Source organism: Legionella pelazae (assembly GCF_052527395.1).
Genome location: NZ_JBNVZS010000003.1, coordinates 1 through 57671, shown reverse-complemented (window position 1 = coordinate 57671; position 57671 = coordinate 1). Strand labels below are relative to the sequence as shown.

The following is a 57671-nucleotide window of genomic DNA, read 5'->3' as shown; positions in this document are numbered from 1 at the left end:
GCTTTCAACATCAAGGTCTCGCTATAGGGTGGGCGAATACTTTTGCAAAAATAGGCAATTTAATTGGTATTGGCTTAGGCGGATTTCTAGGTAGCTATATTGCTATAACCTACTTATTTATTTTATTGGCTAGCGTTTATGCGTTAATAGCTTTCATTAGTCTATGTTTTAATACCTCGTCTATAGCTGCTGGTTATACGAATCAGCAAACCTTATCAGCGACTTAACTGAGTCACTAAAATTTATCCAGCGAATTAAGGAATACATGAATAGAAGATCTTACATCATTATTTTATTAGCCTGGACTTTAGGTAATTTTAGTGTCCAATTAATCATACCCGCTCTACCTAAACTAGCAACAGATTTTCATATCAGCGCTCGGCTTGCTCAACTTACCATTAGTATCTTTTTGCTAGGCAAAGCAATAAGTATTATTCCCTGGGGTAGTATTTCAGAAAGTATAGGAAGAAAGCCTGTCTTTATCTTAGGACTGTTAATATTCTCCCTGGCAAATCTATTTACAGTCTTAAGCAATAATATTTATCTACTGTTAATTGGCCGCTTTCTGCAAGGTGTAGGTGTTGGTGCTACAGTCCTTATGGGGCGAGCCATGATAAATGACACTCAAAATGAACAACAAGCAATCAAAAAATTTTCTTTTTTCTTCTCTTTAAGTGGCATACTTATTTGTTTTATACCTCTGATAGGTGGTTTTATTAATACTTATTATGATTGGCCAATTGCATTTGCCGTTATGGCAATTTACAGTGCTGTATTATTTATTTACTGTCGTGGAATCAGTGAAACTAAGCCGCAAAATTTAGATAGAATTACTTTACTAAACAGTATGTTGCTAATTTTTAAAAATAGGCTTTTTGTAAGTTATCTTTTAATTTCTGCATTAATGATGGCTGGAGAATCTGCTTTTAATACGAGTGCACCTTTCATTTTAATTAAAAATGCACATTACAGTATTACCACCTTTAGTAATATAAAAACAATTATGTCTATCTTGTATGTCATAGGGACTTTAATGTGTGGCTTTCTAATAAAATATTGGCGTAGTGACTTTCTTGTCAGCATAGGTATTCGTCTCTTTATAGCTACCGCTTGCCTAATGTGGTTTCTTTATTCCTACAATTATAAAGTTGAAATAACCTTTGTTTTTCCAATGATGATTTATTATTTTGGCACAGGATTTATTGTGGCTTCAGCAACGGCAGCTTCCGTTCGGCCTTTTCCTAAGCGTATGGCTATCGCTTTGGCTTTCTCCTTATTCTGTCAATTTAATATTTCTGCCTTATTTAGTCTATTAAGCAGCTTGATAGCTATTGAAAGCGTTAAACCCTTTATGATTTTAATTTCATGTATTAGTATTCTGGCCTTACTTATTTGGTATTATCGGCCTGCTCAATTAAAAGCAGTATTAATTACTTGAAGGAAAGATCGCTTACTCTAAGCTAACCTATATCAATGCAATCAGGTGACAGCCTCGACAGTATTGTATACACTTAAATAATTTCTAGCGAATATTGTTAAATACAGACGTTAGATAAAGCATTTTAGCTTACTTTCTATGGTTTACAAAAATGTAAATTATAGAAAGTGAAATTTTAAATAAATGTATTCAGACACATGATGCTAAAATATATACCAAATGCGCTTACTATTTTTCGCTTAATACTAATAGCACCTTTTCTACTTCTTTTATATTCTCGTTATTATGCGGCTGCATTTTATGTATATGTAATAGCTGGTCTTACTGATAACTTAGATGGTTGGTTAGCCAGGCATTATAATTGGCAAAGCCTTTGGGGCTCTTTTTTAGATCCTCTAGCAGATAAGTTATTAATTGCTAGTAGTTTTATGTCTCTTGCCTTAATTGGCTCTTTACCTTGGTGGTTAGTTATTTTAGTTTTTCTTCGCGATTTAACAATTTCATTAGGCGTTATAGCTTGGCATTTATTTGTACCTACAAAAATACATTTTCAACCTACACTTCTAAGTAAATTTAATACAATGCTACAGCTTATCTTAGTAACCTTATGTTTATTTGAGTTGGCTTTTGTTAAATTTATACCTACACAAGTTTTTAATAGTTTAATTATATTAACTGCAGTAACAACTGCCATAACTTATTTTGATTACGTTTGGACATGGGGCAGAAAAGCATACTTAATATGCAAATAAACTCTCAACTGGCATTAACTATTCAGTTAAGTTATCAAGCAACTCTTAATAACTTTTGCTGGGGTAATAATTTATTTTTACAACAGCAAATTGCTGATCTCGTAGCCGGCCGAGGTGAACGCTTCCTTTATCTTTGGGGAGATAATGGTTGTGGAAAATCTCATCTCTTACAAGCATGCTGCCATGCTATAGCACAAGAATCTGCCTACTTACCTTTAAACTTACTCAAGGAGTGGGGACCAGTTAGTATTGAAGGAATGGATGAGCAAAGGCTTATTGCTATTGATGATATAGATGCTATTGTAGCAAATAAGCTTTGGGAAGAGGCTCTTTTTCATTTATATAACCGGATACGAGAAAATGAGCAAACAATTCTGTTGATAGCTGGCAAAAAATCACCCGTCCACTTAGGATTACAATTGCCTGACTTACGTTCCCGTTTAGGTTGGGGGCTCGTCATTCAGGTACAAGAGTTATCTGACGAGTTAAAAATCAATACTTTACAACAGCATGCGCAACAACGCGGCATCTATTTATCTAATAGCGTCGCTCTATTTTTAATAAACCGCTGTACTCGTAATATGCATTCTCTTTATAAAATACTTGACCAACTTGATGAAGCGTCCCTTGCTGCACAAAGAAAGATTACCGTGCCTTTTATTAAATCCGTTTTAAATCTTTAATTACTAAGCCCTGCATCAAAAACTCTAGTTTCATTATGTCTAGCAAATTTTACTTGAGATAAAAGATTTGTTTGGTCTTTAGGTAATGAATTGGATGTATCAAATAACGTGTACCGTGGCGCACCGTCAGAATAAAGCGCTGGTTGCTCTAATTTAGACTCTAAATCGGAGTCTCCTTGAGTTAATGGTTCTGGCAAAATTAAGTGGTCAGCCGGAACTAAATCTAAATTTTCTGGATAGAGAGAGCTTAACTCAAGACTATCAGTTAAATCATAATCGCCCTTTTCTTCTTTAAACTCAATAGGCTTTTTCTGGTTCTGAATATCGACGAAATTTCTTTCTAATTCAATGTACTGAGTTTCTAAAACCTTAAGTGCCTGTTGTGTCTTTTGAAATTTCTCTAACTCTTCTCTTCTTTCTAGAAGCATTGCTTCGACCTGGTTTAGTTTTGTTTTATCTTTTTCAACCAGTTTAGGATTACATAATTCATCTATTTTTTCTTTATCCAAACCAAACCATTTACTAATTAAATTTTCAACACCTGGACGTTCTACAAACCAATAAACAGCAAAAGCCATTAAACCTACAAATACACTTGCAACAAGAATAGGCCAGAAAGTTGCAGCGACACCGGCTGTAAATAATCCAGCTATAGCCAAAGCCACTGTTTGTCCAGCAAAAAAACCACCGCTAAAAAAGATAATTCCTGTAATAATAGCAGCAGCTACTTTGGTTGCTTTAAGCGCAGGCCTCTCTAGTGCTTGTGTAAGAGCTTTTCGCTCGTTATCTAACTCATTGTACAATTGAATTAATAGTTGAATAAGTTGCAGATCGGCATCAATCTCATCACAAGTTTTTTTATACTGGATGTTATTTCGTAAGTTAGCGCGAATAGATTTAATGTATTGTACTTTTTTAAGATAATTGTCGATTAGTTTAGGTGCGCTTTTAAAATCAACACCAAGGTTTTTTGAAACTTCTAATAAGTCAAAAGCGTAAAAGACTGCAATGGAAAGTAAAGAAAAAACAATGCCAATTGCAAAGCTTGCCATTGCTGGTAAAGATGTTGCCCCTAATATGGCATTAACGCCGTCAAAACCTTCACAGCCAAAGAAAATCGTACCAGCAATAGCTAATAAAATAAATTTTGCTTTTGCTGTCCAAGACGTATTTTTATTGGACTTACTCTTTTTTGTATTGCTCAACCCTTTATTCAAATCTTTAAGAATTGCTACATAAAAGGATTCTAATAAAAGTTTCTGTCTTGCGTCTACTTCCTGTTTCCGACTAAGCCATTGAAGTAATTCATAAGTTGCTACAGAATTATCTTTAAGTGTGGGAAAATTGATATTTAAATTTAATTGATCTAAATAACTTAGAGCATGATCGCTTAACGCAACTAGACTTCTCATCACCTTTTCCTAACTAAGAAGAGCTCTTAGCAAAATGTTCCGACTAGGCGTATTTTAGTGATGATTCCTTAACTAAATATTAAGAACACAAGTCGATGTGCTTCATTTAATATCAAATTGATCAAAATTATAACTAAAATTAATTATTTTACTTTTATGTAATAAATTTTACAAATTTATTATAAATTAATTTATAGGTAGCATTAAAGCAATTAACAGGACTATTAGATAAGAAAAGTAACCACGCTAAAATAGCAATTCTAGCCTGGTTAGTTCAACAAGTTTTTGCAAAGAGCAATATTTGTTAAATTTTCTAGATAGCCGCAGATAAAGTTAAAGTTGGCGCCTCTTTAATATAATGGGTTAACCGCGACGAAACTAACCACATGACGATACCAATAGCCAAAGTAGCCAAACCAATGTAAGCAAAAACATCAGTATAAACTAACAAAGATTCCACACCAGGTTTAATATGTTCTGGTAGGGCAGTCATTGATGCTACTGTGGCACCAACAAAACCCGCTATAGAGGAGGTTAAAAACCACATACCCATAACAAAGCCAGCAATATGTCTAGGGACTAACTCTGCAACCATAGCTACACCTAAAGCAGAAACTAATAATTCACCCGTACTTTGAAAAAAATAACTACTAATTAGCCACCATGATGAAACCATACCTGAATCATCATGCATAAAGCGAGCGAAATATAATAAGCTAAAACTTAATCCGCAACACATCATCCCTGCTGCAAATTTATAAGGGATAGAAAATGAAATACCATGTTTATTGAGCCTATTATATATAAAAGCTAAAACAGGGCTCATCACTATAATCCAGATTGGATTTAGAGCTTGAAAGCTTTGTGGATCTAAAGAAATACCTAATAAGGTAGGTGTAACATTATTAACAGCGAATAGATTTAATGACGTTGGCATTTGCTGATAGAGAGTAAAGAAAACGACAGCTTCAATCATTAAAACTAAGGCAACAAGCATACGCATAACAGATTGCCGCTCTTCACGATACATGTAGAAGAAATAGACTGCCGTAATAGCAATCGTAACAAGCCAAACTAGTTGCTTAGCAAGCATAATATGTTGTAATAAGTAAGCAGAAAAGAAAGTTGCAGCAATAATGCCAACTACAGTTAAAACTCCATGCCAAAGGCTAATATTTTTTTGATCAGCAGGGGTATTGATATTTCTGACATGCTGGCGCTGGAAAGCATAATTTACTATTCCTAAAATTAGACCAATAAAGCTAAGGAAATAAGCATAGGAGTAGCCAAACTGATCAGCAATAGCAGGCCCCATAAATAATGCAAATGTAGAGCCTAAATTAATCGCCATATAATACAAAGTAAAACCGCTATGTAATCTAGGATCATTTTCTTCATAACATTTAGCAAGAAGGCTAGAGGGATTCGCTTTAAATAAACCATTCCCTACGCAAATAAGACCTAATGCCAGAAACACATGTTTGGTATCGGTAATAGCAAGTAATAAATACCCTAGAGCAAGAACGATTAAACCTAAAACAATAGTACGTTTAGTTCCTAAGACTTTATCACCTAAATAACCACCAAAAGCAATCATCCCATAGACTAAAGCGGAAAAAGCGCCAAAAGTATAATAGGCTTGCACTTCATCAAAACCCAAAGCGCGAATAAAATATAAAGTAAGAATGCCTTGAACAGTATAAAAACCAAAACGTTCCCAAACTTCTAGCATAAAAATCATACTAAAAGCGCGCGGTTGATTATTAAAAAGTCGCATGTCGTCCCTTGCCTTTACTAGCTTTATTAAAGCTAACCTATATTACTTTAAAGGAGATTGCAACAAATTAGCCAGAACCTAAGGGAGGTGGAATTTCTTTATCCCTTTCACTTTCTCCGCCATCTTCGTCTTCTTCTTGCAACTTCAAAGGTATGGGGGTCTCTTGCATACTGTTTTGATTGACTTCCTTAATATCTGCGTGTGGCGTTAAACTAGAATTATCTAATTCATCAGAATCTTGATTAAAATGATTGTGGGCAAGTTGTTCAGGCGTAACGCCAAGCGTTACGTCAATTAGGGTCTCTGAATTTTCGAAGTTATGTTTTGAGAGAGGTGAATGCTCCCTTGCGCTTCCCCCCATTTCTTCTAATTCCACATCAGTATGACTATTCATTGGTATAGAAGCTGGCATTAAATGATCCTTTTTTAGCTTTATTTCTTGGAGCTCAATTGCATTAATATCGTTTAACTCTTCTCCTAATTTATTCTTATCTTTAATATTGTCATTAGAAATATTGACTTGAGCCGTTTTTTTAGCACTTAAACCTAATTTAGGGGCTAAGAAAGGTATTAATACTCGGCTTACTAGATAAATAGCACCTACTGCCGCACAAGCTGCTGCGATTGCAAGGCCTACAGGCGGAAAGAAAAGAGTCACAATAAGGCCACTTAATGCGCCTGCTGCTAAAATGACTGACACAGACTTGTCTAATACAGCTATATTGTTGCGCTTAGCTAACTTATAGGTATAAATTTCTTTTTTATCATACAGAACTTGCAATGACTCATAGCGCTTATCATATTCTTTCTTTAAATCTTTAAAAGAATGTAGTAAGTCATGCCCTTCTTCATCCTTTGCTTGCTTTAACTTTTCTTTAAGTACGCGAGCTTTTAGCCGCAATTTTTCTAACTCACATGTTTCCTGATTAATCTCTTTTATAGTGGATGTTAATTCTTTTTTAATTTGATGGCGTTGATATAAAGTACGGCCCAAAGTAAAAATAGCGCTTCCTAGTACAAAACCCGCAGTAATTAAACCTACGATAGGCCAAGCTGCGGGGAGAGCAATTAATAGAGCAGCTAAAACTAAAATTGCACCAGCATAAGCCCATTGACCTGCTTTCGATAAAGTCAGAGGAATCTTTTGGCCAAGTAGAGCAGCAGTCAGAAAAATAAATGGAATTCTTATAAAGTTGATAATGGCTAATCCTAACTTTAAACCATGAAAAGATGATTGTGCAGCATTAACAGCAGGAGAAAGACTCTCTTTCAATTGAACTAACGTGCTAACATTATCACCTGTTTCACTTATTTGATCTAAGATATCGCCTAAGCCCGGTATTAATTTGAATAAATCTAAAATTTTAGATTTTCTAGGAATAGGGTGAGGTTTAAAATTAACAGGCTCACTCATAGTCTCTAATTCAGTAAGTGTCTTATCGTATTCAAATTTTGAATCGGCTTTATAAAATCTTTCAGTAGACATAATAATTCACGTTTCTCTTAATTAACGGCTTAAAGCCCATCTTTAAGTAGCTTAAATAAGCTGTTTTATATATTAAAATTTTAACCTTATTGTTTATTATACAACCAAATAATAGAGTGCGGAAATTTAATTTTTCTGTTTTATTCTTTTAACCTCCAATAAAAATTGGTATCTAAAATTAAACTCACTCACACTTGCTACTTAGGGGAGAAGAGAGCTATATTGTCATTTTTAAATAAAAAAAATAATTAATGACGAAAAAGGCACTTTACTTAGCAGGTGGCGGCGCTCGAGGTGCTTATCAAGCTGGCGTTCTTAGAGCTATTAGTACTATCCTTAACGTGAAGAAAATTCCTTTTGATATGGTTAGTGGCGTCAGTGTAGGTTGTTTAAACGCAGCCATCTTAGCTGAAAACGCACTTGATTTTCCGGCAGCCACTGAAAAACTTGAAACGCTCTGGTGTAATATTTATTGCCAGCAGATTTTTAATGCAAGTAATTATGAAGTGAGTAAATCAGTTCTACGAAATTTAATCCCTATGCTTATAAGACGTAGCCAATCCGGTTACTTACTAGATACTTCGCCACTACGTGAATTTATTAATAAAACCATTAACTTCCAGCAATTAAATGAAAATATTAAAAATAATTACTTAACGACCATGGAAGTACTTAGCCACTGTTATGAAACGCAACAAACTATTTCTTTTTATCAACACGCCTCTTCTCAATTTGAAGATTGGAATTATCCAAGACATGTAAGCCTTCGCGCCGATCTGCAAATGGAGCATATTTTAGCTTCAAGTGCCTTGCCTTTGTTTTTTCCTGCAGCAAAAATTGATAGTTCTCACTATGGAGATGGTAGCATGGGACTAGTAGCGCCTTTACGTGGTGCTATACGCTTTAAAGTTGATAAAATTTTAATTTTAGGCACCCGGCAACTACCCACTTCTTTTTTCTATGAAGGTGCGCAGAATGGAAACATTGGCTTTGCCCGCATTTTAGGTGGCATGTTAAATAGTTTATTCATGGATAATTTAGACCGCGATATTGAAATGGTAAATCGAATGAATGAAATCGCCCGCTTATTGTCATTATGGAAAAAACGTCGCTCTCCTTGGCGTCCTATTCAAACAATCCATTTAAGACCTAGTGCGGCAATAGCACCAATTGCACAAGCCCACTATAAGAATATGCCAGGATTACTCCGATTTCTGCTCAACCTATTAGGCGCTAAAAGTCACTCAGGTGACTTGCTGAGTTTTTTATTATTCGAGAAAGAATTTACTCGCGAATTATTTCAATTAGGTTTTGACGATACTATGTTAGCCCGCGATGTTGTCTTAGAATTTTTCGAATAAATAATATTCTCAATTCTTAATCTCAGCTAATTTTTTTAAACTACTTAACACGTCTGCTGTATTAGGTTTAAATTTATGCCAAATTAAAAACGCTTCTGCTGCTTGTTCAACTAACATGCCTAAACCATCATACGCTTTACACCCACATTCTTTGGTAAAAGTAATAAACGGTGTGTTTTTTTCCCGATTATAAGCTAAATCATAGCAAAAAGGTTTGTTAGCTAGGATATTTGCAGGTAAGAAGTTAAATTTATTCTCACTTAAGCTTGCCGAGGTTGCATTAATAATCACATCAAATGCTCCCGACAGTTCACCAGGCTTGGCTAATTTTATAGAAGGAAAATCATTAGCAACAGCTAGAAGTTTCTCTTCTGTCCGATTTATAACAGTTAAACTCTTAACTGAAGCTTCTAATAAAGGCCCAATAACACCTCGCGCAGCACCTCCAGCGCCTAAAAGAAGAATATCCTTATCAGCTATATCAATATAATGCTCTAAATCTTTTGTAAGACCTATACCATCTGTATTATCTGCCCATAGCTGATTTGCATGCATCCATAATGTGTTAGCTGCTTTTGCCTTTAAACAACGAGAAGTCACCTGATTGGCCATTTTAAAGGCACGCTCCTTGAAAGGCAGTGTAATATTTAACCCCGTACCACCAGATTGAAAAAAGTCTATAACTTGCTCTTCAAAATTCGTATCATTGCCTAGGATTTTTTCATAAATTAATTTTTTTCCCGCTTGTTTAGCGAAATTTTGATGAATAATAGGAGATAAGCTATGCGCAATGGGATTGCCTACAACAGCACAACGACTAATCATATTTTATGCCTTTATTTAACCTTACTCATTTTAATACTGAATGTAACTTCTATTTGGGCGAGCGCTACTGCATCACCTTTAATTAATATTTACTTAAAACTATCACCTAAAAATAACGTTCAAGATTATGGCAATCATTTTAAGCAAATGCTCAATCATGATAAATATTTAGCAGATTATAATTTAAAACCTATTTTTGACAATCATCCTTTACATATTACGCTTTATTTAACTCAGTATCCTGCTAAAAATGTAAAACCACTTACCCAATATATTAAAAAATTAACCCAACAATTTCATGCTTTCACTATTACAGCTCAACAATTAATAGTGACGCCTAGTGGCTATGTCATGCTGCAAATTAAGCCGCAGCCATACTTACAACACTTAAGTGATACCGTTGTCCGTTCCGTCAATCACTTACGGGATCATCTAGCGAGTGTGCCAAGTTGGGCAGCCCATAATCCACAAAAATTAAGTAGTTTTAAGCAATATGGGAGTCCTAATGTTTTTACCAATTATGCACCTCATTTTACTTTTTTAACACCTAATAAAACTTATTCAGGAAAAAAAGAGCGCAAACTAAATCAACGTTTAGAACACGCCATAGCTCAATTTAATCAATGTTATCCTGCTTCTATAAAAGCTTCGATTAGTGCTATTGCTATTGGCCTTGCCGATGAACAGGGTCAGATCATACAAGAATTGGCCTCTTTTGAACTATAGCTTCATAAATCTTTAGACCTCTAGGCTTTTTGAAACAATTTCACTTAAATCTCGCGATAAAGGATGTGTTTCTAAGCGTTTTAACTGTTCATACATAAGTAATTGCCTTTTTTCATCATAGCGGCGCCAGCGAGTAAAAGGCGTTGCTAGGCGAGCTGTAACTTGGGGATTAATAGCATCAAGTTTAATTAACATATCGGCTAGGAATTCATAACCACTACCGTCTAGCGCATGAAAATGCCTTGGATTAACCTGTATAAATGCCCCTATTACCGCTCTTACCTTATTTGGATTTGTAAAGGAAAAAGCACGATGACCTAATAATTCTTTTACTTTAGTTAAAGTATTGGGTAATTCGCTTGTTGCTTGTACTGCAAACCACTTATCTAATACTAATTCATCATGGGCCCACTGCGCATAGAATTCCGCTACTGCCTTCTCTTGTACCTTATCAATTGAACAATTATTTAATAGAGCAAAACTTGCCACTTGATCAGACATAGTACGGGACTCGGCAAATTGCTTTTGACATGTATTTAACGTAGCTTGTTCATTAGCTTTCATCATGAGCCATAGGCAAGCATTACGAAGTTTTCTTTGCCCATAAGCTTTAGCATTCATAGCATGCTCTTCGCGTGACCATAATAAGCCATACACATCCTGTGCATGCTTATAAAGTGACATTCCTAATGCAGCGCGATAAAAATCACGCGCTGCTTCAATTACGCCGACATCGGCAATTTCGACAAACGTAGCAACTTCTTCAAAATCAGGTGGCATTATTAATTCAGCACGTAATGAAAGATCTAATGATTCATCTTGTAAAACGTGTGCAAAAGCAGCAGTTAACTGAGTTGGAATTTGCCACTGATCGTTTGACGTTTTGCAAAAATTTGCAAGACAAGAGAGTGCTAAACATTGAGCGGCATCCCATTTAGCAAATCCATCCGTTTCAAAACGCAATAAAGCTAATAACTCATCCTGACTAAGCTCTCTTTGTATCTTAATTGGTGCTGAAAATTCCCGTAATAGAGAAATCACAGGCTTGGTTGTAATATTTTTAAATGTAAAAGTTTGTTGTCGCTCACGTAATTCTAATAAATCTCGCTCTAACGAAAATGATTTACCATTTTGATCGAATAAAGCAATTCGGATTGGAATATGAAAAGGTTGTTTTTCAAGGCATTCTGCGGTTGGAGGACAACTTTGAGTTAAGGTAAGAGTTAATGTATTATCCGCATGGGCGCTTGTTACTTCAACAGTAGGCGTACCCGCTTGGCTATACCAACGTTTAAATTGCGTAAAATCGACATTATTAGCATCTTCCATGGCTGCTACAAAATCATCGATAGTTACCGCTTGCCCATCATGGCGATTAAAATACAAGTCCATACCACGGCGAAATCCCTCTTTACCTAGCAAAGTATGCTGCATCCGAATAACTTCGGCACCCTTGTTATAAACAGTCGATGTATAGAAGTTATTAATTTCTTGATAAGATTGGGGTCTAACAGGATGCGCCATTGCGCCTGCGTCTTCAGGGAATTGAGTTGTTCTTAGTACTTTTACATCTAAAATACGATTGACATCACGGGAGTTCATGTCACGTGAAAATTCCTGATCACGAAATACAGTCAAACCTTCTTTTAAGCTTAATTGGAACCAATCTCGACAAGTTACTCGATTTCCGGTCCAATTATGGAAGTATTCATGAGCGACCACCCCTTCGACGTCAGCAAAATCTTGATCTGTTGCGGTATCTGGTCTGGCTAAAATATATTTAGAATTAAAGATATTGAGCCCTTTATTCTCCATAGCACCCATATTAAAATCGCTAACCGCCACAATCATAAAGATTGATAAGTCATATTCGCGACCATAGACTTCCTCATCCCAGCGCATACACTTATGTAAAGAAGCCATAGCATGAGCGCATTTATCTTCATTTCCAGGTTCAACATAAATTCTTAAATCAACTTTTTTACCTGAACAAGTTGTAAATTCGTCAGATATACAAGCCAAATTACCCGCAACCAAAGCAAATAAATAAGAAGGTTTTTTAAAAGGATCCTGCCAAACAACCCAGTGTCGGCCATTTTCTGCTTCACTTGCTTCTATTAAATTGCCATTGGAAAGCAAAATTGGATACTTTTCTTTATCAGCCGTAATACGGGTGGTAAAAGTTGAAAGAACATCAGGTCGGTCAGGATAAAATGTTATGCGGCGAAATCCTTCTGCTTCACATTGAGTACAAAATAATTGATTTGATCGATAAAGGCCTGAAAGTTTAGAATTTTTTTGTGGATAAATACGGGTTACAATCGTTAGTGTAAACTCGCGAGGACAATCATTAAGCAGCAAATCATCATTTTTATAGCTATAATCCTTCTCAGTGAGCGGCTCATTATTTAAAGCGATACTGACTAATTCTAATTCATCACCATATAGATGTAGTAATCCTGGATGCACTCGCTTAAGCGACATTTTATTTTCGACTAATACATAATCATCATGGAGATCAAAATTTAAGTAGATATTTTCTACTGTAAAATTTGGTGGTGTATAGTCCTTCAAAAAAACAGTGGTGTCTGGCATGATGAATACTCCGGTTACAGAAAATAAAATTGGATGCTAATAAATAATGATTTGATTCTGTGTAATTTTTTAAACTTTTTGGTTAATTAGTTCTATACTAAATTATAACTAGTTTAACAAATTTACCACTGAATTAATAAAAGAAGAATTAGCGTTTTCCTCCAAGGAAACGTCATAGAGGATAGCAAAATGAATACGCATGATTTTCTAACCAGCTACACTAAACGCTTTGTTGATAACAAGGAAGAAGAGCTGAGCTTAAGCGAATACTTAGAGCTATGCCGTCAAGATCCTTCTGCCTATGCTAATCCTGCAGAGCGATTATTAATGGCTATAGGTGAGCCCGACGTGATTGATACTCGCCATGATCCTGTTTTATCTCGACTTTTTTCTAATAAAGTGATTCATCGATACCCGGTTTTCAGAGAATTTTTTGGCATGGAAGAGCCTATTGAACAGATTGTAGGCTTTTTAAAGCATGCTGCTCAAGGATTAGAAGAAACCAAACAAGTGCTTTATCTACTTGGCCCTGTTGGAGGGGGGAAATCTTCCTTAGCAGAAAAATTAAAAGACTTAATGCAGAAAGTACCTTTTTATGCCATTAAAGGCTCACCTGTGTTTGATACTCCCTTATCCTTATTTAATCCAGAAGAAGATGCTGAGCTTTTAGAGGAGCGCTTTGGCATCCCAAGGCGTTATTTACGTTATGTCATGTCTCCTTGGGCGGTAAAACGATTACATGAATACAATGGTGATATTAATCAATTTAAAGTTGTAAAACTTAAACCTTCCCGATTAAAGCAAATTGCTATTGCAAAAACTGAGCCAGGCGATGATAACAACCAAGATATTTCATCTTTAGTAGGTAAAGTGGATATCCGCAAATTAGAAGAATTTTCGCAAGACGATCCAGACGCTTATAGCTATTCTGGTGGATTATGTCGCGCAAACCGTGGTTTACTTGAATTTGTGGAAATGTTTAAAGCGCCTATTAAAGTATTACATCCTCTGCTTACAGCAACTCAAGAAGGCAATTACAATGCCACTGAAGGCTTATCTGCTATTCCTTTTGAAGGCATTATTCTTGCGCACTCTAATGAGTCTGAATGGCAGGCATTTCGTAATAATAAAAACAATGAGGCTTTTATAGACCGAATCAATATCGTCAAAGTCCCTTATTGCTTACGCATTTCAGAAGAAATAAAAATTTATGAAAAACTTATTGATAACAGCTCCTTAGTAAATGCTCATTGTGCGCCAGGAACTTTGGATATGTTGGCACAATTTTCTGTTTTAACTCGTCTAAAAGAGCCTCAAAATTCAAGTATTTATTCAAAAATGCGTGTTTATAATGGCGAAAGCTTAAAAGATACCGACCCTAAAGCAAAATCTTATCAAGAATACCGTGATTTTGCCGGAGTAGATGAAGGCATGAGTGGTATTTCTACCCGATTTGCTTTCAAAATTTTATCAAAAGTCTTTAACTTTGATCATAGTGAGGTCGCAGCTAACCCAGTACATTTACTCTATGTACTTGAGAGACAAATTGAACAAGAGCAATTTCCACAAGAATTACATGAGAAGTATTTAACCTTCATTAAAGAGTATTTATCGCCAAAATACGTTGAATTCATTGGTAAAGAGATTCAAACTGCTTATTTAGAATCTTACTCTGAATATGGCCAAAATATTTTTGACAGATATATCACGTATGCTGATTTTTGGATTCAAGATCAAGATTATCGCGATCCCGATACAGGCGAAATTTTTGATCGCAGCGCATTAAATGCTGAATTAGAAAAAATTGAAAAACCGGCTGGAATCTCCAATCCAAAAGACTTTCGTAATGAAGTTGTAAATTTTGTGCTTCGCGCCCGTGCTAATTATCATGGTAAAAATCCAATGTGGAACAGTTATGAGAAACTTAGAACTGTCATTGAGAAAAAAATGTTTACCAATACAGAAGATTTGTTACCAGTTATCTCTTTTAATGCGAAAGCATCTGAAGATGATAAGAAGAAACATGAAGAATTTATAGCACGTATGATAGAGAAAGGTTACACCCGCAAGCAAGTACGACTACTTTGTGAATGGTATTTGCGTGTAAGAAAATCGCAATAACAGATAAGTAATCATAAGATTACTTGCCTTAAACGAGAGAATCGGGTGAGGAGAAATACTAAGTCATGTCACAATTTATTGACCGCCGAGAAAATGCCGGCAAAAAAAGCACTGTCAATAGGCAGCGCTTTTTAAGGCGTTATAAAAATCAAATTAAACGTGCCGTGTCAGACGCTGTAGGCCGACGTAGTATTACTGAGATTGATCAAGGTGAGCAAATTAGTATTCCTGCAAGAGATATTTCAGAACCAACCTTTAGGAATGGTCATGGTGGCCAGGTTGAACGAGTTTTACCAGGCAATGATCAATTTATTGCAGGTGATCGAATAAAGCGCCCGAATCAAGGTGGGCATGGGTCAGGAGGAAGCCAGGCAAGTAAAGATGGTGAAGGCGAAGATGAATTTGTGTTTCAGCTATCTAGAGAAGAATTTTTAGAACTATATTTTGAAGATTTAGAATTACCTGATTTAATCAAGAAAGATTTAGCCAAAATTAGGAATTTTAAAGTTGTCCGAGCAGGCGTAACGACCAGTGGGGTACCCACTAATATTAATATTGTGCGTTCTATGCGCCAAGCCACCAGTCGGCGTATGGCGCTTGCGGCACCTTATAAAAGAAAGTTGCGTCAAGCCCAAGAGGAATTAAAACGCTTAGAAGCTCAGTCAAAACCGGATCGTTTAGAACTTTTACGTTTACAACGAGATATTGAATTTTACAAAAAGAAAATAAAAGCTGTTCCTTTTATAGATACTATTGATTTGCGTTACAATAATCGAATTCGCATCCCTACTCCAACAACACAAGCTGTAATGTTTTGTATTATGGATGTTTCTGGTTCAATGGATGAGGCTAAAAAAGACATTGCTAAACGTTTTTTTATTCTCTTATATCTTTTTTTAACGAAAAATTATGAAAAAATTGACTTGGTTTTTATTCGCCATCATACGTCAGCCAAAGAAGTGAGTGAAGATGAATTTTTTTACTCACGGGAAACAGGTGGTACTGTCGTTTCTAGTGCATTGGAGCTTTTAAGTACCATTATTGAAGCCCGATATCCAGCTGCTTCATGGAATATTTATGTAGCTCAAGCATCGGATGGCGATAACTGGAATGCAGATTCACCTTACTGCCAAGAATTATTACAAGAAAAAATAATGCCACTTTTACAATATTTTGCTTATATAGAAATTATGCCTAGGCACCATCAAAGCCTCTGGGAAGTTTATCAGCAGATCCGAGAAAAATATGCTAATTTTGCTATGGAGAATATTGATAATGTTGCTGATATTTATCCTGTGTTTCGCGAGCTGTTTAAGAGGAAGACAGTATGAGAAAGAAGAAAAAGCCTTTATCAACTGGTGCTGATTGGACTTTTGAGCTAATTCAAGCTTACGATCGAGAAATGAGCCGGCTTGCTCGTGATTTTAAACTAGATACCTATCCAAACCAAATTGAGATCATTACAGCTGAGCAAATGATGGACGCTTACGCCTCTGTCGGCATGCCTATTGGTTATCATCATTGGTCATTTGGGAAACATTTTGTTGGTGTAGAAAAGAGTTATCAGCGTGGCGAGATGGGTTTGGCCTATGAATTAGTGATTAATTCTAATCCTTGTATTGCTTATTTAATGGAAGAAAATACCATGGCAATGCAGGCTTTAGTTATTGCACACGCTTGCTATGGCCATAATTCTTTTTTTAAAAACAATTACTTATTTAAAATGTGGACATCAGCAGATGCCATCATAGATTATTTAGTTTTTGCCAGAAATTATATCAGTGAATGTGAAGAGCGCTATGGTATCGATGAAGTCGAAAGCGTACTTGATGCTTGCCATGCTTTAATGAACTATGGCGTAGATCGCTATAAGCATCCGCCAGCATTGTCGATTCAAGAAGAGAAGATTCGTCAACAAAATAGAGAAATTTACCTTCAATCACAAGTTAATGAGTTATGGCGGACAATTCCTCAAGGCAAACAAGCGAAGTCTTCTAAAGAAGAGAAGCGATTCCCGCTCGAGCCACAAGAAAACATACTTTATTTTTTAGAAAAAAATGCACCCTTATTACAGTCTTGGCAGCGTGAAATTATTAGAATTGTACGTAAGATTGCCCAATACTTTTATCCACAAGGGCAAACTAAAGTAATGAATGAGGGGTGGGCTTGCTTTTGGCATTATACTTTAATTAATGCGCTCTACGATGAGGGCCTGCTTGCTGATGAGTTTATGCTAGAGATTTTACAAAACCATACAAATGTCATCAGACAACCCCCTTTCAGCAGTCCTTATTATAGTGGTATTAACCCTTACACATTAGGCTATCATATGATGCAGGATATTAGGCGTATCTGTGAAAATCCTACTGCAGAAGATAAGCACTGGTTTCCTTATTTAGCCAATACTGATTGGCTAACAGGTTTAGATACCGCTATGCGTAATTTCAAAGATGAAAGTTTTATTGCTCAATATTTATCTCCCCATCTAATTCGGGAATTAAAGCTTTTCCATATCATTGATGATGATGAAAATACGGATATTGTTGTTAATGCCATTCATGATGAGTTGGGTTATCAATCTGTTCGAGAAGCCCTATCTAGGCAATATAATTTAGGCTATTTAGAACCCGATATTCAAATTTATTCAGTCGATACTGAAGGTGATCGCTCTTTAACCTTACATCATGTTCAACGTAATAATGTTCCCCTTGCTGCAACCACCCAGGAAGTATTAAAGCATCTCTATACTTTATGGAAATTTCCAATTAAGCTACAGTCCATTGATATGGATGGTAAACTTACTGCTGAATATCATTGTCCACCAGTGTCACTCTCGAAAGTAGACAAGCCTATTAAATAAGCTTAACAGGTAGAGAATAATTCTTACATCCTATTTAAATACTAATTGGCTATATTTTAGCAAGTTATAAATTAAGGTATCAGTATTAATTAATTAGCTCGCTCTAAATATATTTATTCTTCAGAAGAAATTAAAAAACGTTGAGCCTTAAATACTATTTAGTATAAGATACGCGACCATTAGATGACGTTAAAGGATAATTTTTGATGTTTTTCAGTAAAGCTTTATTACATGCAACATACAAAGATGGAAAGCCAGGAAAACTAACTGAGGAACATCAGAAAGCTGAACATCATCGATTTAAAACGCAGTACCTTTTTAAAGATAAAAAAATCCCGAAAGGCCCATATGTAGCTCGGCTAATCCAGCATTTTTTTATCATAAAAACTATAGAAACCCAATTGCAAAACTTATCAACTGAAGGTAAGTCCGAAATTAGCCCTTTTTTTGCCTTATCTTATATTAATCAACTATGGCGTACTACAGCAATACAAAAGGATTTAGAGCAGTTAGGTGTAAACATTGATACTATTGAGGAAAGCAACATAGTTTTAGCCACTAAAAATTATCTTAAAGATATAGAAAAATTAACGCCTAAAAATTTATTAGCACATTTTTTATTTCACGTTGCTGGTTTTATGCATGGCGGAAATATTATTAAAACTAAATATATTGAGCCAAGTAATAGGATACCAGGTTATTATCAAATCTCAGTTAATCAATATGATTTCTCCAAAGCAGCAGCAAAGTTGCCTAATGGAAAGAGCTCGCTAGATGTTTATAACAATATGATGAGCCAAGTTGATAAAATTTCTCTAACCGAGGAAGAAGGTGAAGAGATCATTGAGCAAGGTAAAAATGTCTATAAAACAATGGCAAATATCTACGATGATTTATGTAACATATATTTTAAACAACCAACAATAACGTCTTTAATTACATGTATAGGAATGTATATGGTTGTGATTGCTATGATTTTAAAAGTGATGACAACTTATTTTAATTCTCCTATAAATACATCACCTAGCCCTAAATAAATTATTTACCAATTAACTAGGTCCATTGCTTATTTATAAATAAATACAGCTCTTCTGTTAATCCACGTATCATTTCTATTTTTAATTAAACTTATAAACTTCTTAGTAAAGAAGGCCCATCATAAATATGATTATTTTGCCTTAACTTAGTTATTTCTATTCTGAAATAACGCCAATAACTTTATTGCCGCTGATTATGGCACGATTAATGAATATATTATTAATAACGTTTGTCTAATTTTTAGGCTAAAATTGATTAATAAGGGGGGATTATAGAATATGAAAATTCGTAATTCCAATATAACTATTCATGAACTCTTTGAAGCGCAAGTTAATCTAAATCCAGATAACTTGGCTGTTAGTTATAATGAACAGTCATTAACTTATGAACAATTTAATAAGAAATGCAATCAGCTGGCTCATTATTTACAGAAATTGGGTGTAAGAGCGGAAATACCTATCGGCTTATGCATGGAGCGTTCAATAGAGCTTTTAATTGGAATGTTTGCCATTTTGAAAGCAGGTGGCGCCTACATTCCTCTTGATCCCTCTCATCCAGAAGAACGTATAATCAGTACGTTAAATGATAATGAAATCCCCTTTTTGCTGCTTACTAAAGATTTAAAAGAAAGGTTTCGCCACTATCAAGGTCAAATTGTTACCCTTGATTTTGCAGTATTGCATACCTATCCATTAGAAAATTTAAGTATTACGAGTCAAATCGAAAACTTAGCTTATATTATTTATACTTCAGGCTCTACAGGTAAACCTAAAGGCGTTTTAATTGAGCATAAAAGTGTGGTTAATTTTGGCCTTTGGTTCGGTGATTTTTGTCATTGCCAACCCAGTCAGCGCATTGATTTTTCATCCAGTCATGCATTTGACATGGCAATAGCTAATACCCTTGTACCTCTTATGCTAGGCATGACAATTATTATCTGTGATGATGAAGTTAAAAAAAGTCCCTCCTGCTATTTAGAATTCATTAAAGCCCAGCGTATAAATGTAGTTAAGTTAACACCAAGCTTTTTTCGTGTGTTGTTATATGAGGTGCAGAGCAATTTCATTGACTTACCTGATCTTAAACTTATTGTTTTAGGAGGCGAAATTTTACATACCCTTGAATGTTCCTCTTGGCTTGCACGTTACCCACACCATAAACTAATTAATGAATATGGGCCTACTGAAGCAACCGTAGGCGTTTCTTTATTTAGAGTAAGTAACGCAGGCCTTCATTCATTGCGCCCAGATGTTCCTATTGGCAAGCCTGGAAACAATATCGATTTTTATCTTCTAGATAAAGATTTAAATCCAGTCCCAACTGGCGAAGTTGGAGAACTTTATATCGGTGGTATTTGTCTGGCACGAGGTTATTTTAATCAACCACAAATTACGAATGAAAAATTTATTAACCATCCTTTTAAACAAGCCTCTAATAATCGCTTATATAAAACAGGTGATCTATGTCGTCGCCTAAAAGATGGAAATTATGAGCTTTTAGGCCGTATTGATCATCAAATTAAAATCCGCGGTTTTAGAGTTGAACTTGGAGAAATAGAACGGTGTCTAACAAATCATCCTGCTATTTGTGAGGCTGTTGTTATTGCGCAGCCGGATCACCTAAATGAGAAACAGTTAATTGCCTATTATATTTTAAAAGACAAGCAAATAAATCCTGGAACTCACCAAATCAAGCAATATCTTAAAAGACATTTAAATGATTATATGATTCCAGCGGCTTTTATAGTAGTCGATGCGTTTCCACTCAATGCAAATGGTAAATTGGATAGAGAAGCATTACCTATACCCAAACTTCATCCTAATCGGCGCTATTTAGCACCAACGAATGAGTTAGAAGAGGCATTAACTGAAATCTGGGCTGAAGAATTTAATCTAAATCCGATTGGCATTCATGATAATTTTTTTGAACTAGGTGGACATTCTCTCATTGCCGCACGTATTCTGACCAAGATTAATCAAATGTTGGATAAAAATTTAACAATCAAAGAATTATATCAAGCACCGACCATTGCTGAATTAGCAGCATTAGTTAGTAAGCTAAAATCTACTCGTCATAAAAGACATATAAAGAATTCTCTTATAACTACCAATATTATACCTCTAAGTCATTTTCAATTATTACTTTGGCTTTCTAATACGTTTGAACCAAAAGCAAAAAAATTAAATATTATTTCGCGCAAACGTCTGCAAGGCCCTTTTAATAAAGATGCATTCCATTATGCAGCGACTATTCTATTAAAAAGACATGAGGTACTTTCTTATCACATCTGTAAATTTAAACCTGGTCAATATTTACAACAGAAATTAGTTATTACGCCAGAAGAAATTGATCTTAGAGAATACGATGAAAAGCAATGCCGTACAGCTTTAACTAATTCCATTCTTGAACTGCTGAATTATCATTTATGGCCAGAAGGAAAACCTCTGCTTAGGGTAAAGGTATTTTATTTAAAAAATAATATAACTGAGCTTCAAGTTTGTTTGCCTCATATGATTTCAGATGGCGCCTCAATAAATATACTTTGGTCTGAGTTATCTAAATATTACCTCGCCTATAATAAATTAGAGCTTATTAACAATATAGGTAATGATAAATCTTATCGGCAATATGTAGAAAATGAACTTATATTAGATGGCTATTCAGCTAAGGATCAGCAGTTTTGGCTAAATTATTTAAAAAATGCTGGATTTGTCAACTTTCCTTCGCAATATATAATAAAAAATATGGCTAAGGTTCAAATGCCTTATTCCACTTATTTAGAGTTACCAAAAAAAGCTATTAATAGTTTAATTCATTTTTGCACTCATTATCATTTTGGATTAAATGAAGCACTCAGCGCTATCCTAGGAAGAGCCCTAGCGAAAGTCTGCCAAACTAGAAAAGAAACAATTTTTATTAATATCGTTAAATCAGCGCGTGATAATCCTTTATATGATAAAACGATTGGCTGCTTTTTAAAACTTGAACCTATTAAACTAACTTTAAATGGAAGTACCTCACTATTTAATCTAGCCCAGCAAGTACAAAAAACAATTATTAATACAGCGCCTTATCAACAATGCCCAGCTTTACTTAAGCTTGCCTGTGTGAATTTTAAAACTATTCCACATAACCGCTTAATCTATTTTTTTACTAAAATAGCCATGTCTTTGTATGCGAGGTTATTCCCCTCCCTTAAACTAAATCCTCAATTATTAAGCCAGGTGGCTAATCTTGCTGCAATGAAAAAACGCAGTAACTTTATAATTAACTTAAATGTATTAGATAATTTTTTTCATTGGCATAAAAACAAAAAAAAGCTGCCTCTCTTCAACTTAAAAAATAAAAACATTGAGCCTGTACAACATGATTTATTAAATATTGATTATTTCTTAGATATTTGCTTTCTAAGTGATTATAACCATACGCCTTACTTAGTAGTCTCAGCAAATTTATTACCAGAATTTCGCGAATTACTAGGTAAAGAAATAATTAATATTATGCAGAATGAAACACTAGAAAAACCTAAAGCATTAAAAAATAAAATTTCTTAACGTCTTTTGTATTTAGACGGTTAAGCAGTAAAGGGGTCTTTTATACGCTTATTTCTTATACTTAGAAGTAAAATAACTAAAAAAATAAGGATGATTATTTCATCACCTAGCAAGGTCCAAGGCGTGGTACCTTTAGTCGGAATGACTTTCACAGTTAACACGCCTTGATAATTATTAGGAAGTAAATTTATAACTCGTCCTTGCTCATCTAGAATAGCAGAATAACCATTATTATTAGCAACAATCTGATATTTTCCAGCTTGCAATGATAGCATTCTTGCTATCTCTATATGTTGCTGAATAGCAAAAGAGCGTCCAAGCCAGCTATAATTACTGATACCTAAAATTAAATCTGCGCCATTTAACTGATTACGAATTAAGTTAAAAAAAGCCACTTCATAGCAATTATAGGAAGCTATTTTAATTCCATTAAATTCAATGAAACTTTGATAAGCAGGACCAGGAATCATATTATATTCCAGCGAGGAAAACTTAAAAAACAGCTTATTAAGCCATTCCCAGGGAATGTATTCTCCAAAAGGGACAAGATGTCTTTTTAAATATCTACCTTGAGCAAGACCTAAACTTAAAATGACATTATATTTCTTATTCTCCGGCGCTTTTATCGTTGTACCTAAAATCAATCCCTGCTTTTTTGATTTTAGTTTATCAATCATTTTAAGAAAAAATTTCTCACCTTCTTGTAACTGAGGTATAGAAGATTCAGGCCAAATGATTAGTGAGCTATTAGACTGATAAGTATTATAAATATAAAAATTTAAAATCTTATTAAAATATAAAATATTGGTTCTCTGCTTAACATCTGCATTTGCCTGCAAAATACTTACTTGTACTTCTCGCATTTTATCTTTTTTAGTCCAATGCACATAAGACAAAAGATAAGGACTAAAATAGAGAGTTAAAGCAAGAATTAAATTTAATAGCGGCACTTGTCTATTCAGGCTATATTGAACAACGCCATCTGCTAACAGGCAGCCTACAAAAATAGTTACAAACCCGACCCCATAAACGCCTACAAGAGAAGCAAGATAAGCAATTGGCATATCAATTTGACTATAACCAATTAATGCCCAAGGAAATCCGGTTAGAAGATTGGATTTTAACCATTCAAATATCACCCAATAAAGCGAAAACATTAAAGGATTAATAATAGTTAATTTCTCTTTTTTTGTTTTGACAAAAAAGCAAGAACATAAAGCAAAATACAAAGCACAATAGGTATTAAATAAAATAATAATTAAAAAAGTGGTTAAAAATCCAAAATCATGGATAGTATAAAAGGAAATAAATAGCCAAGAATTAGCACTGCCGGCAATAATTGTACCTAGAATAAATCCTAAGAAAAATGCTTTCTTAAAACTGCTCTTAAGCAAAATTGCATAAAAGCCCCCCAAAGCCAGAGGAATCAAAAATCCTATACGATAGGGAGTAAATGCCATGAAAATTATGATCCCGTAAACTACTGTCAATAGCAGATGGATACAATTTTTATTCATTTATTGCCTTAGTAGAGGAAAAATGCACAGCCTACGAAATTACTTTCATAAATATTTTCTTAATTGATTATAACTTCTTTTGAAACTTGCTGCCGGGCAGTTAGATATTAAAAGAGCGTTAACGAGAGACTGGTATCTTATCTATACAATAATAAATTCACAGTCTTTTGGTTATTTTAATGATTTTCTTGTAAGCGCTTGTGCAATAAACAAGATATTTTCTAGATTCAATTCTATATTTTTATCATGAAGTTGCTTTTTTATTTCTACCCAGCGAGGCTCTAAACGGATAGATTCTAGTAAATCATGGCCACGCCAGGTAAGCCGAATTAAATGAAAACCATGTGGAGAGCCACCAGGCGTTTTATGAATCTTTCCTATTAATACACCTGCTTCCTCGAGGATCTCTAAATGGTAAGAAATTTCATGATGTTTATCTACTGGAAAGACATCTAAATTTAAAAGTGCATTAGGCTCAAGCTCTTCTACTTTTAGTAGGATCGATCTAATCATATCCCAATTACGTTTCATAATTCACTTTAATAAATAGGCAATAGTAATAGTATAAAACATTGGCAGAGGAAGTAGCCTTAAAATTTTCTTAAGCTTTAAACAAATGTTGCTTAGGTTTCCGTAGACTAATACTATTGTTACATTATTGATTTATCACACTTACCTTGGGTTTAATATCAATTGAGCTTTCATCAGCTTCTGAACTCTGATGTTTATCAAAAAAACCGAGTTTGCGATGTGACTTGACTGTAGAATTATCATCTTCTTCCTGCTTAACAAGCACATCAGGCTCGACAGAACCATCAGCTACAGTTGTATCTAAATTTGCTCTATCGACCGCGCCACCAAGTTCATCAGATATACCAGGCGAATTATCATCTTGAGCGGAAATAGCAGCATCTTTAATACTTAAATTTCCAAACTCAGTCGTTCCAGAATCATCAGACGCTACAGGCGCATTCTGTGAAGGAGATACAGGAACATTCTGTGAAGGATGTAATAGTGCTGTTAATTCTTTTTTAAACTCTAATATTGCTTCATACACTTCATTCGGATTCCTAGTGGTCGATTTTACGCAAGCAATATTTTGACCTCTTATTTCTTGAGCTGCTCTATCTACTATACTTTGGGTTGATGAAAAAAGAACTCTTTTAATAGGATAAGAAAAGTGATGCTCAATAAAATCTTTACATACACAATGAGGAAACTTTTCTTGTCCTGAGAAGCCTAAATTAACATCAGAGGCGAAAATCACAGCCCTTACTGACTGATAATTATCTTGCACCTTTATTTTATTAAAAGCATTCTCTAGAATAACTGCTACTGAAGACTCATCAGTTGAATTTGGTAGTTCCTTACGATCCCAGACACGATTCCAAGCTTTTGCTCCTACTTGGGGACTTACTACCTGAGCGCCCATAGATCCATGTGCGCAAAGGATTACTAGTACATTATCTTCAATTGCATAAACTATATCTATTTTCATTTTATTAGCTCACTTATTAGGTGATTTTTACTTAAAAAATTAAAATTTACTTAAATGAATTTATTCAAAAATAATCAATAAATTACAGAATTTAATAACATTTAAATTACAATTTTACTAAGTAACTCTTAATACATCTTTTAATTATTATAAATTAATTTAATTAAGGAAGTGTTAACTAAAAAGAAAATAGTTATTTAACGTAAATTACAATAAATATTTTTCATTTGATTTAACAGTTTTAGATAATAAGTTATTACTAAGATTTGAAAATATATTTAAATACCCTTGTAATGTTTTTTTGCTATATGAATTGAGCTAGATTCTTGCTCTGAAGTCGTATCCTCTTGGTCTTTTGCTTTATCTGCAAATAATCCAGGCTTTGAACTAGGAAGACTTGATTTAGGTGCTTCTTTTAGTTGAACACTAAATTCTTCCGAAGGCTCGCGGGATCTTTTATCTACCCTAGGCTCTACATTAGAAAGAGTTAATTTATTTTTAGGAGGCTCTTCGTTTTGAATAGAAGTATTTTGACCATTTAAATAGGCAACTATCTTAGGCTTTACTTCTTTTAATAAAAAAGAGGGGTCGATTATCTTTATATTCTTCTCTATTTGTTTTTCATTAGCATCGTCTACTACTTCTAAGCTAGAAGAAAAGAGTATTTTTTCAACTTGGCTAGGAGTAAATTGCTGTTGAATAAAATCATCTAATAAAAATTCTGGGTATATAGTAAGGCCCGGTTGACCTAAATTTACATCAGCCATAAAGATTACACACGTTATTTTCTGGTAATTTTCCCGTTCTTGTTTAATCGCCTCAAAGCGTGTAACTAACAAATCTTTTATTTTTTCATGAAGTACGTCGATTTGGTTTGAATTTATATAGGTGGAATAATTCTTAATTTCCTTGTTTTCAAATTCATTTAAAGGTAATTTATTACGTTTAAAAAAGAGCTTAACATGTGCTAAATTAGAATCACCATGACTACAAAAAACAAATAAATTTTGCGCTAAATAACTATAACTTAATTTAATAAAAAACATGGTAATCCCTGATAAATATTTATATTTATATTTATATTTATAAAATTTTAAAATTAGACGTGCTATAACTTAACTATTTACAACTGTCATGGAATTTAATTTTGCTTAAGTTAAATAAATATGTTAATTAGCCCTATTCTATCAAATATTATACTAAATGGATCATGATTAATCAATATCTTACTAATACTTGTACATTTAACGAAATCAATTAGCTAACTTAAAAGTTCCTCTTTCTCTACTGGCATCTATATTGCATTAGGTTAACTCTCTATGGATAGAATTAGTTGAAAAATGGATTAAATAAGGAGAAGCTATGTTGAAGCAACGGTTTTGTAGCCGTATTCAGCTGGTTTTACTGTTTCAAATTCTTTTTTCTTTACCATTGTTTGCCGCTGAGAATGATTCTTCACAAATTGCTGACGAAGAAGTTCAGCGTTTCTCACAAGCACTTTATCAGATAAAACAAAATTATGTAAAGTCAGTTAATGATGAAGCTTTATTTAATAATGCTATTCGTGGCATGTTAAATGGGCTTGATCCACACTCAGCTTTTCTAGATGAAAATGACTTTAAAGAATTAGAGCTAAATACTCGCGGAAACTTTGCGGGGATTGGTATAGAAATCACCCAGGAAGATGGTTTACTTAAAGTTGTAACGCCGCTAATTGATACGCCTGCTTATAAAGCTGGTATTAAAGCAGGCGATTATATTGTTAAATTAGGCGCAAAAACTGCACAAGGCTTAAGTTTAACTGAGGCGGTAAGTATAATGCGGGGGGAGGAAGGGACAGCTATTGATCTTGTTATCCTTCGTAAAGGGGTTAATAAGCCGTTAACTTTTTCTATGACACGTCAAAAAATCCAAATCCAAAGTGTACAAAGTAAATTAATTGATAACCAGTTTGGCTATATCCGCTTATCACAATTCCAAGAGTTAACAGGAAAAGATATGCGTAATGCAATTATCCAATTACAAGAACAAACGAAAAATAAGCTAAAAGGCCTAGTGCTTGATTTACGCAATAATCCTGGCGGATTGTTAGATAGCGCCGTAGAGGTCGCTGATGCATTTATTGATAATCAGCATGGGGATAGAGGAATTATTGTTTATACTAAAGGCAGGTTACCTGAAAGTAAATTTACAGCCATTGCTACACCGGGTGATATCCTGGAAAAGGCACCTCTAATTGTACTTATAAACAATGGCTCAGCTTCTGCTTCGGAAATTGTGGCGGGTGCATTAAAAGATCATAAGAGAGCCGTTATCGTTGGAACAAAAAGCTTCGGAAAAGGCTCTGTACAAACAGTATTACCGTTAGATGATAAGCATGCTATTAAATTAACAACCGCCCTTTATTATACGCCATCTGGCACTTCAATTCAGGCAAAGGGCATTATACCGGATATTCAAATTGATGAAATTGCTATTCCTAAAACAGCAACGCAGAAAAAATTGCTACACTTTTCTGAACTCAGCTTAAGTAAGCATTTAAAAAATGAAAAAAATAATTTAGCAGATAACGAACAATCTTCAGCCGATTTAGCAAATTTACTCTTCGAAGATTTTCAGCTTTACTCAGCACTCACAATTTTAAGGAGTATGAGCCTAACAAGTTAATTAAAATAATAAATATACTATTACCATTAACTTAATATGACTCTCAATTAGACTATTGCAGTGTCTTTTTTAAAGATATTAGAAGCTGGATGGGCCTGGCCGTTCTTTTCAAATAATACGCAATAGTTTTGCCTTTTTATTGGGTCGTGTTCTTTAGCGCATAATTCTTGATAAGTTGCTATTACTGTATTTCCTGTTGCCGGATTAGCAAATGAGGCTAAAGGAGATAAACACATTAAAATAATAAATTTTTTCATATTAACCTTTAAAGTATCTTTAATAATTAAATTAGTTTAAAGAGAAGAGGAAACTTATAAAGAGCTCTGTATAACTAACTAATGTTAACCGTTAGCACTATGTTAAGGCCTTAAACAAATAATAAAGCCTTAAACATCAATAAAATCTTACTAAAAAGTAATTATCGCTCACTGTTTTCAGCTTTTTTTGCTTGTTTTTGGTATGCTTTCCACTCTTTATCTTTTGCAAAAACATAACAAGCTGCTTCTTCAATAAAAAAGCTAATATCATCAATTTGTGACCATTGGCAGTAAGCTTCTATTTTCCTTAAAACCTCACTACTTAATTCTACTTTAACTTTTTCTTTCTGATTAAAGCGTGCTTTCGATATGAGAGCCATTACATTCCTCTTCAATAAATAGTTATTAAAATGATTTAAAATATATTCATATTTGTAAATTTTGAACAGCGCCCCTAGAGGGCATCTATTTTTTACTATAAATTAGTCTGAAAGTCATTAATTTTTTAATCGGATTCTACAAGGTAAACAATAAATTAGGAATTATCTTATTTTTAAAATCATTTATGTTTTTTAATTCACCATATAGAGAAAAAAGCCAACTTCCTTTATACTGTTAAACGATGTCTTTTATTTATATATCATAATTTTGTTAAAGAGAAAATAACATGCCAAATTCAGCTAAATTTGCCTATTTAGCACTTAGTGGAGGAATGGATTCAAGTACGTTGTTATTGCATTTATTGGCAAGAGACTATCAAGTTAATGCAATTTCATTTTTGTATGGCCAAAAACATAAAGTTGAAATTGATTATGCAATAAATTTAGTCCAATATTTACATGAAAAAGGATTTAAGATTAATCATCATTTAATTCATTTAAATGGCTTAAGTGAGCTTTTGTTTTCAGCACTTGTTGATGGCGGGGAAGTTGTTCCTGAAGGCTTGTATGATAGCGAAAATATGGCTGCTACTGTAGTGCCAAATCGCAACAAGATTTTTATTTCCATTTTGCAAGCAGCAGCGCTCTCACGAGCCGTCAAAGAAAACACTACCGTTTGTGTAGCGTTAGGCATTCACTCAGAAGACCATGCCGTATATCCTGATTGTCGTCCTGAATTTGTTAATGCTGATTATACAGCTTTTCAATTAGGTAATTGGGACGCTCATAAAGTTATCAATTATATGCCTTACTTAAATAGTGATAAATATGGGATATTAAAAGATGGGGCTGATGCTTGTAAGCAATTAAATTTAGACTTTAATGAAATTTATAAGAGGACCATCACCTCTTACAAGCCAAATACGGATGGTGTTTCCGACTATAAATCTGCCTCATCCGTACAACGAATTGCAGCTTTCATTCAACTAAACCGCGTTGATCCGGTATTGTATGCTGATGAAAATGGCATTGCTGATTGGAATACTGTAAAAGCACATGTTTTATCAGTTTTACAAGAAAATAAAATTAAAATGAGTTAGTAAATTTTAAAGTGGTCATTCTCAATAGAATGACCAACAAATTTATAGGATTATCAAAAAGTATCGACTAATTATATAGGTATTACTCACTTGCTAATTCAATCGCAAACGCTAATCCTAGTTTACTAAAATTAGCCATATGCTCTGGCGTTAATCGATCAATTGTATCCCGGGATGTATGAATATAGGGATTATGATCTTCAAAATTAGTTTCACAAGGAAAAACTGCAGGAATACCTTCGTCATCCCAGGAAGCATGGTCACTACAGCCATAACCGCAGTATGATTCTGCAACTGGCACACCAAGATAGGTTTGAATTAAATCTCTAGTGAAATTAGTTAAGGCACGATCAGTATAATCTTTAAAAACCCACATAGTAGGATCATTACGATCATTGCGGAAACCAGTCATATCAAGCTGCATCACTGCCTTAACTGGAATAGATTCATCTAGAAAATGCTCTACAACATATTGAGAGCCAACGAGCCCGCGCTCTTCTGCAGCATACCAAATAAAATAAATAGGCCTTTTGAATTCATAGGAAGATTCTAGTAAAACACGAGCAACTTCCATTAGACTAGATGAACCACTACCATCATCACCAGCACCTGGCATTCTACCGTCTAGCGTATCCATATGGGCACCGATTACAATAGCTGGTGCTTTAATATCTTTGCCAAGCACCGTTACCAACGATGGCTGCTTATAATAGCTACCTGTTTTTACAAAATAAGTTTTGGTATCGCTTCGTTTAGCACTTTTTGCTAATTCTTCAAATTTAGCCTGTAACCATTTAGCCGTTTCAACACCTGTATTTTTGGTTGCTGAGCGATTCTCGTAGGAAGTTAGATGAGTTAAAGTTGCCATAATATTTTCAACTTTAACTTTCTCAATTGCTGCAGAAACTTCAGCTTGATGTTGAATAGGATAAGCATTTGGGCGAACTAATAACGTTTTTTTAGGAGATTTAACTAATAAATGTTGCGCTTGATTTTGGCGGGCATGCATATTAGTACGTTGGATAAGATGAGTAATATTAGTAAAACGCCCACACTTTACTTTATCAGCAATACGAACAATTTTTTCTAAGTCATTGGCAGGTACATCTATAATTCTAAAGGAATTATTCTCAGCTATGACTGTATAGTCTGATGGTAAATGTGTTGCTAAACACTGCGGAACCTTTAATTGCTCTGTTTTAGCGTCAGTTTGTGCTATGGCCGAATTAGCTAACATAAGACTCGCTGAAAGCAGAGTCATCCATGAGTAAGAACGCATTATTGCTCCTTTAACTGTTAAGATCATTTTGATGGTACATCATCACTATAAATATGGAAATTGATTTTTAAGTTACTTAGTTTACAGAGTGATTACGAGCTGATTATAAATGGAAAAATTTGCTGCAAAAATAACAAATTTTAAATTGAAAATATGTTTTCTAGTCCTTCTGTTTTCATTTTAATCTAAATAATATTGATAATCATTTTCATTTGTTATAAAGTTACCCCTCCGCAAAATGGCTACTTGGTGAACAATGAAAACAAAAAAGATTCCGTATTATTTATTGCTAACCCTTTTAACCTTAGGTGCAAGTTTAATTATCGGTTTTTTAAGCTTTGGTGGTATGTATGCCATATGGCCACTATTACCCTTGGCATTTGCTTCGTTTGGTCTATCGGTCGCTTACGAAGGTGAAATCTATTTACAAAATATTAAAGGTGCTTTTCAAAAACTTTTTAAAAGCGATTACTTATCAGGCTATTTAGCAGATGAATACTTATTGCATCATTTTCCAGATACTGACGATAAAGATTGTCCACAATTTTTTAAAGACTATGAGATTCAACTAAGACTTTTAAGTAAATTTAATCATAAAAATTTAGATAAAGAGAGCCTAGCGCGTAAAAAGAAAATAGAAAAAACTATGTCGGATATGCGCAAATGGTTTGCTCTCCAATTGTATAAAAAGCCTAATGAGAAAAACCTCGATAATTATAGTAAATATAAGATTGAATTACAGCACTGGCTTGCTGAACATGGGCAAAAAGAAGCAATAGAGAAATTAGCAGCCCGGACAAAAACTTTTAATGGGGTTCGCGTCTTTAGCGGCTTAGCCGGATTATTTATGGGATTAGGTACAACCTACCTTTTAGTAGGTGGATTCGCGACTATTCCGCTGTTAGCAAGCCTCCCTTTTACCTTTCTATCTCTTGCTATTGTCCCGATGGCAATTATTGCTGGCGCGGCTTACGGCTTTCTTACTTATAATGCCGTAACAGATATGATTAATAATGACACTTTACGCAAATGGTTTTTTAAAATTAAAAATAATTTCACGAAAGAAAATGCCTCAGAGCACAAAGTACGTAATATCTTTCTAGCGGTGACTGCAGTTAGCTTATTAACACTTACGGTAGCGCTCACAATTTGTACGGCTGGAACCTGGTGGACAGTTGCTAAAACGGCTCGCCCCCTATTTACTTGGATGGGTAAAATGCCAGCATTTATTATGGGGATCATTAATCCTATTATTACTGGTACTTCAACACTTATTTTCAATTTGCAAAATACAAGTGAATCTTTAGAAATGATTGATGGCTTAACACGTACTAAAGGGAATATTTTTACTAAGACATCTACATCAATCCAAAATGCTTTTCACAAATTAAAAGAGCATGAAAATTGGTTGCAACTCCTTAACCCGGCCCGTATTCTTCTTAAATTAACCCTTACTCCCTTAAGAATCCTTTTCTTTTTAGGTCATTTAGTTAGTATTGGGGTTACCTCAGATAGAGTACCAGGAGTCCCCGAAATTGTTTCTGCCCTTTTAGGCATCATCAGTGAAGGTTTTGAAGATGCGCATTATTTTTTTGAACAAGGACATGAGCATCATCACCATAAACATGATGGTCATTACCATGAAACAAAAGATTTATTAAAAGAACAATTACAGGCAGGTGAAGGGCATAATCATGAGGTTGATTTACCAACCAGGGTTCTAAAAGTTATTTTCTCACCTTTATATTTATTGGCAGCGCTTTGGGATTATACTGTAAGCCAACGCAATAAAGGCAGCTCAAAACACATTTTAAGCTTTCACGAAGCTTGGAATAAGCAGACGGGTCAAAAACCTGTTGAAAATGTTCAATTTGAATCAGAAGAACAACAATTATCTTCAGAGTGGCGTGTTGAACAAGCTGATTACCGAATTGAGCGTTTTAAAAATAAACATTTAAAAAGTGTATTTGTTAATTCTAAGGTAGCTCAAGAAAAAGAAGCTACGCTTACTGAGTTACAAGATGAATTGAGGAAAGATGGACTTAAACACAATCCTGCAGCTCAGGTTGAAGAAGCAGCTCATTATACTACTTTTCAGAAACACCGTTTCTTTAATACCCAGAAGACTAAAACAACTGAATTTTTAGAAGATCTTGCTGAACGCATTAGTCCGCCAGCAGCATAAAATTTATTGAACTAAAATTACAGTGCAGTACATTGCATAAAATTAAAATATAAATGCTCCTCTTCCTGAGCAACTTTCTAGGAGCATTTATGACTTTTAAACAAATTAGATATAGGATTGCAAAATAGGCCAAAGTCAATTAATTTTATAATAGATTTCTTTCAAAACTCGCTGCGCCTCAAGTTGCAGGTTGCGCCAGCGCACAGAACCGGAGTGTACAGAAAGTATATGAGGATTCGAGCACTGCCGCGGCCTGCAAATTGGCCCTTGCAGTAGAGTTTCCAAAGAAGTCTAATCTTACTTTAAGGATATAAACAATATGCGTACAGCATTTCTAGGATTAGATTATATCATTGACATTATGCATCCTAAAGGGAAGATTGCTCGTTGTGCAGCGCAAGCTACAGAGCGAGACATCATTTCTAAAACTAATAAAGTGTTAGAAATAGCAGAAGAAAAACAGTGGTTAAAACTTTTAGTTAAAGTAGCCTTTAGTGCAAATTATACTGAGCAACCTAAATACTCGCCCATGTTTGGTAAAGTTAATGAGTTAGGCGCTTTAAAACTCAATTCAGAAGGAACGAATTTTCATCCTAATTTAAATACCACAGGGTGTTTATCTATTATAAAGCCCAGAGTAAGTGCATTTTATGGAACCAACCTTGATGTCATATTGCGAGTTAATAAAATTGAACGCTTGTTAATCGGGGGAGTAAGCACAGCCTGGGCTGTACAAAGTACCGCGCGCGATGCACATGATCGTGATTATCAGGTTTGCATTATTGAAGATATTTGTGCAGCTGTAACTACTCATGAGCACCAATCTTCGATTGACTTATTGAGTAGAATTGCAACGATTTTGACAGTATCTGATTTAAAACACTCTTAATGAGAATCCTTTTACTAAATATTTTTAAATGGTTAAAAAATGAAATTAGAGGCCATTTATTATTTCGTGGCATCTTAGTCCTTATTCCTTTTGCCTATCTTTTTTCAGTTACTAAAAATTACTCTTGGCTACAAGTCTCTGTTGTAAGTATGTCTAGCTTAATTGTGAAAGAAAAATTACAACTGACTACATTGGGTGTTTTACTTCATGGATTAAGCGTAATCATTCTTTTTAATTTATTGTTTCTAACTCAATTTCAACCTGTGCTTTTTATAGCAATTTGCACACTGTCTGCAGTAACTATCATTTGGATTACTACTTATGGTGATCAATTACGAACATTAGGAAACTGGACATTTATTCCCGCTATTATTCTTTCAATAGAGCTAGCCTCTGAAATAAAATATAGTTTTTGGAATGAAATTCAAAGCATTTTTCCTTTTTTAATTATTTCATTGTTACCTACGCTAGTTATGAGTTTTTATGACCAAATTAGAGCCTTAAAAAAAGGATATCATTGGCAAGCTTTCCAGCTATCTTATCTATCTGATTTTGGAAAAATGGAAAGTAATCTAGAGGCTATGTTAGCCATGGGCTTAGGCATCATTATTGCCTCTAGTATCGTTGAATATTTACCTATGCAAAATGGACATTGGATGATTTGGGGAGTAGCTAGCGTTATTACAGGCAATAGAGAAACGTCACCTAAAAAATTCAAGCAGCGCGTAATGGGAGTTTTACTTGGCGTTCCGTTAAGTATTCTCTTTGCTCAGTATATTATCCCTTCAACTCCTTTTAATTTAACATTAATTACTTTATGTCTTCTTCTAACATTAGTTGCTTTTCGTCGCTATATAATTGCCTATACTCTTCGCTGCTTCTTTGTAGCTATAGCAGCAATACTAATCACCCATTCAAAAACAATTGCATTTGAAAGACTTTCACATGTGATTGAAGGCGGCTTAATTGGTTTAGCTGCTGTATTTTTATTACGATTTTTATTAAAAGTAATGAAGGTTAAAGTCTGATTCTTCAATCAATGCTTTATTTCTTATAACAAGAAATTAAGTAAGTAGACTTTTTAAACTACTTAAATGTGATTTAGCTAATGCCTTAGAACGTTCCTTATTGTGCTCACCTTTCCCAAACCATTCTAGACTATCCTTAGGTAATTCATCTAGAAAGCGACTTGGCTGGCACTCTTGCAGTTCACCAGCCCGACGCCGCTGTTTAGCTAAAGTTAAACAAAGCCCTTTTTGAGCGCGGGTAATACCTACATAAGCTAAACGCCTTTCTTCTTCAATTTGATCTTCATCAATACTCACTCGATGCGGTAACAAATCTTCTTCCATACCTACTAAATAAACGAAAGGAAATTCTAAACCTTTTGCTGCATGTAACGTCATAAGCTGTACACTGTCTTCATTAGCCTCGCCTGATTGCTCCAAAATATCAATTAAAATAAGTTTATTAATCACATCACTTAAAGTTTGATTAGGGTCTTTGTCTAATAAACGCCCTATCCAATCAAGCAATTCCCAGATATTTTCCATACCTCGTTGTGCTCTTGCTGGTGAGTTGCATTGTTCATAAAGGTAAGCTTCATAACCGCTTTCATCGACCATTTCACGTAATATCTCCACAGAAGTAGAATGATTAGCTAAACGCTCTCTCATTCCTAATAGCCATCGCTTAAAGTTTTCTAATGCTAAACGTGGCTTCTCAGCAATCCGATCAGCTAACGCTAGGTGATCAGCACATTGAAACAAACTAAGTTGCCTTAATTGAGCATACTGACCTAAAGCCGTTAAACTAACATCGCCAATACCTCGCTTAGGCGTGTTAACAGCCCTTAAAAATCCAGCATCATCTGCTTCATTGCATATTAGCCTTAAGTAAGCAAAAATATCTTTAACTTCCGCGCGCGCAAACCAGGACTGACCACCACTAATACGATAAGCAATACTATGATGGCGCAATACTTTTTCAAAAATACGAGATTGATGATTACCACGATACAAAATGGCATACTCCCCATATTTTTTCCCTAAGCGCAATTTATGGCTAATCATATCCATAACTACTTGTTCAGCCTCATCTTGCTCATCTTTACAGCATAAAACGCGCAATAATTCACCTTGGCCTAGTTGGCTCCATAATTTTTTTTCAAATAAATGAGTATTATTGGCAATTAAAGTATTCGCTACATGCAGTATACGACTGGTTGAACGATAATTTTGCTCTAACATAATAACTTTTAATTGCGGGTAATCTTTTTTTAACTGTGCTAAATTTTCAGGCCTTGCCCCACGCCAAGCATAGATTGATTGATCATCGTCACCCACAACGGTAAAACGAGCACGCATACCTGTTAATAACTTAATAAATAAATATTGGCTGGTATTTGAATCTTGATATTCATCAACTAATAAGTGACGGACTTTATTTTGCCAGTATTCGCGAATTTTGGCATCCTGGTTAAGAAGATGAACTGGAATTTTAATTAAGTCATCAAAATCAACCGCATTATAAGCCTTAAGTGCTTCTTGATATTGATCATAAACTAATAAGGCATCATCAAAAATAGGACTAATCTTTGGTTGTTTATAACAATCTTTAGGCGTTAATAAATCATTTTTCCATCTAGAGATTTGCTGTTGAACTTGCGCTAAATAGTCTCGATCCTGAGCGCGTCCTATTGGCAAATAATTTTTTAATAATTGTTGACTATCTTCACTATCAAAAATAGAAAAACCGTTGCGTAAATTACAGTGATCTAAATGCTTTTTGATGATTTTTAATCCTAAAGTATGAAAAGTCGCTATATTTAAGCCGCGACGCTTAGGCGCATTAATAGTCGCCGCTATTCGACTGCGCATTTCTTCAGCAGCTTTATTGGTAAATGTAATGGCATAAATAGATGACGCACTATAACCACATTGTTCTATTAAATAAGCAATTTTTTGAGTAATGACTCGCGTTTTACCACTACCTGCACCCGCTATAACGAGTAGTGGCCCATCAATATATTTTACAGCTGCCGTTTGGTGGGGATTAAGCATTAATACATCCTAGATAAACTTAATTTTATTTACTTATACTTTAAGTTAAAAAGTCTAAACACTTTTGCAAGTTATTATAGCGAGCTAAATACTAATAGAAACATAAAAAATTTAACGCCATGAGTAGTAAGAATTTAATGCTGACTTGTAACTTAATGGCAGTTTACAGTCATCGTGTTGCTAAAGAAATTTACTAAATTATACACATTCAGCATTAAATAAGCCTATGTTAGAATAGTCGATTTAATAATTTACTTAAATGGGGAATAACCATGGATAGTCTACAACGCTTTATGTTCGAACACGCTAATATTCGCGGAGAAATTGCCCATTTAGATCATACCTACACGTCTATTATTAACCAGAGAACTTATCCACCTATGGTAAAAAATGTCTTAGGTGAGGCATTAGTATCCTGTTTATTAATGATAGGTAGTATCAAATTTGAAGGTGAACTAAGCTTACAGTTCCAAGGTGACAAACGTCTGCCTCTGCTACTAGTTCAATGCGATCATCAATTACATTTACGAGGGTTTGCTAAATTTCAATCTGATTTAACGACTGAGGAATATGCTGCTGCCTTTTTAGCGGGAAAAATGGTACTTACCATAAATCCCTATAATCATACCCAGTCTTATCAGAGTATTTTACCTATTCAAAGTACCTCAATGGCTGAAAATTTAATGTATTATTATGCGCAGTCAGAACAAATACCAAGTCGAGTATGGCTGGCAAGTAATGATACAAAAGTTGCCGGCCTCTTATTGCAATTAATGCCTGGGCAAAGTTCAGAGCAGCGTGAACACTTTTGGGAATATGCAGTACACATTGGCCAAACAATTAGTGAGTCAGAGCTACTTAATCTAGACAATGAAACGCTCTTATACCGTTTATATCATGAAACAGATATTCGAGTTTTTGACAATAAAGTGGTTACATTTAAGTGCCGCTGTAATCCTGAAAAGATGAGACAAGTATTAACGATACTAGGTGAAAAGGATATTAAAGAACTACTGGCAGAAAAAGGCAAAATTGATGTCACCTGTGATTTTTGTAACCAACTCTATAGCTTTGATGCAATTGATATCACTATGCTATTTCATAAAGGAAACTAATTTTTACCTTAATTAAGAATAAATTATAACCCTTATTGCAACGTAAGTTTAGTTGCTGAAATAATCCCTGGGTCTATTTTACTAAACTTTAAGTATTCTCCACGCATGGCCTGTAATACTTGCTGCAATGTAGCAAATTGAGCGCTTAATTGAAAAAATAACTCCGCTGTTTCAGGTGAGTGTAATTCACCAACGCTAAGATAAGCAATTTGTCCAATATTGGAAAAATAATTTAAATTAAGCTTACGGCGTTCAGCTATACCTGGAAATAAACCACAAAAAAGTAAACTTTTATCCCCTACGTCTCTTAATAAGTCTGCTTGTCTTCGGCCTGTTGTTTGCATTGATTCTAAAAAATCCAACGCAAGAACCGATTCTATTAATTTAGGTCCTTGAGAGAAGCGCATTAGAAGAAAAACTAAATAACTCTCAGTATTTTCATTAAGGATTAAACGTGTAGAAGCTTGCGCTTCATTAACTAAGGCATACCATTGACTCGTTTCAGTAGGATGTAGAATCAATTTCTCCATGACCAACTCCTTTTCTTACTTCTTATACACAGTTTAGCAAATAACGTACCAATATGATCCAATTTAAACAAAATAACTGCGCAATAATATTAAATATTGAACAGTTTTTATGGAAAATAGAAAAGAGTTGTAAATAGCTAATTATCTTATTTAACAAGCTTATGAAAGGAATCGTTCTCTGGCTGCGATAGTTGTTCATTACCTATAGGCACGACAAAATTTTCAATAATAGCGCGCCAAAATGGCTGATATAAATATTGTTGGAGTGGATGAGTCTCACTTAAGGGAAAACAAGGACCATGATTGGCCTCAAGCAACCAAACTTTATTTTGATCATCGACCATGAAATCGACACCAAACAAAGCAAATGTTGGTTTTCTATAGAGTTTAAACGCTTCTGGATAAAGCTTTTTCAACCCTATAACTACTTCCTCTAAAATCACTTTTATCTGAGAATATAGAGTCGGGAAAAAGGTAAACTGATCTGTTGGAATCTGAATAACATTTGGCTCATTACCATGCAAATGTTCATTAGTTAAATGAGCATTAATATTTGCGATATTGTTTAGGTTATAGGGTTGCATAGCCACATTAAAATAACCATGACGATAAAGATAAGCCCCAGTATAATTTGTAAGTACTATAAATTGCCGGATACTGTATTTGCGGTTATCTCTGAGCAGCTGAGGGTTAGGAATATAATACTGCAACACATGTTCGCCACCTAAGCGGTTAGCACTTAAAAAGTGCTGCTCTAAGTCACTTAATCTGTTAAATAATTTAATGGATTGTCCATTATTTAACAACGCCGGCTTTAAAATCCAAATTAAATTTTTCACCTCATTAAACAATTGATTATTTTTTAAATAAAATTTTTGGGCAATTTGATTTAATATCATTGGCCAATTATGATCATTTATACAATAAGTTAGCGGCATGACCGCTGGACAGTGTTGATTTACTAAATTGGCTAATAAGTGTTTATATTCAAGGCACTGAGCGGCCTGCTCGTCAAACGCTAAATTATCAATACTAAACTTAGCAAGACGGCGCCAATTACTTTTTTTCCAACCTAATTCTTTTAAATAAAGACTTAAATTAAAATTAGTTGGTGAACAATTTTCTTTTAAATAAAAAGTATTGCGTTTTAAACTCCACACACTTATCTCAATAATTCTTCGAGCTTCTACTAATTATGTTGTAACTTATTGAGCAATTTTGCAAATGAGCTAGGCAGATGAGATGATATTAAACCAGCTAGTAAACTCCAAAAAGCAGCATTGATTCCTAATAAACTAACTCCTGAAGCTGCCACGAGAAAGGTAATTAAAGCAGAATCACGGTGAGTATCATCTTCAACAGCCGCTTTAAGGTTAGAACCTAAAGTGCTAAGAAGAGCCAGGCCTGCAAGGGCTGCCATTAATTCTTTAGGAAGAGCTGCAAGTAAAGCTAATAAAGTCGCCCCGCAAAGGGCGATTAAAAAATAAAAAAAGCCAGCCCAAATTGTAGAATAATAACGAAGAGCCGGATCTTTATGCGCTTCTTCATTAGCGCACATAGCCGCTGTTAATGCAGCTAAATTAACAGAAAAACCGCCAAAAGGCGCAACTAATAAATTAACGATACCTACCCAACTGGTTATGGCTGAAATAGGTGGCTGATATCCCGCCGCTTTCAAGACTGAAAAACCAGGTAGGTTTTGTGAAGTCATCGTTACAATCGCAAGTGGAAAACCAACGCTAGCTAAGACTGCCCATGAAAATTCAGGTTTAGTGAAAATTGGATAAGCTATCTCTAAATGTAAAGCAGATGTGTTAATTAACCCTTCTCCTGCGGCGATAATCATGCCTGAGGCCATAACAATTAAAATAACAACACGCGGAAAGAACTGTTTACCAAGCAAATACATAAAAATCATGCCTAATACTAATAACGATTGCGCTTGTACGGCCATAAATAAGCCAATACCAAAATGCAGTAATATGCCAGCTAACATAGCACTTGCTATTGAAGTAGGAATGAAGCGCATGATTTTAGTCACAGAGCCACTTACACCAGCAAATATAGTCAATACAGCTGAAAAAATGAATGCGCCAATTGCTTGATTAAGCGGAATACCTGGCAAACTAGCAATTAGAAAAGCCGCGCCTGGCGTTGACCAAGCAGTTAAGATAGGCATGCGATAATAGAGGGATAAACCAATACAAGTACACGCAACGCCTAAGCATAGACTAAAAATCCAGGAATTTAATTCTGCAGTGGATGTGCCAGCAGCAGCGGCAGCTTGTAAAATAATAACAGCCGTACTACTAAAGCCAATCATCACTGACATAAATCCAGTCATCATCTGACTTAAGGAAAAATTGCTTGGCATGGTGGAATTCCTGTATGCTGTAGCGCGCTGAGTTAAAAGATCTTGTCACCTTCTCGCAAAGGCAAGAATTTATTCTTATATAAAAAACCTTGGCATTTCTGCAAACAAGAACTCCCATATATAAGTTCTGTCATTCCCGCAAAAGCGCACTACTGTCCGGTTAAAGCATAGGTAGGTAGGTTGGGCTAAGCGTAGCGCAGCCCAACAGTGTCAATCATAAGGCGTATAGCAGCTTCATAATTTTGTTGGGCTGCACTTCGTTTAGCCCAACCTACCCTGCTTTCTTTTTTATCTAAACAGTAGTGCGCGAAGGAGGGAATCCATTCTTATATAGGATATGGATACCTATAGATTTACAGATCCTCACTATCGCAAGAATGACGATTTATAATTAATAAGGCTTCCTGAAGCTTTCTTTCTTAACTTAGTGCTACTACTATATGCTCTATGCGTTATAACGCACATTAGTGGTAAGCATAACATTGAGCGTTATAACGCACAATGGTTAATAGGAGAATAAATGGATCATTTGACACGCTTTATTGGTTCGCGCTTACGACTTTTAAGACAACAAAAGGGTTGGAGTTTAGATAAGACAGCTCAAATAACGACTGTAAGCAAAGCCATGTTAGGCCAAATAGAACGTTTTGAATCTTCACCCACAGTCGCTACTTTATGGAAAATTGCTAGTGGCTTTCGGGTATCATTTTCTTCTTTTTTAAAAGAAAATTTAGATATAAAAGATGCTAGCTATAAGCATATTAAGTCTCGTCTTATCAATCATCACCAAGAAAAACTCTACTTAGTACCCGTGATCCCTTTTGATGAACAATTAAGTTTTGAAGTCTTTCAAATAGAATTATTACCCGGCTACAAGCAATTATCGTCTGCCCATGCTAAAGGCGTAATCGAACATATTATTGTTATTAAGGGTGAGATAGACGTACTTATTAAGGAAAGTTGGTGCGCCTTAAAAACAGGTGATAGTTTACGTTTTAATGCTGATATCGCCCATGGCTATCGCAATATTAATAAAGAGTCAGCAATTTTTCATAATATTATTCATTATCCGCCAATTAACGTATAATGCAGCCTATTTAAAACACCCGGCAAATAGTTTAGAGATTGTAAAGATTGAACATTAAAAAGCTTAAGAAGATGAATTATGCTATGATCTAGTAAAGATTTATTGACTTTTATTTGGGAAGTACTGTTATGCCTACTAATGAACCTAAAAAAGATACTACATCTCCTGCTATGTCTCCTGTAGGAAGTCCAGGTAATGTTCCTCCTGCACAGGATGACAAAGATAGTAAAGCGGCTAAAAGCCCAGAAGAACAAAAAGTTACTACGCCAAGGCCAGAACCTCAAAAAAGTAATAAAAAAGATGATCCGAATAAAAAAGAGGACAGTAGCAAGACTTGGGAAGCCGGGATGAATGACCTCACGAAAGATTTTGTCCAGGCTGCAAAAGACTTCGACAAAGCTGTTTACGGCGTCGGCGCTAAAATTGACCAAGTGACTGATGAAGTTTTGAATAAACGCGCAATACAAAACTTTGCGAAGGAAATGACTAGCGAAGTTAAGAGAGGACTTGACAGCAATTTTGGTCTTAATAAGAACGAAGATTTACAAAATTTTGGGAAGGAAATGAAGAGCGCGTTTCAGAGAGGACTTGAAAGCAATTTTGGTTTCAAGAAGAACGATGATAAACAGCAGGTAGAGCTACAGCCTATGTCATCATCAACGACAGACCCCAATGCAGCCCTAAAAGGTGTTGATTTTCATGGTCCAGTTGATCAGAAAGACGATACTAAAGACGCTATAGAACTTCAGGATGTGTCAAGTTTCACTAAGAAATGATAATTTCTTTACGCCGTAACTTGCTGTAACTATATCCATGGCATTTATTATCGTTACCATGTTATAATGACTAATTAATAAACATTAGCATTAATTATTCTTATCCTAATCTATCCCACTTGGTATAAAAATAGCTTGATAGGCGACTTCCTATTGCAAGTGGGTTAGAATCGCATCATTTTAAATACAAGGCCTTTTATGATTGAAATGATTCGCAATATCGCTATCATTGCTCACGTTGATCATGGTAAAACCACCTTGGTTGACAAGTTACTGCAACAAACAGGAACGCTTAATGAAAGAGCACCCCGTATTGAACGCATTATGGATTCCAATGCCTTAGAAAAAGAGCGCGGTATTACTATTTTAGCTAAAAACACTTGTGTTTACTGGCAAAATTATCAAATCAATATTGTTGATACCCCAGGGCATGCTGACTTTGGTGGTGAAGTAGAACGAATTTTATCCATGGTTGATAGTGTTTTACTGTTAGTAGACGCGGTTGATGGACCTATGCCTCAAACTCGCTTTGTCACGCAAAAAGCGTTTGCGCGTGGCTTAAATCCCATTGTAGTGATTAATAAAATTGATAGGCCAGGCGCAAGACCCCATTGGGTCATGGACCAAGTTTTTGATCTTTTTGATAATCTAGGCGCTAATGATACCCAACTTGATTTTCCGGTAGTTTATACATCAGCGTTAAATGGCTATGCCAAGCTTGATTTAAATGATGAAGCAACCGATATGTCTGCCCTATTACAAATCATAGTTGATAAAGTTAAAGCCCCTGACGTGGATGAAGAAGGGCCTTTTCAAATGCAAATCAGCTCCCTTGACTATTCTTCTTACGTAGGCACCATTGGTATCGGCCGCGTTACCCGAGGTCACATTAAAGCTAAATCACCGATTAAAATTATTGATAAAGCAGGCCAGATTCGCAGTGGTCGCTTACTACAATTATTAGGTTTTAAAGGACTTGAGCGTATTGAAATAGAAGAAGCGAGTGCCGGTGATATTGTTGCCGTAACAGGTATTGAGCAACTCAATATTTCCGACACTTTATGTGATCCTAATCAGGTAGAAGCTCTGCCGCCTTTATTAGTTGATGAGCCTACCATTAGCATGACATTCCAAGTCAATGATTCACCCTTTGCAGGCCAAGAAGGAAAATTTGTTACCAGCCGCAAATTAAGAGAACGGTTAGGGACTGAATTGTTACATAATGTTGCTTTACGAGTTGAAGATACAGCCGATCCTGATAAATTTCGGGTTTCCGGCCGAGGGGAGCTCCATCTATCTATCTTAATTGAAACCATGCGCCGAGAAGGCTATGAATTGGCGATTTCTAAGCCCGAAGTGATCATGCGGGAAGAAAATGACCAATATCTAGAACCCTACGAGCGTTTAACCCTTGATGTCGAAGAAACCCATCAAGGTACGATTATGGAAAAATTAGGTGAGAGGCGCGGTGAACTTCAAAATATGCTTCCTGATGGTAAAGGCCGGGTTCGACTTGATTACATTATTCCTACGCGCGGTTTAATTGGCTTTCATACAGAATTTCTTTCAAGTACATCCGGCACAGGACTTATGTATCATGTGTATGATCATTATGGTCCGGCAGTTAAAGGTAGATTAGGTAAACGCAGTAACGGTGTTATGATTGCAAATTGCCAAGGTATGGCACGTGCTTTTGCTCTTTTTAATTTACAAGAGCGAGGTCGCTTATTTATTGAGCCACAAACCATGTGTTATGAGGGAATGATTGTAGGCATTCATTCACGCGATAATGACTTAGTTGTTAATGTGACTAAAGAAAAACAATTAACCAATATCCGTGCGTCCGGAAGTGATGAAAATATTCTTCTTACGCCACCTATTAAGCTATCCTTAGAGCAAGCACTAGAATTTATAGATGATGATGAATTAGTTGAAGTAACCCCACAATCCATTCGGTTACGTAAGAAAGAATTAAAGGAAACAGATCGCAAACGTACATCACGAGCTAATGCAGATAATTAAAAGTTAATCACTATGAAAACTAAATTTGAGCGCGTTATTCTTTACGCAAGACAGCATCGGGCAACCCAGGAGATCAATGAGACGCTACAACGTCTTAATCACTTTTTAGACGCCCAGAAAATTGAAGTATTTATAGATAGTGATACTGCTAATAAATTTGCCACTGATTTGCCAATTATGCCCCATGAGCAAATAGGGCAAAAAAAAGATTTAATTGTAGTTGTTGGCGGAGACGGTAGTCTACTGTCTGCCGCGCGCATGGCCATTTTAGTTGATGTTCCAGTTATAGGTATTAACCGAGGTCGTTTAGGCTTTTTAACTGATATTTCACCCAGTGATATTGAACAACAACTAGGTGCAGTTCTAATTGGTAATTATATAGAAGAAAAACGTTTTTTATTAATGGCTAAAATTCATGATGGTAAAGAAACTTATTTTCGTGGTGATGCCTTAAATGATGTTGTACTAGGACGTGGTAGCGATACCCATTTGATTGAATTTGATGTCTACATTGATAAGCAATTTGTCAGCCATTACCGCTCAGATGGGATGATTCTTGCCACGCCTACAGGCTCGACTGCTTACTCATTATCAGCAGGCGGGCCTATTATGCACCCACAACTAAACGCCATTGTTTTAGTTCCTATGTTTTGTCATAGTTTGAGCTCGCGCCCCTTGGTAGTCGATGCTAGTTCAGTAATTGATTTAGTTATTAGCAAGCAAAATGAAGTAGATTTGCGAATTAGCTGTGATGGACACGAATCAAGAATGGTCAAACCAGGCCAACAAGTTTGTATTGAGCAAAATAAGCAAAAGCTTCGCTTATTGCATCCATGTGATTATCATTATTATGATACGCTAAGAATAAAACTTGGCTGGGAATCAAAGCATCAAGGATAAGCCATGCTCACTGCTTTACGTATTGAAAACTTTGCTATCGTCAAATTGCTTGAACTTGATTTTACTCGAGGAATGAGTGCTTTCACCGGCGAAACAGGGGCCGGAAAGTCTATTATGATTGACGCGCTACTATTAGCCCTTGGCGGTCGAGTAGACGCTTCTGTCGTTCGATATGGTGAAGAAAAGTGTGACATTCATGCCACTTTTCAAATTGATAGCGCCAGTGATCCAGCTCACTGGTTAGCCGAGCATGATCTGAACTGTGAAGAGGGAGAGGTTTTTTTAAGGCGAGTTATTTACAGCGAAGGACGCTCACGTTCTTATATTAATGGCCAGCCTTTTCCCTTGCAAAAAATTAAAGAACTAAGTGAAATGTTGGTGCATATTCATGGCCAGCATCAGCATCAAACTCTAATGCTGCATCAAACTCATCGTGAGCAACTAGATCGCTTTGCAAACCACTACAATCTTGTAGAAAATGTACAGCGTCTGTATAAACAATGCCAAAAAATAAAAAATGAAATTGATACGTTAAAAACGCATGAAAATTCAAGAGATAGAGTTGAACTTTTACAATTTCAAATTGATGAATTAAGTAATCTTGCTTTACAAGAAAATGAAATTAAAAAATTAAATGAAGAACATCAATTATTACATCGAGCTCAAGATTATATTCATTATACACAACAAATTACTCATTTATTAAATGCAGACAATGAACCTTGTATTCATCAACAACTTAATCTTGTCCTACACTTAATTCAAGATTTACCTCAAGAGCAAACTAGTATTAAAAATGCATTAGAGCTCATCAATAGCGCTTTAATTCAGTGCGAGGAAGCTCTTAATGAAATTCAACATTTTGGTGAACGTATACAGCTTGATCCAGAGCGTTTACAAGAGATAGAAAATCGCATCAGTACTATCCACCATATGGCCCGTAAATATCATGTAGCACCTGAACAAATTATTCATCACTTTAATGGGTTACAAAAAGAGCTCCAAGCTTATCAAGAGGCAAAAGAAAAGATTCAACTTTTAGAACAGGTTTATCAAAATCAGTTGCAGGCCTATGAAAAAGCAGCACTTAAACTCCATCATTCAAGGCTCATCCATGCAGAAAAATTAGCCAATGAAATAAGCAAAATTATAAAACAATTAGGTATGCCTAAAGGAAAAGTGTCTATTGAGATAACTAGCCTTGATAAGATGCAGCCTCATGGACTCGATAAAGTAGAGTATAAAGTTTGTACTAACCCTGGGATGGCGCCGGATTCATTAAATAAAATTGCCTCAGGGGGCGAACTTTCTCGTATTAGTCTAGCCATTCAGATGATCACCGCTCAGCGAGGTGCAACACCGACGTTAATTTTTGATGAAGTTGATGTTGGAATAGGAGGCGCAACAGCCGCTTTAGTAGGCCAACTTCTACGTCAATTAGGTGAAAGGTTACAAGTATTTTGTGTCACTCATCAACCTCAAGTTGCCGCAGCTGCTCATCATCATTTTGTGGTAGAAAAATTTAGTGATAACCAGCAGACTTATTCTCATGTTCTGGCCCTATCTGAAAAAGATAAAGTTGACGAAATTGCTCGCATGTTAGGTGGTTTAACTATTACCGAACAAACTCGCAATCATGCGCAAGAGCTTTTACTAAGTAGTCGTAAAAGCAAAAACGAAACTATCATTACCAGTTAATGTAGGTTCGACTCAACATTTATTTTCTTGGTTACTCCTTATTGTATTGCTTAAAGACCGCGGCTAACCACGGCCTTTTTAAAAACTTCACTTAATTACCTCTACTGAGTAGAACTCGGATTATCGAAGCACCAAGTTAATCTCGCAGCAACACCATGGTCTTTTACTTGAGAAGCAAACTGACCAAAATAGGAAACAGTCAAATGCATATTATTCGCAGGACGTGCTATATCAACGCCTGCATCCAAAAGGAGTGCATTGCGAGCAACGGGTGTCCCACTGATTAAAAATGGCAAACTACCAGAAGCAAAATTAAAGGTTGTTTGTGGCGTTAAATTATTATAAGCATGACGCCAGCCTAAGAAGAGCCGTTGATTGAGTGCATAGTTATCTGTTGCATATAAAAGGCCTTTTTCTCTTATACCTAAAGTTGTATAGGTCATGTCTTGAGAAGCTTGTCGAGCTCTTAGACTTGCTGCACCTCCATGCTCATTAAATTTATCTGCGCTAACATCAATATAAGCAATATTAACGAGCGGCTTGATAGAAAAGCGGTTAACTTGTAAGTCATAACCAAGCTCACCAAATACTTGCGCGGTGTTAGCATTATAATTATTGGTTAAATGATTATAAAAAGCTGGGAAATTAACACTGCGATTAGTGCTAATATCGTGCCAACTGTAGGCTGCGCCTATATTTAAAATAAAACGATTGTAAAATGCATTAGCGTAGAGACCTAGATGGCTATTATCACTTTCACTAAACAATTTTCTCCGATCCACATCAAAATTTGATCGACTATAGCCACCTACAAGCCCTATTCGCCCTATTACACCTACGTCTTGATCTGCACCGATAAAAAAGCCCTGGGTGGAACGCTCTAATTTGCTAGCATTGTAGTTGCCATCTAATTTACCCCAAGCGCCAAAACCATGTGCCCAAAAAGTAAGACCTGTAATGGTTTTTACTTGTGGTAGGAAATTCGCTTGATCGTCTAGACGCATAGAAATAGCATCACGTACGTAGCGGCTTTCTTCAAGTAAAGCACCTAAAGTAGAAGGATATATTTTACCACTTAGATCATTTAATGTTTGTGGAATTAATGACACATTATCTAAATTTAGAAATGCGTCATAGATTGGATTATCAGCTCCTAAGCTTTCTACATTTGTAGCAGTAGCAACTTCATTAGGTGTGTTAGCAAAGAAAGGAATTGTATTCTCATTACGCATGATATCTAAATAAACATTGTTCGTATCATAATTCAGAAATAAGTCTAGAAAAGGTAAATTTTGCAGTAAGCTACTATAAATTCCATTAACGCCGTCTGCTGCAGTCAAAATAGTATAACGTGTTCCAGCTTTATAAGGACCTGGTCCCTTTAATACATATATCCCTGAGCCAGGTAGTAAAGTTGCCGTACCTGTTATATTAATTAAATCTGCTTGACCTGTAGGATTAATTTCTACCTCATAAACTGAACCTGGAAGTTGTGTATAATCGCCTGCAACTGTTAACGTACCCATTGAATTACCTGGGGCAAGGGTCCCTGCAACTAAAGTTGTTCCTACTGTGCCACTACCGCTTAAGCGACCATTTGAGTCTATATCTATTTGCCCGCCTAAAACGCCATTAACAACCAAGTTACCTGAGTTAACCAAAACACTGCCTGAATAATTGGGCGATGAACCTGTTAAAATAAGAGTACCTATTCCCTGTTTAGTAAAGCCTTTCGTACCTATAAATTCGCCAGCAAATGTTGTAGTATTAGCTTGGTCAATAATTAAATGGGTTTTACCTAAATTAACTAAGCTACCTGCCACACCCGCTAATGATTGTATTACCCTATTATCAGTAGCGTTAGACATATCAAGTACTGTACCTGAATTAACTAAGTTAATCCCACTACTGCTAGCTAGATCACCTGCTGCACTTAAAGCAAGAGTACCATCAGCAACAATAGTTGGTCCCGTATAGGTATTTACAGCTGATAATATTAATGTTTCTGGCCCTGCTTTAGTTAGACTGCCTACACCATTAATACTACTGGTTATATTAAGATCAGCTAAAGTTTCAAACGTCCCACCTTGTGCAGCCAAAATAATGGGTCTATTGATATTGGTAAGCACCGTTGTTTGTAGAGTTCCACCATTTAAGGTTAATAAACCTGAATTATCACCTAACTGCTCGTCACTTGAAATACTTAATGTACCTTGATTGATAGTCCAAGGTGTAACCATACTGGGATCTGGCAAAGAGCCAACTAAGGTCCAAGTACCACTACCTGTCTTTTCATAATTTGAAAAATTTAAATATTGACCGCCCGTCCCTAATAAGCCTACATCAAAAGTAGAATTACCCTTGCCTCCTAAGGCCAATACATCATCCCCATTAGGCACACCAATTACCAAACCTGTAACGGAAAATCCAGGTTGTAATTCAAGTCGATTTACACCACCTAAAAATACAATAGCCGGCGCTCTAAATGTTTCATCGCCAATATGGCCGCTAGCAAAGCCGCCTTCAATAGTTCCGGAGTTCACAATATTAAGATTCCAGCCAATAATGCCAACACCGCCACTACCTACTATATCTGTAGCAGTTGTAGATACTTCTCCTGGATTACCATTATCACCTCTAATAATACCTGAGTTAATTAAAACATCATCATTTAGGACGTTATCTATTTTAGTTGGTAATAAAGCCGATACAACGTGACCTTTAAGCAAGTAATTAATGTTTATCGAGGAATTTGATGGAGTATTTTCTATTTCAGCGAGTATTATAGGAGAAAAAAAACTACTTGCTAATAATGAAGCTAAATATGTTTTACTAAGCTTAAAATACTTATAATCTAAGTTGGAGGTATTTTTATTATTTTTCATTAGAGCTCCAGGCAGATGATTTCAAACAAAGGAAATTCATTTTAGTGTGCCTAAAAACTAAAAAGCAAGATCAAATTATAAACTTAATTGGCAAATTAGAGGCATCAATGAGATAAACAGGACTTACGAAAAACACCAAGGTCGAGGCAAAAAATGTTTTTAATGAGGGAGTTTAGATAACGTAGGACTGAATTAAAAACATTTTTTAACAAAGAGATTGGGGTTTTTCGTAAGTCCTGATAAAACTAGATGATTTAAGATAAGCTATACATTTTTTTTTAATTTCTTAGGTAAAATTTTATGCAGAAAATTATTATTGTAATAGGTGTTATTTTTATAATAATTGGCTTAATATGGCCTTTTATTCATAAATTAGGGATAGGGCGACTACCAGGAGACTTTCTTATCAAAAAAGGTAATTTTACCTTTTATTTTCCGCTTACCACTTCAATTATTATTAGTTTAATTATTATGATTATTCTATGGTTCATGAATCGCTAAATGTAACTTATACTTTTGCGCTACCAAAAGGGTCAGTCTTATAAATTCTCAATCCTAAAATTAACATGGTTATAATATAGATAATATTGATGCCAACATAGCAAATAATTGCACCTAAAAGGTCCAGCCATCTAATAAAAATAATGCAAGAAATAAACTGGAACAATAATAAGCTAAGCGTCAACTTGGCACCAATTTCACTACCTCTGCGCGAATATTGAATCATTTTTGATAAAGGCATTGTGATTGAATAAGTTAAGATGTTAATTAGACACACATAAGTGTAAGGTAATGCTTGAGTAAACTGAGATTGATAAAGTAGTAAGATTTGTTTAGCAAATAGGCCAAGAATTACCATAACAATTAAGGCAATCCCAATACAAATCAATAAGTATTTTTGAATAACCTTTTTAAGAATTTCGCGTTTTTGCGCAAAAGAAGCAGAAATGTCAGGTCCAATTAATATTCCAATTGGAGAGATAGCAACAGAGGCAAGTGAAATAATGGAAGTTACAGCTGCAAATAAACCCACCGATCGTTCACTGGTTCCTAACCATTCGATAACTATTAGTGGAATGACAGTAAAAATATAACGATTTAAGTTTTGAATCGTATAGCCATATATTTTATCTCTCCACTCCAGGCTAGTCGTTGTTGATCGAGATGTAAATGAATGTATCTCTGAACGCTGATAAAGAAAGGTAACAATTATTAATACTAGTAGGTAACTTAAAATAAACCCTATTAACATAATATGAGCAAAATAACGTCTATCATCGTGAAGAATGGCAGGATAGAGATAAAAATAAATAATCAAACTTAAAATAAAGTAAAAAATAGTCTGCATTAAGCTTAATAAAATTGCCGTACGCATGTAGTTAATAGCTCGAAAATACTGCATCGAAATGGTATATAAAGATAAAGCTACTGTGCCCCAAAGAAACAAATATAATGGGTGGCTTATGTCAAACAATGCTATATTTCTGAGTGTAGATGCTAAAGCAATAAGGGCAACTGCTCCAATACTTCCTAATACGATAACCCATAAATACAGAGGCTTTAAAAAATTTGTAATTTCTCGCGTTAAACTTACAATATCGCTATATTTACTCTGGACATAATACTTAGGAACATAATAAGCAATAATTGAATCAATCCCCAGTGTAATCATTGTTGCGATCAACCAAAGTGAACTGGTTGCTACAGTGTAATTACCAAACAAAACTTCGCCCGCATGTCTGGCAACGAGCATGTTGATAATGAACAACATGAACTGATCAGCAATAATAATGATTAGGTTTAGAGTAAAATTCATGTATTCAATGAGTTGATAAATTTTATTATATATACTTTTAATTTAAGAAGTATATTCCTGGGCTTTATTCTTTTTATTTAATCAGATTTTTAAGACCTACGTTAAGTGTAAATTAAATTTTTAAAGAGTGACTAGTATATTCACAAATTTATCCACAGAGCAGACAATTAAGCATCATCCACTTTCTATAAAAAAATTTTTAAATTCAAAAGCTTAATGTAAAAAAATATATTTATTACAAAGTTATTCGAAATTTAAACACAGAGTTATCCACAAGCTAGTGCTAATTATTTTTTAAGAAAAACTTACTCAGGATTTAAGTAAGTGCGGCGATCATGCATAGTCTCAATACTATTGATAACCGTCTGCCGGCTAATTTCACGTATTAAAGGAATAGAGGAGAGGGGCATGTTTTCATAAATAGCATAAGCAATAAAGAAACTATCGTGCCAAGCCTTTTCATTTTTACGAGCTTTAGCCTTAAGCCATAAGGTAATCCATAAAAAATGAAAAAGCCATTTCTCCCGATTTAATTCCATTTCTTGCTCCATAACAGCTTGAATGGCATCTTCAATCACACAAAGCTTTACACCTTCTACAAAACTACTACAACGGTTTACTAACTTATCAACATTAGCATTCTCAATGTACCAAGACTCTGTAAAGGGCTTGGTTTCAAGCCAATTTTTTGAACGTTTAAGTGATGATTGCATTTTATCTGGTGTAAAAGGAGAAATTTGTACACTTAATTCTTCTATTAATTCTGCTACATTCAGCACACGAGGATAAAAGGTTATACTCAAGAGTTCTTGAATTTCTAATAAATGGAGATCAGGCATACCGCCCTGCTCAATTGTGAGAGCTAAAAAATGTTCTGTTATTGTTTGCAGATAGGTAAGATCTACTTCCCGCAGAGTAATATTATCATCAAATGTTTCATCATAATATTTTTTGATGTCTTGTATCTTGATAGGTGGCGTTAACCAAGCATCTTTAATACCTAAGCCGTGTTTGAATAATAAACCACAAAGCCGGTTGGTTTTACCTTCCTTAACATGAATAAATAAACCTTGAGCGCCGCTACCATCGACCTCACTAGCTCTTATTTTAACGATAGGTACACCTTTAGTTGTATTAAAAAGTACGCCTTGCTTACGTTGTTCTTTAATCCAGCGGTTAAATTGATCATGATAAATTGGAGAGTACCAATTCTTAATTGCTTGTAAGCGTGATAGCGAAACTGAGCTTAAAGCGATCCGTGGCATTAAATGTTCGAAGGTTGCAATCACTATTTCCCTTACAGCAGGTTTAGGATGTAATAAAGTAAGAAGAGCAATCTCATGGCCTTCTTCAATGCTATAAAGGTCGATGACTAAATCAACAAAAAAATCAGCAGGCATGGCATGACTTTGAGCAAAGAAGTTTTCTGCAATATCAAAAGCAGAGAAATTAGAGAGCTCCTCTATCATATCCTTAATAGCATCTAGATGATTAACGTCCTCATTTACATCACTATTTTCATCATCACCCTCGGCTAATATTAAATAAGCCTCTCGTAATTTGGGAGAAAGCTCTAAATGCACATCATAAAAAGCATTTAGGATAGGCAACCAAAAGCCTAGGGAATGTTTACTCGTTAGAATTGCATCAGCCATATGATCCATTAATTGATTTAATGTTTTCATTGCTAACTTATTTCCTGTTTCTTGCGCTGATTGTAGTTGAGCAACACAAATATCTATAGCAAAGATACAAGCAGAATAATAAGGATTTTCCTCAGCCGTACTTTCTTCCTTTAAGGAAGCTATTAAGTCAATAAGCTGCAGAGCTAAAACAGGTTCGTAAAGAAAAGGAGTAAAATTCTGAGGCTCTGGGTCAGAATTATCTTCAATTAGATTAGCCATCTCAGCAATCCAGTTCTTTAAGCTTTCAAAATGAGTGCTCATGTGTGTTTAGGTACCTCTCTAGGTTTGCCATATTCATCAATTGCGACAAAAACAAATGTACCTTCTGTAACACGATACTTATCTAAACCTGTAGCAGGTTCAGCCCATACTTCAACTTCTATAGTCATAGAAGACTTTCCGGACTTAACTAAATCAACATAACAACTGACTATATCACCTACGCGCACGGGTTTAAGGAAAGTCATGGAATGAATAGCCACTGTCACCGCCCGCCCCTGCGATACCTTTTTAGCTAAAACGCCTGCAGCTAAATCCATCTGCGAAACTAGCCAACCGCCAAAAATATCACCATTTGCATTCGTATCAGCAGGCATTGCAAGAGTTTGGATAGTAATCTCACCTTTAGGGACATTAGTCATCATGAACCGCGCTTTAACTTTGCTAAAGCATCTGCCATAGCTGTATTAAATATTCCTTTCTTATTGTTAGTCGAAACAATCCCTTTTTTATGTTGCTCCGTTTTCTTAACTATAGGTTTTTTCTTTATAGGTAAAGTTTTTTCTCCTTTTTCCCTATGCTCATGCTTTATTATTTTTTTAGCATTCCCTGAAGCCTTATCTTCCTCAAGCTTCATACTTAAACCAATTCGCCGCCTGTCTTTATCTATTTCAATGACCTTCACTTTAATTATATCACCTGCCTTAACAACAGCATGTGGATTATTAACAAATTTATTAGTCATTGCTGATATGTGCACAAGGCCGTCTTGATGTACCCCAATATCAACAAAAGCACCAAAATTAGTGACATTGCTAACTACACCTTCAAGTATCATACCTTCTTTAAGATGATTAATATCTTCTATACCCTCTTTAAAACTAGCGGTTTTAAATTTTGGCCTTGGATCGCGGCCTGGCTTTTCAAGCTCCTTTAAAACATCTTTTATGGTTGGCAAACCGAACTGTTCATCAACATATTCTTCGGCATTAACACTTTGCAAAAGATCATAGTTTCCAATCACGTCATTAAGTGTAACTTGTTGTTTGGTTAATATTTTCTCTACTAGAGGATAGGCTTCAGGGTGTACTGCTGAAGCATCTAGGGGATTCTCGCCATTAATAATACGCAGAAAACCGGCACATTGTTGAAATGTTTTATCCCCCATGCGAGGTATTTTTCTTAGTTGATCTCGATTAACAAATTTACCGTGTTCATCACGATATTGGACTAAGTTTTTAGCTAAAGACTCATTAAGCCCGGAAACCCGAGTTAATAAAGGAATTGAAGCAGTATTTACATCAACCCCAACTAAATTTACACAATCCTCTACAACACCATCTAAGCTACGGGCTAAACGACTTTGATTGACGTCATGTTGATATTGTCCTACACCAATTGCTTTTGGCTCAATCTTTACCAACTCAGCCAACGGATCTTGAAGACGTCGTGCAATCGAAACAGCACCTCTGATACTTACATCTAAATCAGGAAATTCCGCAGCGGCTAATTCAGAGGCAGAGTAAACAGATGCACCTGCTTCGCTAACCATAACCTTAGTTAATTTGAGATCCGGATACATTTTAATCATATCATTAACTAAGCGCTCAGTTTCTCTTGACCCTGTTCCATTTCCAATACTGATTAAACTAATATGATACTTAGCAGCGAGTTTAGCCAACTCACCAATAGCCTGGTGCCACTCATTATGAGGCGCAAAAGGAAATACAGTCGTATAATCTAAAACCTTTCCAGTTATATCGATTACTACAACTTTAACTCCTGTGCGAATACCTGGATCTAATCCAATTGTTGCTTGGGAGCCTGCGGGCGCTGCTAATAATAAATTACGTAGATTACGAGCAAACACTTGAATAGCTTCTTCATCAGCAAGCTCGCGTAAGCGAGCAAGTAATTCAAGTTCAAGCTTGGTAAATAGCTTTATTTTCCAAGTCATTTCTACTGTTTCTAATAGCCAGCTATCTGCCGCTCTGCCTTGATTCGTAATATTAAAAAAGGCAGCAATACGCTGTTGACCATAGTCATTATTCGTAGGAAGCTCTAATTTAAATTGCAAGATACCTTCACGGCGCCCGCGAAATAGAGCCAAAGCACGGTGGGAAGGAATTTTTTTAATAGGTTCGGCATAGTCAAAATAATCACTAAATTTAGCAGCATTATTAGTTTTTTTCTCATCACTTATAGCGGTAGACTTAAGAGCAATATGATTCCACAAATATTCGCGTAACTCTGTTATAAGTTCAGGCTCTTCTGCAAAACATTCCATTAAAATTTGGCGAGCACCTTCTAAAGCGTCCTCAGCCGTAAGAATACCCAGATCGGTATTAATATATTGTTTTGCTATTTGCAATGGCTCTTGTGCAGGATCTTGCAGCAGGCTATCTGCTAAAGGCTCTAAGCCAGCCTCTCTAGCTAACTGTGCTTTAGTACGACGTTTTGGCCGATAAGGTAGGTAAAGATCTTCAAGACGCGTTTTAGTCGCCGCTGCTAAGATCAACTGCTCAAGTTCAGGTGTTAATTTATCCTGCTCGCGAATTGATTGTAGAATAACATGACGACGTTCATCTAATTCACGAATATAGTGCAAGCGTTCAGCTAATTTTCTTAATTGAGTATCGTTAAGTCCGTCTGTCGCTTCTTTTCGGTAACGTGCAATAAAGGGCACTGTCGCGCCTTCATCAAGTAAACGAATAGCCGCCTCTACTTGTGAGATCTGAACTTTGAGTTCCTGCGCTATAATCTCTGCAGTCGACATCATTTCTTGAGCCATTCATATCCTCGCAAAACATTAATTAAAACCTTAATATTATACACTCATTACCATTAGTTTTGCGAACTTTAGCAATAGCATTTTTAAATGCTTTACATGGTTAGAGTATATTAAAAGAATTAATCCCTATATGATTGCCTAATCCAGATCAATTAATAATGAGGATAAGTATGTCTAACCCAAGTGCAAGTCCATTTTGTTGGCATGAATTAATAACGCCCCAATTAAACAAGGCTAAGGACTTTTATACCAAATTATTAGGATGGAAATTTATAGAACATGATGTTAATAATTCAGCCTACACTATGATT

At 35.3% G+C, this 57671-nt stretch carries 45 protein-coding genes (1 of these 45 running past the window's edge); 24 read left to right on the top strand and 21 right to left on the bottom strand.

The annotated features are described in order from the left end of the window. The 4 genes from ACQUW5_RS04770 to hda all read left to right on the top strand — a co-directional run. Positions 1-227: the 3' portion of an MFS transporter gene (locus ACQUW5_RS04770; RefSeq protein WP_444990073.1), read on the top strand. 982 nt of this gene lie to the left of the window's left edge; the window shows 227 of its 1209 coding nt (coding positions 983-1209); its start codon lies off the left edge, out of view; it ends in the stop codon at positions 225-227. Positions 228-265: 38 nt separating this feature from the next. Further along, the gene (locus ACQUW5_RS04765; protein WP_444990072.1) at positions 266-1438 is read left to right on the top strand and encodes a Bcr/CflA family efflux MFS transporter; all 1173 of its coding nucleotides are present in this window, start codon (positions 266-268) and stop codon (positions 1436-1438) included. A 197-nt stretch (positions 1439-1635) separates the two neighbouring features. Further along, entirely contained in the window at positions 1636-2190 is a 555-nt protein-coding gene (locus ACQUW5_RS04760) for a CDP-alcohol phosphatidyltransferase family protein (protein ID WP_444990071.1), read from the top strand. After that, positions 2187-2873 carry a DnaA regulatory inactivator Hda gene (hda, locus tag ACQUW5_RS04755; RefSeq protein ID WP_444990258.1) on the top strand — a complete coding sequence of 229 codons (687 nt, stop codon included), beginning with the start codon at positions 2187-2189 and terminating at the stop codon, positions 2871-2873. Before ACQUW5_RS04760 ends, hda begins: the two co-directional genes overlap by 4 nt. Here hda and ACQUW5_RS04750 read toward each other — a convergent pair. The 3 genes from ACQUW5_RS04750 to ACQUW5_RS04740 all read right to left on the bottom strand — a co-directional run bounded on the left by ACQUW5_RS04750 (position 2870) and on the right by ACQUW5_RS04740 (position 7548). Then, entirely contained in the window at positions 2870-4285 is a 1416-nt protein-coding gene (locus ACQUW5_RS04750) for a hypothetical protein (RefSeq protein ID WP_444990070.1), read from the bottom strand. The genes hda and ACQUW5_RS04750 overlap by 4 nt on opposite strands. Positions 4286-4598: 313 nt before the next feature. Then, complete coding sequence (locus ACQUW5_RS04745; protein WP_444990069.1) at positions 4599-6062, bottom strand: oligopeptide:H+ symporter; 1464 nt, start codon at positions 6060-6062, stop codon at positions 4599-4601. A gap of 67 nt (positions 6063-6129) precedes the next feature. Continuing rightward, a complete protein-coding gene (locus ACQUW5_RS04740) occupies positions 6130-7548 on the bottom strand; it encodes a hypothetical protein (protein WP_444990068.1) in 1419 nt (472 codons plus the stop codon). Between the two features lie 251 nt (positions 7549-7799). Here ACQUW5_RS04740 and ACQUW5_RS04735 point away from each other — a divergent pair, with 251 nt between their 5' ends. Next, positions 7800-8909 (top strand): patatin-like phospholipase family protein, encoded by a 1110-nt coding sequence (locus tag ACQUW5_RS04735; RefSeq protein ID WP_444990067.1) that lies wholly within the window; start codon positions 7800-7802, stop codon positions 8907-8909. Between the two features lie 9 nt (positions 8910-8918). On the opposite strand, the gene aroE is transcribed toward ACQUW5_RS04735, so the two are convergent. After that, entirely contained in the window at positions 8919-9734 is an 816-nt protein-coding gene (gene aroE / locus ACQUW5_RS04730) for a shikimate dehydrogenase (protein ID WP_444990066.1), read from the bottom strand. On the opposite strand from aroE, the gene ACQUW5_RS04725 reads away from it, so the two are divergent. Next, positions 9693-10460: a 2'-5' RNA ligase family protein gene (locus ACQUW5_RS04725; protein ID WP_444990065.1), complete on the top strand. Its 768-nt coding sequence runs from the start codon at positions 9693-9695 to the stop codon at positions 10458-10460. The genes aroE and ACQUW5_RS04725 overlap by 42 nt on opposite strands. Before the next feature lie 12 nt (positions 10461-10472). Here ACQUW5_RS04725 and pepN read toward each other — a convergent pair whose 3' ends face one another. Then, positions 10473-13055 (bottom strand): aminopeptidase N, encoded by a 2583-nt coding sequence (gene pepN / locus ACQUW5_RS04720; RefSeq protein ID WP_444990064.1) that lies wholly within the window; start codon positions 13053-13055, stop codon positions 10473-10475. A 189-nt stretch (positions 13056-13244) separates the two neighbouring features. On the opposite strand from pepN, the gene ACQUW5_RS04715 reads away from it, so the two are divergent. The 5 genes from ACQUW5_RS04715 (at position 13245) to ACQUW5_RS04695 (ending at position 22628) form a co-directional block, all read left to right on the top strand. Continuing rightward, complete coding sequence (locus ACQUW5_RS04715; protein ID WP_444990063.1) at positions 13245-15176, top strand: PrkA family serine protein kinase; 1932 nt, start codon at positions 13245-13247, stop codon at positions 15174-15176. Between the two features lie 65 nt (positions 15177-15241). Further along, on the top strand, positions 15242-16507 hold the full coding sequence (locus ACQUW5_RS04710) for a YeaH/YhbH family protein (RefSeq protein ID WP_444990062.1): 1266 nt from the start codon (positions 15242-15244) through the stop codon (positions 16505-16507). After that, positions 16504-18036, top strand: a complete 1533-nt coding sequence (locus tag ACQUW5_RS04705) for a SpoVR family protein (protein WP_444990061.1) — start codon at positions 16504-16506, stop codon at positions 18034-18036. Before ACQUW5_RS04710 ends, ACQUW5_RS04705 begins: the two co-directional genes overlap by 4 nt. Before the next feature lie 206 nt (positions 18037-18242). Beyond that, positions 18243-19073: a biliverdin-producing heme oxygenase gene (locus tag ACQUW5_RS04700; protein ID WP_444990060.1), complete on the top strand. Its 831-nt coding sequence runs from the start codon at positions 18243-18245 to the stop codon at positions 19071-19073. 279 nt (positions 19074-19352) lie between these two features. Then, entirely contained in the window at positions 19353-22628 is a 3276-nt protein-coding gene (locus ACQUW5_RS04695) for a non-ribosomal peptide synthetase (RefSeq protein ID WP_444990059.1), read from the top strand. Positions 22629-22648: 20 nt separating this feature from the next. Here the strand turns inward: ACQUW5_RS04695 and lnt are convergent, their stop codons facing one another. The 4 genes from lnt to ACQUW5_RS04675 form a co-directional block, all read right to left on the bottom strand. Then, the gene (gene lnt, locus ACQUW5_RS04690; protein WP_444990058.1) at positions 22649-24145 is read right to left on the bottom strand and encodes an apolipoprotein N-acyltransferase; all 1497 of its coding nucleotides are present in this window, start codon (positions 24143-24145) and stop codon (positions 22649-22651) included. Between the two features lie 171 nt (positions 24146-24316). Then, entirely contained in the window at positions 24317-24676 is a 360-nt protein-coding gene (locus tag ACQUW5_RS04685) for a DUF2513 domain-containing protein (RefSeq protein WP_444990057.1), read from the bottom strand. Between the two features lie 124 nt (positions 24677-24800). Next, positions 24801-25643: a hypothetical protein gene (locus tag ACQUW5_RS04680; RefSeq protein ID WP_444990056.1), complete on the bottom strand. Its 843-nt coding sequence runs from the start codon at positions 25641-25643 to the stop codon at positions 24801-24803. Positions 25644-25921: 278 nt separating this feature from the next. After that, positions 25922-26689, bottom strand: coding sequence for a hypothetical protein (locus ACQUW5_RS04675; protein ID WP_444990055.1), 768 nt, complete (start codon positions 26687-26689; stop codon positions 25922-25924). 316 nt (positions 26690-27005) lie between these two features. On the opposite strand from ACQUW5_RS04675, the gene ACQUW5_RS04670 reads away from it, so the two are divergent. Beyond that, positions 27006-28310, top strand: a complete 1305-nt coding sequence (locus tag ACQUW5_RS04670) for a S41 family peptidase (protein ID WP_444990054.1) — start codon at positions 27006-27008, stop codon at positions 28308-28310. Positions 28311-28357: 47 nt separating this feature from the next. On the opposite strand, the gene ACQUW5_RS04665 is transcribed toward ACQUW5_RS04670, so the two are convergent. Continuing rightward, the gene (locus ACQUW5_RS04665; protein ID WP_444990053.1) at positions 28358-28567 is read right to left on the bottom strand and encodes a hypothetical protein; all 210 of its coding nucleotides are present in this window, start codon (positions 28565-28567) and stop codon (positions 28358-28360) included. Between the two features lie 161 nt (positions 28568-28728). Continuing rightward, positions 28729-28947: a hypothetical protein gene (locus ACQUW5_RS04660; protein WP_131782555.1), complete on the bottom strand. Its 219-nt coding sequence runs from the start codon at positions 28945-28947 to the stop codon at positions 28729-28731. A gap of 287 nt (positions 28948-29234) precedes the next feature. Here ACQUW5_RS04660 and ACQUW5_RS04655 point away from each other — a divergent pair, with 287 nt between their 5' ends. After that, positions 29235-30047 (top strand): 7-cyano-7-deazaguanine synthase, encoded by an 813-nt coding sequence (locus ACQUW5_RS04655; protein WP_444990052.1) that lies wholly within the window; start codon positions 29235-29237, stop codon positions 30045-30047. Positions 30048-30129: 82 nt separating this feature from the next. Here the strand turns inward: ACQUW5_RS04655 and lapA are convergent, their stop codons facing one another. Further along, complete coding sequence (gene lapA / locus ACQUW5_RS04650; protein WP_444990051.1) at positions 30130-31326, bottom strand: aminopeptidase LapA; 1197 nt, start codon at positions 31324-31326, stop codon at positions 30130-30132. A gap of 256 nt (positions 31327-31582) precedes the next feature. On the opposite strand from lapA, the gene ACQUW5_RS04645 reads away from it, so the two are divergent. The 3 genes from ACQUW5_RS04645 (at position 31583) to ACQUW5_RS04635 (ending at position 35428) form a co-directional block, all read left to right on the top strand. Further along, a complete protein-coding gene (locus tag ACQUW5_RS04645; RefSeq protein ID WP_444990050.1) occupies positions 31583-33511 on the top strand; it encodes a hypothetical protein in 1929 nt (642 codons plus the stop codon). 319 nt (positions 33512-33830) lie between these two features. After that, positions 33831-34400 carry a cysteine hydrolase family protein gene (locus tag ACQUW5_RS04640; protein ID WP_444990049.1) on the top strand — a complete coding sequence of 190 codons (570 nt, stop codon included), beginning with the start codon at positions 33831-33833 and terminating at the stop codon, positions 34398-34400. Further along, complete coding sequence (locus tag ACQUW5_RS04635; RefSeq protein WP_444990048.1) at positions 34400-35428, top strand: FUSC family protein; 1029 nt, start codon at positions 34400-34402, stop codon at positions 35426-35428. Before ACQUW5_RS04640 ends, ACQUW5_RS04635 begins: the two co-directional genes overlap by 1 nt. Positions 35429-35464: 36 nt before the next feature. On the opposite strand, the gene ACQUW5_RS04630 is transcribed toward ACQUW5_RS04635, so the two are convergent. Next, positions 35465-37462: a UvrD-helicase domain-containing protein gene (locus tag ACQUW5_RS04630; protein WP_444990047.1), complete on the bottom strand. Its 1998-nt coding sequence runs from the start codon at positions 37460-37462 to the stop codon at positions 35465-35467. 272 nt (positions 37463-37734) lie between these two features. Between ACQUW5_RS04630 and hslO the strand changes: the two genes are divergently transcribed. Beyond that, entirely contained in the window at positions 37735-38577 is an 843-nt protein-coding gene (gene hslO / locus ACQUW5_RS04625) for an Hsp33 family molecular chaperone HslO (protein WP_444990046.1), read from the top strand. A gap of 32 nt (positions 38578-38609) precedes the next feature. On the opposite strand, the gene ACQUW5_RS04620 is transcribed toward hslO, so the two are convergent. The 3 genes from ACQUW5_RS04620 to ACQUW5_RS04610 all read right to left on the bottom strand — a co-directional run bounded on the left by ACQUW5_RS04620 (position 38610) and on the right by ACQUW5_RS04610 (position 41481). Beyond that, positions 38610-39107: a hypothetical protein gene (locus ACQUW5_RS04620; RefSeq protein ID WP_444990045.1), complete on the bottom strand. Its 498-nt coding sequence runs from the start codon at positions 39105-39107 to the stop codon at positions 38610-38612. A 146-nt stretch (positions 39108-39253) separates the two neighbouring features. Further along, positions 39254-40267: an ATP-grasp domain-containing protein gene (locus ACQUW5_RS04615; RefSeq protein WP_444990044.1), complete on the bottom strand. Its 1014-nt coding sequence runs from the start codon at positions 40265-40267 to the stop codon at positions 39254-39256. Between the two features lie 29 nt (positions 40268-40296). Then, positions 40297-41481 (bottom strand): benzoate/H(+) symporter BenE family transporter, encoded by a 1185-nt coding sequence (locus tag ACQUW5_RS04610; RefSeq protein WP_444990043.1) that lies wholly within the window; start codon positions 41479-41481, stop codon positions 40297-40299. 520 nt (positions 41482-42001) lie between these two features. Between ACQUW5_RS04610 and ACQUW5_RS04605 the strand changes: the two genes are divergently transcribed. From ACQUW5_RS04605 to recN, 5 genes are all read left to right on the top strand, one after another. After that, the gene (locus ACQUW5_RS04605) at positions 42002-42568 is read left to right on the top strand and encodes a helix-turn-helix domain-containing protein (protein ID WP_444990042.1); all 567 of its coding nucleotides are present in this window, start codon (positions 42002-42004) and stop codon (positions 42566-42568) included. A 128-nt stretch (positions 42569-42696) separates the two neighbouring features. After that, on the top strand, positions 42697-43344 hold the full coding sequence (locus tag ACQUW5_RS04600) for a hypothetical protein (RefSeq protein WP_444990041.1): 648 nt from the start codon (positions 42697-42699) through the stop codon (positions 43342-43344). Positions 43345-43542: 198 nt separating this feature from the next. Then, positions 43543-45366: a translational GTPase TypA gene (typA, locus tag ACQUW5_RS04595; RefSeq protein ID WP_444990040.1), complete on the top strand. Its 1824-nt coding sequence runs from the start codon at positions 43543-43545 to the stop codon at positions 45364-45366. Between the two features lie 12 nt (positions 45367-45378). After that, on the top strand, positions 45379-46266 hold the full coding sequence (locus tag ACQUW5_RS04590) for an NAD(+) kinase (protein WP_444990039.1): 888 nt from the start codon (positions 45379-45381) through the stop codon (positions 46264-46266). 3 nt (positions 46267-46269) lie between these two features. Beyond that, positions 46270-47964 carry a DNA repair protein RecN gene (gene recN, locus ACQUW5_RS04585; protein ID WP_444990038.1) on the top strand — a complete coding sequence of 565 codons (1695 nt, stop codon included), beginning with the start codon at positions 46270-46272 and terminating at the stop codon, positions 47962-47964. 101 nt (positions 47965-48065) lie between these two features. Here recN and ACQUW5_RS04580 read toward each other — a convergent pair whose 3' ends face one another. Further along, a complete protein-coding gene (locus tag ACQUW5_RS04580; protein WP_444990036.1) occupies positions 48066-50849 on the bottom strand; it encodes an autotransporter outer membrane beta-barrel domain-containing protein in 2784 nt (927 codons plus the stop codon). A 300-nt stretch (positions 50850-51149) separates the two neighbouring features. On the opposite strand from ACQUW5_RS04580, the gene ACQUW5_RS04575 reads away from it, so the two are divergent. Further along, a complete protein-coding gene (locus ACQUW5_RS04575; RefSeq protein ID WP_444990035.1) occupies positions 51150-51350 on the top strand; it encodes a DUF2905 domain-containing protein in 201 nt (66 codons plus the stop codon). A gap of 7 nt (positions 51351-51357) precedes the next feature. Here the strand turns inward: ACQUW5_RS04575 and ACQUW5_RS04570 are convergent, their stop codons facing one another. From ACQUW5_RS04570 to ACQUW5_RS04555, 4 genes are all read right to left on the bottom strand, one after another. Beyond that, on the bottom strand, positions 51358-52665 hold the full coding sequence (locus ACQUW5_RS04570) for an MATE family efflux transporter (RefSeq protein ID WP_444990034.1): 1308 nt from the start codon (positions 52663-52665) through the stop codon (positions 51358-51360). A gap of 305 nt (positions 52666-52970) precedes the next feature. Beyond that, complete coding sequence (locus ACQUW5_RS04565) at positions 52971-54611, bottom strand: Y4lR C-terminal helical domain-containing protein (RefSeq protein ID WP_444990033.1); 1641 nt, start codon at positions 54609-54611, stop codon at positions 52971-52973. Then, a complete protein-coding gene (gene yciA, locus ACQUW5_RS04560; protein WP_444990257.1) occupies positions 54608-54991 on the bottom strand; it encodes an acyl-CoA thioester hydrolase YciA in 384 nt (127 codons plus the stop codon). Before yciA ends, ACQUW5_RS04565 begins: the two co-directional genes overlap by 4 nt. Further along, complete coding sequence (locus ACQUW5_RS04555; RefSeq protein ID WP_444990032.1) at positions 54991-57360, bottom strand: Tex family protein; 2370 nt, start codon at positions 57358-57360, stop codon at positions 54991-54993. Before ACQUW5_RS04555 ends, yciA begins: the two co-directional genes overlap by 1 nt. A gap of 158 nt (positions 57361-57518) precedes the next feature. Here ACQUW5_RS04555 and ACQUW5_RS04550 point away from each other — a divergent pair. Beyond that, on the top strand, positions 57519-57671 hold a 153-nt coding region (locus ACQUW5_RS04550; protein ID WP_444990256.1), incomplete at its 3' end, for a VOC family protein.

Bases quoted from the DNA above. Each gene is read 5' to 3' on its own strand.
- ACQUW5_RS04695 (WP_444990059.1), top strand. From the start codon at position 19,353: ATGAAAATTCGTAATTCCAATATAACTATTCATGAACTCTTTGAAGCG.
- lnt (WP_444990058.1), bottom strand. From the start codon at position 24,145: ATGAATAAAAATTGTATCCATCTGCTATTGACAGTAGTTTACGGGATC.
- ACQUW5_RS04555 (WP_444990032.1), bottom strand. From the start codon at position 57,360: ATGGCTCAAGAAATGATGTCGACTGCAGAGATTATAGCGCAGGAACTC.
- ACQUW5_RS04760 (WP_444990071.1), top strand. From the start codon at position 1,636: ATGATGCTAAAATATATACCAAATGCGCTTACTATTTTTCGCTTAATA.
- ACQUW5_RS04655 (WP_444990052.1), top strand. From the start codon at position 29,235: ATGCCAAATTCAGCTAAATTTGCCTATTTAGCACTTAGTGGAGGAATG.
- ACQUW5_RS04740 (WP_444990068.1), bottom strand. From the start codon at position 7,548: ATGTCTACTGAAAGATTTTATAAAGCCGATTCAAAATTTGAATACGAT.
- ACQUW5_RS04630 (WP_444990047.1), bottom strand. From the start codon at position 37,462: ATGCTTAATCCCCACCAAACGGCAGCTGTAAAATATATTGATGGGCCA.
- ACQUW5_RS04635 (WP_444990048.1), top strand. From the start codon at position 34,400: ATGAGAATCCTTTTACTAAATATTTTTAAATGGTTAAAAAATGAAATT.
- ACQUW5_RS04565 (WP_444990033.1), bottom strand. From the start codon at position 54,611: ATGAGCACTCATTTTGAAAGCTTAAAGAACTGGATTGCTGAGATGGCT.
- ACQUW5_RS04590 (WP_444990039.1), top strand. From the start codon at position 45,379: ATGAAAACTAAATTTGAGCGCGTTATTCTTTACGCAAGACAGCATCGG.
- ACQUW5_RS04670 (WP_444990054.1), top strand. From the start codon at position 27,006: ATGTTGAAGCAACGGTTTTGTAGCCGTATTCAGCTGGTTTTACTGTTT.
- ACQUW5_RS04685 (WP_444990057.1), bottom strand. From the start codon at position 24,676: ATGAAACGTAATTGGGATATGATTAGATCGATCCTACTAAAAGTAGAA.
- ACQUW5_RS04570 (WP_444990034.1), bottom strand. From the start codon at position 52,665: ATGAATTTTACTCTAAACCTAATCATTATTATTGCTGATCAGTTCATG.
- ACQUW5_RS04725 (WP_444990065.1), top strand. From the start codon at position 9,693: ATGCGCAATGGGATTGCCTACAACAGCACAACGACTAATCATATTTTA.
- ACQUW5_RS04660 (WP_131782555.1), bottom strand. From the start codon at position 28,947: ATGGCTCTCATATCGAAAGCACGCTTTAATCAGAAAGAAAAAGTTAAA.
- ACQUW5_RS04665 (WP_444990053.1), bottom strand. From the start codon at position 28,567: ATGAAAAAATTTATTATTTTAATGTGTTTATCTCCTTTAGCCTCATTT.
- lapA (WP_444990051.1), bottom strand. From the start codon at position 31,326: ATGCGTTCTTACTCATGGATGACTCTGCTTTCAGCGAGTCTTATGTTA.
- recN (WP_444990038.1), top strand. From the start codon at position 46,270: ATGCTCACTGCTTTACGTATTGAAAACTTTGCTATCGTCAAATTGCTT.
- ACQUW5_RS04605 (WP_444990042.1), top strand. From the start codon at position 42,002: ATGGATCATTTGACACGCTTTATTGGTTCGCGCTTACGACTTTTAAGA.
- ACQUW5_RS04735 (WP_444990067.1), top strand. From the start codon at position 7,800: ATGACGAAAAAGGCACTTTACTTAGCAGGTGGCGGCGCTCGAGGTGCT.
- ACQUW5_RS04765 (WP_444990072.1), top strand. From the start codon at position 266: ATGAATAGAAGATCTTACATCATTATTTTATTAGCCTGGACTTTAGGT.
- ACQUW5_RS04680 (WP_444990056.1), bottom strand. From the start codon at position 25,643: ATGAAAATAGATATAGTTTATGCAATTGAAGATAATGTACTAGTAATC.
- ACQUW5_RS04645 (WP_444990050.1), top strand. From the start codon at position 31,583: ATGAAAACAAAAAAGATTCCGTATTATTTATTGCTAACCCTTTTAACC.
- ACQUW5_RS04745 (WP_444990069.1), bottom strand. From the start codon at position 6,062: ATGCGACTTTTTAATAATCAACCGCGCGCTTTTAGTATGATTTTTATG.
- aroE (WP_444990066.1), bottom strand. From the start codon at position 9,734: ATGATTAGTCGTTGTGCTGTTGTAGGCAATCCCATTGCGCATAGCTTA.
- ACQUW5_RS04705 (WP_444990061.1), top strand. From the start codon at position 16,504: ATGAGAAAGAAGAAAAAGCCTTTATCAACTGGTGCTGATTGGACTTTT.
- pepN (WP_444990064.1), bottom strand. From the start codon at position 13,055: ATGCCAGACACCACTGTTTTTTTGAAGGACTATACACCACCAAATTTT.
- ACQUW5_RS04640 (WP_444990049.1), top strand. From the start codon at position 33,831: ATGCGTACAGCATTTCTAGGATTAGATTATATCATTGACATTATGCAT.
- ACQUW5_RS04710 (WP_444990062.1), top strand. From the start codon at position 15,242: ATGTCACAATTTATTGACCGCCGAGAAAATGCCGGCAAAAAAAGCACT.
- typA (WP_444990040.1), top strand. From the start codon at position 43,543: ATGATTGAAATGATTCGCAATATCGCTATCATTGCTCACGTTGATCAT.
- ACQUW5_RS04700 (WP_444990060.1), top strand. From the start codon at position 18,243: ATGTTTTTCAGTAAAGCTTTATTACATGCAACATACAAAGATGGAAAG.
- ACQUW5_RS04600 (WP_444990041.1), top strand. From the start codon at position 42,697: ATGCCTACTAATGAACCTAAAAAAGATACTACATCTCCTGCTATGTCT.
- hslO (WP_444990046.1), top strand. From the start codon at position 37,735: ATGGATAGTCTACAACGCTTTATGTTCGAACACGCTAATATTCGCGGA.
- ACQUW5_RS04750 (WP_444990070.1), bottom strand. From the start codon at position 4,285: ATGAGAAGTCTAGTTGCGTTAAGCGATCATGCTCTAAGTTATTTAGAT.
- ACQUW5_RS04715 (WP_444990063.1), top strand. From the start codon at position 13,245: ATGAATACGCATGATTTTCTAACCAGCTACACTAAACGCTTTGTTGAT.
- ACQUW5_RS04575 (WP_444990035.1), top strand. From the start codon at position 51,150: ATGCAGAAAATTATTATTGTAATAGGTGTTATTTTTATAATAATTGGC.
- ACQUW5_RS04580 (WP_444990036.1), bottom strand. From the start codon at position 50,849: ATGAAAAATAATAAAAATACCTCCAACTTAGATTATAAGTATTTTAAG.
- ACQUW5_RS04675 (WP_444990055.1), bottom strand. From the start codon at position 26,689: ATGTTTTTTATTAAATTAAGTTATAGTTATTTAGCGCAAAATTTATTT.
- yciA (WP_444990257.1), bottom strand. From the start codon at position 54,991: ATGACTAATGTCCCTAAAGGTGAGATTACTATCCAAACTCTTGCAATG.
- ACQUW5_RS04620 (WP_444990045.1), bottom strand. From the start codon at position 39,107: ATGGAGAAATTGATTCTACATCCTACTGAAACGAGTCAATGGTATGCC.
- ACQUW5_RS04610 (WP_444990043.1), bottom strand. From the start codon at position 41,481: ATGCCAAGCAATTTTTCCTTAAGTCAGATGATGACTGGATTTATGTCA.